The 57,671-nt window shown below is 50.0% G+C and carries 50 protein-coding genes (2 of these 50 cut by a window edge); 38 read left to right on the top strand and 12 right to left on the bottom strand.

The genetic code is table 11. The features are described from left to right. The 7 genes in view from ING2E5A_RS05195 to ING2E5A_RS15265 are tightly spaced (at most 56 nt apart) and all read left to right on the top strand, a layout consistent with a single transcriptional unit that may run on beyond the window. Positions 1–672, top strand: the 3' portion of a protein-coding gene (locus tag ING2E5A_RS05195) for an aldose epimerase family protein (RefSeq protein WP_071136494.1). It extends 351 nt beyond the left edge of the window; only the last 672 of its 1,023 coding nucleotides appear in the window; its start codon lies beyond the left edge, outside the window; its stop codon occupies positions 670–672. 37 nt (positions 673–709) lie between these two features. Next, on the top strand, positions 710–1,387 hold the full coding sequence (locus ING2E5A_RS05190) for a D-lyxose/D-mannose family sugar isomerase (protein WP_071136493.1): 678 nt from the start codon (positions 710–712) through the stop codon (positions 1,385–1,387). A gap of 11 nt (positions 1,388–1,398) precedes the next feature. Next, entirely contained in the window at positions 1,399–2,589 is a 1,191-nt protein-coding gene (locus ING2E5A_RS05185) for a carbohydrate kinase family protein (protein WP_083373199.1), read from the top strand. A gap of 10 nt (positions 2,590–2,599) precedes the next feature. After that, positions 2,600–3,814, top strand: a complete 1,215-nt coding sequence (locus ING2E5A_RS05180; RefSeq protein WP_071136492.1) for a mannitol dehydrogenase family protein — start codon at positions 2,600–2,602, stop codon at positions 3,812–3,814. A 56-nt stretch (positions 3,815–3,870) separates the two neighbouring features. Continuing rightward, positions 3,871–4,302 (top strand): DUF4372 domain-containing protein, encoded by a 432-nt coding sequence (locus ING2E5A_RS05175; RefSeq protein WP_071136491.1) that lies wholly within the window; start codon positions 3,871–3,873, stop codon positions 4,300–4,302. Then, positions 4,299–4,871, top strand: coding sequence for a transposase (locus ING2E5A_RS05170; RefSeq protein WP_071136490.1), 573 nt, complete (start codon positions 4,299–4,301; stop codon positions 4,869–4,871). Before ING2E5A_RS05175 ends, ING2E5A_RS05170 begins: the two co-directional genes overlap by 4 nt. Further along, on the top strand, positions 4,850–5,095 hold the full coding sequence (locus ING2E5A_RS15265; RefSeq protein ID WP_154670037.1) for a hypothetical protein: 246 nt from the start codon (positions 4,850–4,852) through the stop codon (positions 5,093–5,095). Before ING2E5A_RS05170 ends, ING2E5A_RS15265 begins: the two co-directional genes overlap by 22 nt. Positions 5,096–5,184: 89 nt before the next feature. On the opposite strand, the gene ING2E5A_RS05165 is transcribed toward ING2E5A_RS15265, so the two are convergent. Further along, complete coding sequence (locus ING2E5A_RS05165) at positions 5,185–6,177, bottom strand: IS4 family transposase (protein ID WP_071136489.1); 993 nt, start codon at positions 6,175–6,177, stop codon at positions 5,185–5,187. 112 nt (positions 6,178–6,289) lie between these two features. On the opposite strand from ING2E5A_RS05165, the gene ING2E5A_RS15260 reads away from it, so the two are divergent. Next, on the top strand, positions 6,290–6,535 hold the full coding sequence (locus tag ING2E5A_RS15260; protein WP_154670037.1) for a hypothetical protein: 246 nt from the start codon (positions 6,290–6,292) through the stop codon (positions 6,533–6,535). A gap of 132 nt (positions 6,536–6,667) precedes the next feature. Then, on the top strand, positions 6,668–10,180 hold the full coding sequence (locus ING2E5A_RS05160; RefSeq protein WP_197678526.1) for a GH92 family glycosyl hydrolase: 3,513 nt from the start codon (positions 6,668–6,670) through the stop codon (positions 10,178–10,180). Here the strand turns inward: ING2E5A_RS05160 and tamL are convergent. From tamL to ING2E5A_RS05140, 4 genes are all read right to left on the bottom strand, one after another. Further along, the gene (gene tamL, locus ING2E5A_RS05155; RefSeq protein WP_161941956.1) at positions 10,153–12,444 is read right to left on the bottom strand and encodes a translocation and assembly module lipoprotein TamL; all 2,292 of its coding nucleotides are present in this window, start codon (positions 12,442–12,444) and stop codon (positions 10,153–10,155) included. The two genes, ING2E5A_RS05160 and tamL, sit on opposite strands and share 28 nt — an antisense overlap. A gap of 10 nt (positions 12,445–12,454) precedes the next feature. Then, positions 12,455–16,894, bottom strand: coding sequence for a translocation/assembly module TamB domain-containing protein (locus tag ING2E5A_RS05150; protein ID WP_071136488.1), 4,440 nt, complete (start codon positions 16,892–16,894; stop codon positions 12,455–12,457). 105 nt (positions 16,895–16,999) lie between these two features. Continuing rightward, positions 17,000–18,100 carry an NUDIX hydrolase gene (locus tag ING2E5A_RS05145; RefSeq protein ID WP_071136487.1) on the bottom strand — a complete coding sequence of 367 codons (1,101 nt, stop codon included), beginning with the start codon at positions 18,098–18,100 and terminating at the stop codon, positions 17,000–17,002. 161 nt (positions 18,101–18,261) lie between these two features. Beyond that, positions 18,262–20,421 carry a S9 family peptidase gene (locus tag ING2E5A_RS05140; RefSeq protein ID WP_071136486.1) on the bottom strand — a complete coding sequence of 720 codons (2,160 nt, stop codon included), beginning with the start codon at positions 20,419–20,421 and terminating at the stop codon, positions 18,262–18,264. Between the two features lie 220 nt (positions 20,422–20,641). On the opposite strand from ING2E5A_RS05140, the gene ING2E5A_RS05135 reads away from it, so the two are divergent. The 8 genes from ING2E5A_RS05135 (at position 20,642) to ING2E5A_RS05100 (ending at position 27,489) form a co-directional block, all read left to right on the top strand. Continuing rightward, entirely contained in the window at positions 20,642–21,052 is a 411-nt protein-coding gene (locus tag ING2E5A_RS05135; protein WP_071136485.1) for a SoxR reducing system RseC family protein, read from the top strand. A gap of 10 nt (positions 21,053–21,062) precedes the next feature. Further along, positions 21,063–21,929, top strand: coding sequence for a Fe-S cluster domain-containing protein (locus tag ING2E5A_RS05130; RefSeq protein ID WP_071136484.1), 867 nt, complete (start codon positions 21,063–21,065; stop codon positions 21,927–21,929). Between the two features lie 55 nt (positions 21,930–21,984). Further along, the gene (gene rsxC / locus ING2E5A_RS05125) at positions 21,985–23,316 is read left to right on the top strand and encodes an electron transport complex subunit RsxC (RefSeq protein ID WP_071136483.1); all 1,332 of its coding nucleotides are present in this window, start codon (positions 21,985–21,987) and stop codon (positions 23,314–23,316) included. Between the two features lie 93 nt (positions 23,317–23,409). Continuing rightward, positions 23,410–24,375 (top strand): RnfABCDGE type electron transport complex subunit D, encoded by a 966-nt coding sequence (locus tag ING2E5A_RS05120; protein WP_071136482.1) that lies wholly within the window; start codon positions 23,410–23,412, stop codon positions 24,373–24,375. Then, positions 24,368–25,024, top strand: a complete 657-nt coding sequence (locus tag ING2E5A_RS05115; protein ID WP_071136481.1) for an RnfABCDGE type electron transport complex subunit G — start codon at positions 24,368–24,370, stop codon at positions 25,022–25,024. Before ING2E5A_RS05120 ends, ING2E5A_RS05115 begins: the two co-directional genes overlap by 8 nt. Further along, positions 25,017–25,604: an RnfABCDGE type electron transport complex subunit E gene (locus tag ING2E5A_RS05110; RefSeq protein WP_071136480.1), complete on the top strand. Its 588-nt coding sequence runs from the start codon at positions 25,017–25,019 to the stop codon at positions 25,602–25,604. The genes ING2E5A_RS05115 and ING2E5A_RS05110 overlap by 8 nt, the downstream gene beginning before the upstream one ends. Before the next feature lie 58 nt (positions 25,605–25,662). After that, complete coding sequence (gene rsxA, locus ING2E5A_RS05105) at positions 25,663–26,247, top strand: electron transport complex subunit RsxA (RefSeq protein ID WP_071136479.1); 585 nt, start codon at positions 25,663–25,665, stop codon at positions 26,245–26,247. A 105-nt stretch (positions 26,248–26,352) separates the two neighbouring features. Beyond that, the gene (locus ING2E5A_RS05100; RefSeq protein WP_071136478.1) at positions 26,353–27,489 is read left to right on the top strand and encodes a DUF6600 domain-containing protein; all 1,137 of its coding nucleotides are present in this window, start codon (positions 26,353–26,355) and stop codon (positions 27,487–27,489) included. A gap of 71 nt (positions 27,490–27,560) precedes the next feature. On the opposite strand, the gene rny is transcribed toward ING2E5A_RS05100, so the two are convergent. From rny to ING2E5A_RS05085, 3 genes are all read right to left on the bottom strand, one after another. Continuing rightward, a complete protein-coding gene (gene rny, locus ING2E5A_RS05095) occupies positions 27,561–29,090 on the bottom strand; it encodes a ribonuclease Y (protein WP_071136477.1) in 1,530 nt (509 codons plus the stop codon). A gap of 188 nt (positions 29,091–29,278) precedes the next feature. Continuing rightward, positions 29,279–29,578, bottom strand: coding sequence for a cell division protein ZapA (locus tag ING2E5A_RS05090; RefSeq protein ID WP_071136476.1), 300 nt, complete (start codon positions 29,576–29,578; stop codon positions 29,279–29,281). 16 nt (positions 29,579–29,594) lie between these two features. Further along, positions 29,595–29,885, bottom strand: coding sequence for a hypothetical protein (locus ING2E5A_RS05085; RefSeq protein WP_071136475.1), 291 nt, complete (start codon positions 29,883–29,885; stop codon positions 29,595–29,597). A gap of 157 nt (positions 29,886–30,042) precedes the next feature. Between ING2E5A_RS05085 and ING2E5A_RS05080 the strand changes: the two genes are divergently transcribed. Continuing rightward, on the top strand, positions 30,043–30,717 hold the full coding sequence (locus ING2E5A_RS05080; protein WP_071136474.1) for a B3/B4 domain-containing protein: 675 nt from the start codon (positions 30,043–30,045) through the stop codon (positions 30,715–30,717). Here the strand turns inward: ING2E5A_RS05080 and ING2E5A_RS05075 are convergent. Both ING2E5A_RS05075 and ING2E5A_RS05070 read right to left on the bottom strand, forming a co-directional pair. Next, positions 30,689–31,837 (bottom strand): sensor histidine kinase, encoded by a 1,149-nt coding sequence (locus ING2E5A_RS05075; protein WP_071136473.1) that lies wholly within the window; start codon positions 31,835–31,837, stop codon positions 30,689–30,691. The genes ING2E5A_RS05080 and ING2E5A_RS05075 overlap by 29 nt on opposite strands. 63 nt (positions 31,838–31,900) lie before the next feature. Then, entirely contained in the window at positions 31,901–33,838 is a 1,938-nt protein-coding gene (locus ING2E5A_RS05070; protein WP_154670036.1) for a hypothetical protein, read from the bottom strand. Positions 33,839–34,057: 219 nt separating this feature from the next. On the opposite strand from ING2E5A_RS05070, the gene ING2E5A_RS05065 reads away from it, so the two are divergent. From ING2E5A_RS05065 to ING2E5A_RS05015, 11 genes are all read left to right on the top strand, one after another. Continuing rightward, positions 34,058–34,885, top strand: coding sequence for a sugar phosphate isomerase/epimerase family protein (locus tag ING2E5A_RS05065; RefSeq protein WP_071136471.1), 828 nt, complete (start codon positions 34,058–34,060; stop codon positions 34,883–34,885). A 2-nt stretch (positions 34,886–34,887) separates the two neighbouring features. Further along, positions 34,888–35,544 (top strand): rhomboid family intramembrane serine protease, encoded by a 657-nt coding sequence (locus ING2E5A_RS05060; RefSeq protein ID WP_071136470.1) that lies wholly within the window; start codon positions 34,888–34,890, stop codon positions 35,542–35,544. A 60-nt stretch (positions 35,545–35,604) separates the two neighbouring features. Continuing rightward, positions 35,605–36,174 carry an NUDIX hydrolase gene (locus ING2E5A_RS05055; protein WP_071136469.1) on the top strand — a complete coding sequence of 190 codons (570 nt, stop codon included), beginning with the start codon at positions 35,605–35,607 and terminating at the stop codon, positions 36,172–36,174. Next, the gene (locus ING2E5A_RS05050; protein WP_071136468.1) at positions 36,171–36,878 is read left to right on the top strand and encodes an SAM-dependent methyltransferase; all 708 of its coding nucleotides are present in this window, start codon (positions 36,171–36,173) and stop codon (positions 36,876–36,878) included. Before ING2E5A_RS05055 ends, ING2E5A_RS05050 begins: the two co-directional genes overlap by 4 nt. Before the next feature lie 13 nt (positions 36,879–36,891). Then, complete coding sequence (gene murB / locus ING2E5A_RS05045) at positions 36,892–37,890, top strand: UDP-N-acetylmuramate dehydrogenase (RefSeq protein WP_071136467.1); 999 nt, start codon at positions 36,892–36,894, stop codon at positions 37,888–37,890. An 82-nt stretch (positions 37,891–37,972) separates the two neighbouring features. Beyond that, positions 37,973–39,277 (top strand): UDP-N-acetylglucosamine 1-carboxyvinyltransferase, encoded by a 1,305-nt coding sequence (murA, locus tag ING2E5A_RS05040; protein WP_071136466.1) that lies wholly within the window; start codon positions 37,973–37,975, stop codon positions 39,275–39,277. Between the two features lie 167 nt (positions 39,278–39,444). After that, the gene (locus ING2E5A_RS05035; protein WP_071136465.1) at positions 39,445–41,307 is read left to right on the top strand and encodes a 2-oxoacid:acceptor oxidoreductase subunit alpha; all 1,863 of its coding nucleotides are present in this window, start codon (positions 39,445–39,447) and stop codon (positions 41,305–41,307) included. Between the two features lie 74 nt (positions 41,308–41,381). Further along, positions 41,382–42,422, top strand: coding sequence for a 2-oxoacid:ferredoxin oxidoreductase subunit beta (locus ING2E5A_RS05030; RefSeq protein ID WP_071136464.1), 1,041 nt, complete (start codon positions 41,382–41,384; stop codon positions 42,420–42,422). 186 nt (positions 42,423–42,608) lie between these two features. After that, positions 42,609–45,299: a 2-oxoglutarate dehydrogenase E1 component gene (locus ING2E5A_RS05025; protein WP_231960446.1), complete on the top strand. Its 2,691-nt coding sequence runs from the start codon at positions 42,609–42,611 to the stop codon at positions 45,297–45,299. Positions 45,300–45,317: 18 nt separating this feature from the next. Beyond that, positions 45,318–46,592 carry a 2-oxoglutarate dehydrogenase complex dihydrolipoyllysine-residue succinyltransferase gene (gene odhB, locus ING2E5A_RS05020; RefSeq protein ID WP_071136462.1) on the top strand — a complete coding sequence of 425 codons (1,275 nt, stop codon included), beginning with the start codon at positions 45,318–45,320 and terminating at the stop codon, positions 46,590–46,592. 5 nt (positions 46,593–46,597) lie between these two features. After that, positions 46,598–47,482 carry an EamA family transporter gene (locus ING2E5A_RS05015; protein WP_071136461.1) on the top strand — a complete coding sequence of 295 codons (885 nt, stop codon included), beginning with the start codon at positions 46,598–46,600 and terminating at the stop codon, positions 47,480–47,482. A gap of 18 nt (positions 47,483–47,500) precedes the next feature. On the opposite strand, the gene ING2E5A_RS05010 is transcribed toward ING2E5A_RS05015, so the two are convergent. Together ING2E5A_RS05010 and ING2E5A_RS05005 are read right to left on the bottom strand one after the other, a co-directional pair. Beyond that, on the bottom strand, positions 47,501–48,685 hold the full coding sequence (locus ING2E5A_RS05010) for a proline dehydrogenase family protein (RefSeq protein ID WP_071136460.1): 1,185 nt from the start codon (positions 48,683–48,685) through the stop codon (positions 47,501–47,503). A gap of 126 nt (positions 48,686–48,811) precedes the next feature. Beyond that, positions 48,812–49,300: an META domain-containing protein gene (locus ING2E5A_RS05005; protein ID WP_143102481.1), complete on the bottom strand. Its 489-nt coding sequence runs from the start codon at positions 49,298–49,300 to the stop codon at positions 48,812–48,814. A gap of 231 nt (positions 49,301–49,531) precedes the next feature. Here ING2E5A_RS05005 and pruA point away from each other — a divergent pair, with 231 nt between their 5' ends. The 9 genes from pruA to ING2E5A_RS04960 all read left to right on the top strand — a co-directional run. Then, positions 49,532–51,169, top strand: a complete 1,638-nt coding sequence (gene pruA, locus ING2E5A_RS05000; protein ID WP_071136458.1) for an L-glutamate gamma-semialdehyde dehydrogenase — start codon at positions 49,532–49,534, stop codon at positions 51,167–51,169. A 76-nt stretch (positions 51,170–51,245) separates the two neighbouring features. Next, the gene (gene cmk / locus ING2E5A_RS04995; RefSeq protein WP_071136457.1) at positions 51,246–51,938 is read left to right on the top strand and encodes a (d)CMP kinase; all 693 of its coding nucleotides are present in this window, start codon (positions 51,246–51,248) and stop codon (positions 51,936–51,938) included. Further along, positions 51,931–52,824, top strand: coding sequence for a 4-hydroxy-3-methylbut-2-enyl diphosphate reductase (locus ING2E5A_RS04990; RefSeq protein WP_071136456.1), 894 nt, complete (start codon positions 51,931–51,933; stop codon positions 52,822–52,824). The genes cmk and ING2E5A_RS04990 overlap by 8 nt, the downstream gene beginning before the upstream one ends. A 92-nt stretch (positions 52,825–52,916) precedes the next feature. Then, positions 52,917–53,900, top strand: coding sequence for a 6-phosphofructokinase (pfkA, locus tag ING2E5A_RS04985; RefSeq protein ID WP_071136455.1), 984 nt, complete (start codon positions 52,917–52,919; stop codon positions 53,898–53,900). Between the two features lie 81 nt (positions 53,901–53,981). Beyond that, positions 53,982–54,389: a methylmalonyl-CoA epimerase gene (gene mce, locus ING2E5A_RS04980; protein ID WP_071136454.1), complete on the top strand. Its 408-nt coding sequence runs from the start codon at positions 53,982–53,984 to the stop codon at positions 54,387–54,389. A gap of 78 nt (positions 54,390–54,467) precedes the next feature. Next, a complete protein-coding gene (locus ING2E5A_RS04975; RefSeq protein WP_071136453.1) occupies positions 54,468–56,030 on the top strand; it encodes an acyl-CoA carboxylase subunit beta in 1,563 nt (520 codons plus the stop codon). Positions 56,031–56,041: 11 nt separating this feature from the next. Then, the gene (locus tag ING2E5A_RS04970; RefSeq protein ID WP_071136452.1) at positions 56,042–56,947 is read left to right on the top strand and encodes a lamin tail domain-containing protein; all 906 of its coding nucleotides are present in this window, start codon (positions 56,042–56,044) and stop codon (positions 56,945–56,947) included. 36 nt (positions 56,948–56,983) lie between these two features. Continuing rightward, positions 56,984–57,421, top strand: a complete 438-nt coding sequence (locus tag ING2E5A_RS04965; RefSeq protein WP_071136451.1) for an acetyl-CoA carboxylase biotin carboxyl carrier protein — start codon at positions 56,984–56,986, stop codon at positions 57,419–57,421. An 11-nt stretch (positions 57,422–57,432) separates the two neighbouring features. Next, on the top strand, positions 57,433–57,671 hold the start of the coding sequence (locus ING2E5A_RS04960; protein ID WP_071136450.1) for a sodium ion-translocating decarboxylase subunit beta. It continues 919 nt past the right edge of the window; only the first 239 of its 1,158 coding nucleotides appear in the window; its start codon is at positions 57,433–57,435; its stop codon lies off the right edge, out of view.

Genomic DNA, 57,671 nt, shown 5'->3' with positions numbered 1-57,671 from the left:
GAAAAGATAAGGAACCTCAACAGCTATGGACGGATGTTCAATATCGTTCAACATGTCACTCTCGCACCACCTTTTCTCGACAAGGGAACGTTGATCGACAACAATACCGAAAAGGGGTATGAAGACAAGGAGGATGGCAGTTTACACCAGGAGAAGCCGGTGCTCCATTGGCCCGAAGCCATCCACAATGGAAAGAGGGTGAACCTGCGTCAAATTGAGGATCCATGGCCCAGGGTCTCGTCATTCGTCTACAACCGGCGGGAGAAGTATGGATGGGTCACCGCTCTCAATCCGCATCTGGAACTGATGGTGGGTTACCTCTGGAGGACCGGGGATTATCCCTGGATCAACTTCTGGCGTTCCATGAAGAACTGCGTGCCGACAGCATTCGGCATGGAGTTCGGTACCACCGGACTGCACGAACCGTTTCCGGTAGTGGCAAGGAAGGGGAAGATTTTCAACCGGAATCTCTACGATTTTATCGATGCCGGGGAAACGGTCGAGAAGAGGTTTATCGCTTTCCTGGCCACGATTCCGAACGATTACAAGGGAGTTGAAACTATCCGGCTGGAGAACTCCGCCCTGATTATCGGGGAAAGAGGGAGGAGCGACCGGCAGATCCGGTTCAGGCTCAGTGAAAACTGCCTGAACGCCGGGCAACTCATGCCGTGACACTGTGACAAAGAGTTGACAATTTAATTATACAGGTATGAAACGAAGTGAAATAAATCAGATTCTGCGCGAGGCAAAAGCGTTTCTGCGCGAGAGAAGTTTTCTCCTTCCCCCCTGGGCCTACTGGTCGATGCAGGAGTGGCGGGAAAACAGAGACAATGCGGAGGAGGTCATCTCCAGCATGCTCGGATGGGACATCACCGACTTCGGATCGGGAGATTTTCGCCGCCGGGGGTTGTTCCTCTTTACCATCAGGAACGGGAAACCCGGTGCCGGCAATAAACCGTATGCCGAAAAAGTGATGATCGTGGAAGAGAACCAGGAGACACCGATGCACTACCATTGGACAAAAATGGAGGATATCATCAACCGGGGCGGAGGAAACCTGATCATCGAACTCTACAACTCCACGCCCGACAACCGGCTCGACACGACGGATGTTCACTTTACAAAAGATGGCATAAAAGGGAGAGTCAAAGCAGGCGGAAAAGTGATCCTGTTGCCAGGGGAGAGTATCACCCTTGAACAGGGTATGTACCACCGTTTTTATGGTCAACCTGGAAAAGGGAAAGTTCTTGTGGGTGAGGTAAGTTCTGTAAACGACGATTCGGCGGACAACTGCTTTTTCGAAACGATCGGAAGATTTCCCACCATCGTCGAAGACGAGGCGCCACTCTATCTTCTGGTTAACGATTACAGCACCTTTCTCTCTTAACGGATAGTGGCATGGGAAAAAAGAGAATCGTGGTATCCGGCACAGGATGTTGCCTGGTGGACAGACTCTACAACAACGTCTCGTTCCACTCCGAGGCCTTCCGTTCCTGCTCTTGCCGAAGAGCAGGCGACGGAGGCTTGAGTCCCGGACACCTGGTATTGAGGGAGGAGTTCGAGGAGTTTGTAAAAAAAGAGGTTCGGGTTGCCCTCGACGAGCTGACAGAGGGAAGGAAGCCGGATAAGGTCAACATTGGCGGTCCATCTATCGTTTCCCTTATCCATGCGGCCCAGATCACGTACGGACTGGAGCGGGAGGTCAGGTTCTACGGATGTCACGGATCTGACGAGACCGGCAAGTTCCTGCTATCGAGCCTGCAGAAATTGCCGGTTGAGATCAGCCATTTCAAACAGATTGGAGACCTCACCCCCTCCACCGATGTCCTCTCCGACCCCACTTACGATAACGGACATGGAGAGAGGGTATTCATCAATTCCATCGGTTCGGCATGGGACTACTCTCCCGACAATCTGGATGACGATTTCTTCCAGTCTGATCTGGTTGTATTCGGCGGCACGGCCTTGGTCCCTCAACTTCACGATCAGTTGGGCGAGCTGCTCCTGCGGGCGAAGGAAAACGGTTGCATCACACTGGTGAACACCGTATTTGACTTTATTAACGAGCGTAAAAACCCTAAAAAGAGGTGGCCCCTGGGAAAAGATGACGAAAGCTATCGGAATATCGATCTGCTGATTACCGACAAAGACGAGGCGTTGCGGTTGAGCGGAGAGAACACCATCGAAAAAGCGATGCAGTTCTTTATCGCAAAAGGGAGTGGTGCTGCCATAATTACAAATGGAGCAAAGCCCGTGATGTTTTATGCGGACAGTAAGTTGTTCGGCAAAACTGGACCCGGGGAGCTGCCCGTCTCCGGCACAATCCTGGAGAAAATACGGCAGGAGCATTATCGGGGCGACACGACCGGTTGCGGCGATAATTTCGTTGGCGGGGTAATCGGTTCACTGATGTTCCAACTCGCCGAAGGAAAAGAAAGGATAGATCTGAAACAGGCCACTTCATTGGGTATTGTTTCAGGCGGTCACGCCTGCCTCTATATTGGTGGCACCTTTTTCGAGAGATACCCGGGTGAAAAATTGAGTTGCATCGAACCGATCCTCAACGATTACAAGAGAGAGACAGGCTAACCGTATAACCATGGAGAAGAGATCGATCCTGATTGTTGGTGCCGGAAAGATAGGCCGATCCCTGATCGGACAGCTCTTCGGCATGTCGGGATATGAAGTGGTCTTCTCCGATATCGACAAAAAGCTTGTCGATCTGCTGAACCGGGAGGGATCATACAAGGTGGTGGTCAAGGGAGAGAGCGAGGAGCAGATAGTTGTACCCAACGTAAGGGCTGTTGATGCGGCCGACAGGGAGGCCGTGGCCGAAGAGGTGAGAAAAGCCACCATCATGGCCGTATCGGTCGGGAAGAATGCACTGTTGAAGATTGTCCCATCACTTGTCGAGGGGTTGACTAGGCGCTTTTGCGATCCGGCGAGGGGTCCACTCGATATCATCCTTGCAGAGAACATGCGTTCTGCCGATCAATTTCTCCGCAATGAACTCAAGAGGGGAGTTCCGGAAAATTTTCCGTTGGACGAATATGTCGGACTGATCGAAACCAGTATCGGCAAGATGGTTCCCATCATCTCCGTGGCCGAGTTGGAGAAAGATCCGCTGACGGTCTTTGCCGAACCGTACAACCTGCTGATCGTGGACAGGCAGGGATTCAGAAACGAACTGCCCGATGTTGCAGGCTTGGCCCCGAAGGATAACATCAAGGCTTGGGTAGACCGGAAGGCTTTTATCCACAACCTGGGTCATGCCGCCGCAGCCTATTACGGATATTACAGCCATCCCGACGCAATCTATCTCTACGAGGTGCTGGACGACCAGGAGGTGTTGCAATTCACCAGGGAGGTGATGTTGCAATCGGCCGCAATTCTCCTGAAGCTCTATCCGGATGATTTTACGACAGAGGATTTGTCGGACCATATCGAGGATCTGCTATGTAGATTCAGGAACCGGGCATTGAGGGACACCCTCTTCAGAATCGGTCAGGATATTCCCAGAAAACTGGGACCCGACGACCGGTTTATGGGGGTTATCAGGGTGGCCATCTCATTGGGAATGCCCCATGACAAAATCCTGGAAGCGATGGCGTATGCCTTCTTTTTCAAGGCGACTGACGAAAACGGCAACAGGTCGGCACAAGATCTTATCTTTGAAAGAGAATTAGCCGGGGGAGTCAACCACGCCTTGCAGCGGATATGCGGGATAGATCCGGTAACGGATAGGGAATTGAGCGAAAAGATAAAAAAAATCAGTACTGACCGACTAAAAAATGAAGAAAATATAGGGACTTAACCGAAGTCTCGTCCCTAAGTTGTAAATTTGGATTGTCAAAAACTAAATTTCCAACCATGGGCAAAGTTAGCGAAAATAAATTTGTCGGTCAGCCGATCTTAAGACAAATAGTGAATATTCTCCCGAGGGAAAAGTTCGATGAGCTGGTAATAAGGCTCGGCAGTGATAAATATTACAAGGCGTTTTTTTCCTGGGATCAATTGATCGTGATGCTCTTTGGCATTTTTTCCCGTTGCGACTCGATGGGTGAAGTCTGTGACGGCATGCGTGCCTTGGGTGGCAAGTTGAATTACCTGGGCATGGAGAGTTCGCCTGCAAAAAGCACTGCCGGAGATGCATTGCGTGACAGGGACGAGGAGCTGTTCCGTCTGTTCTACTTTGCACTGATCGCCCATTTTTCCCCGCTTTTGTCGGTCAGCCGCAAAAAAAGGGCCGGAAGCAGGGTGTCAGTTTCGAGGAGTTCTATGCCTTTGATTCGAGTACGGTGACGCTGTTTTTCGACGTGATGAAAGGCGTGGGCCGGAACCCTAAAGGCGACGGGAAAAAGAAAGGCGGCCTGAAAGTCCACATGCTGACCGACGTCCATGCTGACACGCCGCGATTCGTGAAGATAAGCGAGGCGAAAATGCACGACAAGAACTTCTTGCAATACCTGAATTTAAGTGAAGGCAGCATGGTGGTCTTCGACAAGGCATACAATTACTACCTGCAGTTCGCCAAATGGACGCGACAAGGCGTGAATTTCGTTTGTCGGCTGAAAGACAATGCAAGGTACGAGGTTCAGGAAGTCCTTCACGAGAAGAAGCTGGAAAAAGGGGAACATGCCGTTTACAAGGTGGAACATATCCACGTTCAATATATCGAGAAGGTCGAGACGGGGACCGAAGGCAAGAAAAAAAGGAAGAAAGTCAGACAGACGAGGACATTATGCCTTCGTTTAGTTTGGTACAGGGATGAACAGGGGCGTAAATACAAGTTCATCACCAATAATTGGGAAATAACAGACGAGGAAGTTGCCTTGATTTATAAAAATAGGTGGTCTATCGAAACGGGATAAAGACCCAAGTATGGTGTACCCTGATCGCGTATTTGCTTTTACAGGTGATTCAGACCAAGTCGGAAAGCGAAAAGGCGTTTTCAACCATAGCCGCGTTGTTGAGGATGCATTTGATAAGCCATCTGGATTTGACGTGGGTGGTGACCGAAGGCAGGCGCACTTATCCCAGACGACTGAAAAGTCGCAATAAAAGTCCCACGGCCGCCCAATTATCACTGTTTTGAGGGGGGGAGCACTTTTTGGAAATGAAAGACAGGAGCTTTAATGGTTTACTTGTCAGGTGTTTAAAAATAAGAACCGATTGATTTTGATTTTAGTCGGTTGATACTGTTTTATAAATCAAGGCAACTTCCTCGTCTGTTATTTCCCAATTATTGGTGATGAACTTGTATTTACGCCCCTGTTCATCCCTGTACCAAACTAAACGAAGGCATAATGTCCTCGTCTGTCTGACTTTCTTCCTTTTTTTCTTGCCTTCGGTCCCCGTCTCGACCTTCTCGATATATTGAACGTGGATATGTTCCACCTTGTAAACGGCATGTTCCCCTTTTTCCAGCTTCTTCTCGTGAAGGACTTCCTGAACCTCGTACCTTGCATTGTCTTTCAGCCGACAAACGAAATTCACGCCTTGTCGCGTCCATTTGGCGAACTGCAGGTAGTAATTGTATGCCTTGTCGAAGACCACCATGCTGCCTTCACTTAAATTCAGGTATTGCAAGAAGTTCTTGTCGTGCATTTTCGCCTCGCTTATCTTCACGAATCGCGGCGTGTCAGCATGGACGTCGGTCAGCATGTGGACTTTCAGGCCGCCTTTCTTTTTCCCGTCGCCTTTAGGGTTCCGGCCCACGCCTTTCATCACGTCGGAAAACAGCGTCACCGTACTCGAATCAAAGGCATAGAACTCCTCGAAACTGACACCCTGCTTCCGGCCCTTTTTTTTGCGGCTGACCGACAAAAGCGGGGAAAAATGGGCGATCAGTGCAAAGTAGAACAGACGGAACAGCTCCTCGTCCCTGTCACGCAATGCATCTCCGGCAGTGCTTTTTGCAGGCGAACTCTCCATGCCCAGGTAATTCAACTTGCCACCCAAGGCACGCATGCCGTCACAGACTTCACCCATCGAATCGCAACGGGAAAAAATGCCAAAGAGCATCACGATCAATTGATCCCAGGAAAAAAACGCCTTGTAATATTTATCACTGCCGAGCCTTATTACCAGCTCATCGAACTTTTCCCTCGGGAGAATATTCACTATTTGTCTTAAGATCGGCTGACCGACAAATTTATTTTCGCTAACTTTGCCCATGGTTGGAAATTTAGTTTTTGACAATCCAAATTTACAACTTAGGGACGAGACTTCGGTTAAGTCCCTATATTTTCTTCATTTTTTAGTCGGTCAGTACTGTTTATAAAAATAGGTGGTCTATCGAAACGGGATAAAGACCCAAGTATGGTGTACCCTGATCGCGTATTTGCTTTTACAGGTGATTCAGACCAAGTCGGAAAGCGAAAAGGCGTTTTCAACCATAGCCGCGTTGTTGAGGATGCATTTGATAAGCCATCTGGATTTGACGTGGGTGGTGACCGAAGGCAGGCGCACTTATCCCAGACGACTGAAAAGTCGCAATAAAAGTCCCACGGCCGCCCAATTATCACTGTTTTGAGGGGGGGGGAGCACTTTTTGGAAATGAAAGACAGGAGCTTTAATGGTTTACTTGTCAGGTGTTTAAAAATAAGGACCGATTGATTTTGATTTTAGTCGGTTGATACTGAAAAAAAATGATAATCGACAGACAATGAAAAAAGCAGTAATCTACACGCTGATCTCGATGCTATGTTACTCATGCAGCAATCAGCCACAGTTGAAAGATAAAGAGATTGAACTTGCCGAACGCATCCTGCAAGACACCTTGATGATGGAGGTGGAGAAGATGGCACTTGCTGTCGTCCAGGGAGGATTCAATGCCGGCGACGGGTATGGGGAGGTATGGATCCGCGATTACAACACTTTCATTGAACTGGCCATGGAGGTAATGCCCGACAGGGAGATCCAGGAGAACCTCCTCACATTTTTCCACTTTCAAGGGGAGACGGGCGACATAGTGGATGGATTTATTCCGGTTGAGAAGGCAGCTACCGGCTACAACTACCGCTATTCGCATTCCGAACCCCGCTATGCAGCTCACAAGAACACCGTCGAGACCGATCAGGAGTCATCCCTGATCCAGGCGGTCTGGCGCTACATCTCGAAGAGCGGGAACAGGGAGTTCCTCAATCGGGAGATAGAGGGAAAAACGGTACTGGAAAGGATGGAGATGGCACTCCATTTCCTGCTCAATGAGAGGTACGATCAGCAATACGGGCTTCTCTGGGGAGCGACAACGGCCGACTGGGGAGATGTCCAGCCCGAGCACCCCTGGGGTGTAGAGCTGGATGAGAACTCCCACTTATGCATCGACATTTATGATAATGCCTTTTTCATTATTGCCATAAACTGTTACCTCGACCTGCAGGACAATCATCAAAAACAGGCCTTCTGGAGAGAGGTTCGCGACCAGTTCTCGGAGCGGGTCCGCAACTACCTGTGGGACGAAGAGAGAGAGAAATTCATTCCACATCTCTACCTGAACGGCTCCCCATTTCCCGAAACGTTCAACGAGGAGGAGATCTATTATCACGGTGGCACGGCCATGGCCATTGAAGCAGGACTCTTGACCCGCGAGGAGGTGGAGGTCTCAAACAAGACCATGATGCGGAATGTCGACGAATCGGGTGCTCCCTCCATCGGCCTGACACTCTACCCTCCCTACCCTGAGGGTTTTTTCCAGAACAAGGGGATGTATCCGTACGGATATCAGAACGGAGGCGACTGGACCTGGTTTGGAGGACGAATGATTCGGCAATTGATCCGATATGGCTTTGTAGAGGAGGCCTATGAAGAGATTCAACCCATGCTGGAGAGGGTAGTCAGGAATAACGGCTTCTATGAATGGTACGCATTGGACGGAACCCCTTCGGGCTCCGGATCGTTTCGTGGAGAGGCGGGTGTCCTGTTCAAAGCGATTGAAGATTTCAGGAGTTGGGCCGAGGGGGTTGTGAAACCCGACCGGAAGGAGCAGTTACCATCCACCGGAAAACGAGGGTTGATCCCAAAACTTGCGGATCGCCTGAAAGGCAGGTCCCGGTCGAATCTCCGCTACGTAGATCCTGCAATCGGCGGCGTAGGAATTATTCTGGAGCCCACCAGACCGGTGGTCCACCTGCCTAACAGCATGGTAAGGGTTTTTCCTCAACGGAGAGACCAGCTCGACGATCAGATACACAATTTCCCGTTAAGCCTCGTATCGCACCGGAGGCAGCTCGCCTTTGCATTCATGCCGGTGAGCGGCGGGACGAGTCCGGAAAGATGGAGCCTGCGGTATACCTGGTTCGACGAAAAGCTTACCCCTTATTATTACAGCACCTCCTTCGAGGAGACGGGCGACCGGGTTGAGTTTGCACCCCAAAGCCGGAGCGGATATTTCCGGATCCATTTCAAGGAGGAGGTGGATCACTATCTCAGGTTCGGTATCTTCAACGGAAAGGGGGAGATCTCAGTGGACAATGCAGGAGCCTTTTCGGGATTCGAGGAGATCGAAGGGATAAGGATCTTCTTCTACGGTGTAACCGACGCAGCGATTGTTACCCGTGAATACCTGAATTCGGCCGATAAAATGTGGCTCCTGGCCGGTATCGGTCGCGAGAGCAAACAGGTAGCCTTCAAGTATGGGATCTCGTTTATTAGCATCGATCAGGCAAAAAGTAACCTGCTTCGGGAAATTCCGGACTGGGATTTCGGGAAGGTGAAGGAGAATGCGTATGCCGTTTGGGACAGGAGATTGAGTCAGATAAAGGTCAAAGGTGGAACGGAAGCACAGAAGCGGGTCTTCTATACGGCTCTCTACCGTTCCTATGAGAGGATGGTCGACATCAATGAGTATGGCCACTATTACAGCGCCTACGACAACAAAGTGCATCCGTCCGACACCCCTTTCTACGTGGATAACTGGATATGGGACACCTATATAGCGCTGGAACCGCTGCATATGATATTGAACCCCGAAAGGGAGGTCGACCAGATCAACTCATACATCGAAATGTACCGGCAAGGTGGGTATATCCCCTCTTTTGCCCTGGTAACGGGGGACTGGCCGGCAATGACCGGAAATTTTGCCGCAGCTTGGATAGCCGACGCATGGTTCAAGGGGCTGAGAAACTTCGATCTGAAAACGGCCTATGAGGGGCTCAGGAAAAACTCGCTCGACGCCACGCTGATTCCGTGGCGGAACGGTCCCAAAACCATTCTGGACGATTTCTACAACGAGAACGGATATATGCCGGGGCTGGCTCCAGGTGAAAAAGAGAGTGTGGCTGCCGTTGATACCGTCTGGGAGAAAAGGCAGAGCGTCTCCGTTACAACGGCAAACAGCTATTCAGACTGGTGTATCGCCCAATTGGCCTCGGAATTGAATCTGACGGAGGAGGCGGCGCTATTTACTGAACGGTCAGCAAATTATAAAAACCTCTTTCGGACAGACAAGGGTTTCATGTGGCCCAAGGATAGCCGGGGAGAGTGGATCGAACCGTATGACCCCCGTTTTGCCGGAAGGGAATATTTTACCGAAAACAACGCCTATATCTACAATTGGGACGTGAAACATGATCTTGAGGGACTGTTTGGACTGATGGGCGGACCCAAGGCGGCAGAGGAGAAACTGGACCAGCTCTTCCGGGAGGATCTGGGATTGCCGAAGTTCAGGTTCTGGTATACCCAGCCCGACGCGTCGGGACTTGTAGGACAGTTTGTCATGGGCAATGAGCCAGGCTTGCACATTCCCTACCTCTATAACTACCTGGGAGCACCCTGGAAGAGCCAGAAACGGATCCGGATGTTGATGGAGTCCTTCTTCATGGACAACATTTTCGGTATTCCAGGAGATGAAGATGGCGGCGCCATGTCGGCCTATGTTGTCTTGTCGATGATGGGATTTTTTCAGGTTACCCCCGGTATTCCGGTCTACACCCTGGGAAGTCCCGTGTTCAGTGAGATAAGCATCGACCTGCCAAACGGGAAACTCTTCAAGGTGATCGCCAGGAACAACTCCGACAAGAACATCTACATCCAACGGGCCTCCATGAATGGCAAGCCGTTAAACACCCCCTGGTTCACGCATGACCAGATTGTCGACGGAAGCACATTGGTACTGGAAATGGGTGAACTGCCCAATAAGGAGTGGGGAGCTCAGAAGGGGTACCCGATAGCAAAATGAAAAGCAAAATCGCGACGGAAATGGGGTGTAAACAGGCTCCATCTTTCACCTTCGGGTAACGCCGGGTTATGGGCTTTCATGCCGAGATCGACACGGACCAGCAGAAAATTGAGGTCGAGACGGAGCCCCAATCCATAGGCGGCTGCGAGCTCCTTGTAAAAACTGTTCCAGGTGAAGTAACCACCCGGTTGGGATCGATAATCTTTTACAGTCCATACATTTCCCACATCGATAAATCCGGCCAGCTCAAAAAGGGTGGTCAGTTTTCTGCGATACTCCAGGCTCATGTCGAGCTTGATGTCTCCCGTCTTGTTGGCAAAATCATAGCCCAGGCTGTCGTTGTTATAGGTGCCGGGACCCAGTGTCCGGGTACTCCAACCCCTTACGCTGTTGGCCCCACCACCGTAATACCTCTTCTCGAAAGGGAGTACGATGGAGTTCCCGTAGGGATAGGCCACGCCAAGTGCGAAATGCCCCGCCAACGTATTCCTGTCGTCCCAACGGTAAGTTGGAGCAAAATCAAAATCGGCTTTCAGATATTCGGCGTATGGTATTCCCAACAGCATCTCGCGGTCCGACTGGTTCCTCCGGGTTGCCCCCATGGCTGTCAGAAGCCTGGGCAGGTAACCGGCCACCTCCACCCCTGCACGGGCATGGAATGGTATTCGGGGCGGCAGCCGGCCCGACGAAACATTGGTATAGGTGACATTGTAGGCAGTCCGTACGATCATCTGCTCTTCATAACTGGCTTTCAGAATTGGGTTGATGCTGTCGTTCATATAGGCATTCCTAAACTTGTCGCTCATCCACGGCATCCGTACATAGGTGATATCTATGGGCTCTACCACATTGTTCACCTGCCAGCGGCGGCGCGACCACTGAAGGCGGGAGGAGAGGTTGAAGAACTGCCGCAGATACTCGCTCCTGTTCTGGAAGTTTGCTCCAAGAGAGAACTCCGTCGATGCCGAGGGTTGATCTCTCAACTGCTTCATCACCCAGGGCAGCAGCAACTGGGGAATCGACAGGAACGCTTCCACCCCGTATTCGTAATAGCTCTTGTCGATCAGGCTGGCACTGTCGGATGCGGCGATGAACTCATAAGCCCCGTTCAGCTTCACCCTGAAGGTCTCTCCACCCTTCAGGATGTTCTTATGCTCGTAGGTTGCATCGGCCGCAATACCCAGGTCGCCTGCAGAGTTTGTACCATCGATACCGAACTGCATGAAATGCATGTTTCCCGGAAAGATGGAGATGTTGGCATTGATAAAGTTGGTATCGTTCACCACTACCGGAGTCAAGGTAATGGCCGTCTGGCTGACCGACCCCAGACGGTTCAGTGATGAGTAGGTCCTCTCCACCAGCTGATCGGAATAGATTCTCCTGGGACGTACAAAGGTATTGTAATATATGGCTTGCGGCAACATGAACTCATTCCGCTCCTGTACCACCTTGATATTCCTGAATTGGACCGTATCCAGCAGGTAGTGTAACGTACTGTCCTGCAAAATAGTAGAACTGACCCCGTTGTTTACGATCACCTCTCCAAACCGGTACCGGCTATGCAACGGACTGTCGGCGGGACTGTTTAGTCCCAGCGTCAGATCCACCTGATGATTGCCCACCGTTGTGTCGGCAAGGAAATAGATATCCTCCTTGGAGAAGTTGAAATAGCCGCTGTTTCGCAGCTCGCTGGTAATCGCAATCCGCCCCTTCTCCAGCATCTCCTGATCAAATATGTCGCCCTCCTTTACCACGGCGAGACGTCTCCGCATATCCAGTATCCGGTATATCGTACTGTCGACCGGATAGATTGAATCCTTGAATGAGCGGACAAGGTAGGGTTCATTGCCGGTAACCTTGTAAGTCACGTTGGCCTTCCGGTCCTTCTTCACAACAACGGTATCCACCTTGGCATTCAGGTATCCCTTGTTGGCCAGCTTCAGTCTGATCTGTTCCATCGAAAGTCCGGTAAGGCGGTCACTGTAGAGGACGGGCGGTTCACCAAACTTGAGAAACTGGCGGTTGAGCCAGGAGGAGTCGTTCCTGGGAATATTGTAGGCGTGCAACTTTACCTTTCCGAAGATAAACATCGACGAGTTGGGCTTCTGCCTGAGGTATGGCTTCAGATCCGATTCGCTGATCCCCTTGGTGTCGGTATCTATCTTAACCTTGTTCAACAGGTAACTCCCGCTCGGCACTTTCTTTGTGGCACTGCACGAGATGAAAAGCAAGGCAAGCAGTATACAGAAAAAATATTTCATCATGTTCATTGCTTTAATCCTCTTTCTTCCTGAAACTAAACCGGAACAGCTCCTTTAATGTCCGGGCATTACGTGTAACTACAATCCCTGCCCCCTGTGTGGTGGGCGCCCGTTTCGAAAAACGCTGGTTCGCCCGGTTGTAGGCGCGGATCATCAGCCAGTTGTTGATATCATACTCCAGCTCAAATTCCCCCATAAATGCCTGTTGGGTTGCCAGGGTTGAGTTGTCGCCGTAGCTGAGGTTGGTGGAGACACGCAACCGGTCGTCAAACAGCCGGGTGGAGAGATCTACCCCCATCCTTACATTCTCGAAGGTTCCATCGAGACTCTGAAGATTGGTGCTTACAGTCCAGTTGTCGTTCAAGGCTCCTGCCAGGAGGGCATCCAGCCCCTTGGCCAGCTGGCCTGCCGCAAAGGTGGCGGCCATGTTGTTGCCAAACGCCACGCCCAACGAACCTTCAGCCGGAAAGAAGCCGCCGGTCAGGATAAGACTGGCAAACTGACGGTTCTTCTGCTCATCCGTGCTGATCAGACTGTTTAACCGTTGTCTGATATCATTGGAGACATCCGGGAGTTCAATCCCGTACTTCAGGTTCATCTGCTCCAGATTGCCCTGTATCTCAAGCAGCGCGTTGACAGTTGTCCGGGTATTGGAGAGTTGTGTCGTGAAAGTTTCACTAAGTGTGGCAATATCTGCATTTACCTGGTTAAATGCGGCGATATTGAACTGCGTACTCAGCGGATCACCCACAAGTGTAACGGTACTCCCTTCACGGATATTGAAGTCTATGGTCTTGAGATTTTGGAAATTGTACCGGAATTTTCCCTCTTCAGCCACATAATCGCCATAGAGACGGACAGGGGGAACAGCCCTCGAATCGAAATTGGCACGAATCTGGCCAGATCCGTTGATCTCCAGAGCATCGCCCGTAGTAGGATTGATCACCACACCGGCCTCCAGCATCGGGGTCAGGTTCAGGATTGCCTGAATGTTTATGGGAATTCCGGCACTCAGGCGGGTATTGATCTGCCTGTCGCTATTCTCCCTTTTTTTCAGGAAGGAGAGCGAATCCGCCACCTGCGGAGTATTGATGAAAATGATGCCGCTATACTCCTCTGCCTGGGCGGTTTGGGGCAGTTCAATCCTGATGCTCGACCGGCTCTCGCTCCTCAGGTTTGCATTACCGTAAATTCCGGATGAAGAGCCGTTAATATTGATATTTCCACTCAATTTCAGTGTCCCGTATGCTATCTCGTCGGTTCGCTGTGCATTGTTCAACAGGAGGAAATCGGACATGATGATGCCGACGTTGTAGCTCATCCCGTCGAAGTTATTGTGGCTCAATGAGAGGTTCAATCGCGCCTCATGATTGTTGTTATCCTTTATAATCAGATTGTTGAGCCCGATATTCCCCGGGGTAATGGTGATGGTATCCGAAATGCTGTAGGTCACGTTGGTAAATGCCACCGTCATTATCCCCTTGTTGATCCCCAGCCATCCCTCGGTTACCGGAGCAGATGTCTTGCCGGAGAGGTTGATGGCGGAGTTGACCGTGCCGGAGAGTTGGCTGAAGGTGGATACGGCAAAAGGTTGTACCCAGGCCAACGGCAGATTGTTGATCCGGATATCGATATCCATGGGATGATCGCTACCGATCGGAATGAATCCATCCACTACGAGATAGTTGCTTTTGTTGTTCTTTATGCTGGCATCCAGCGAAAGGCCCCTTTTGAGCAGGTCCCAGTTGCCTTCGATAAAAAGGGTACCGAGGGTATCGGTCTGCGTCCGGATATTCTCGATCCGGAAATTTTCGGTCCGGATAAGCGGATCTGCCAACGCCTGGTTGACAGTAACACCACCGTTGATCGCCCCCTTGAATGTTGATATATTAAATGCCGCCAGGATGGTTTCCATCTCGGTATTGTTGAAAAACGCCCTGATCGCGTCCTCCTGCCTTTTTGAAGCAACCCCGTCAATACCCAGCAACAGCATCTCCTCTTCACGTATCTCGAAATCGTTTACGGTGATCCTCTCCTTTTCATAAACGACGGTTGACGGCGCTACATGGATGGTTTTTCCGTTGAAGAGGATCTCTGCAGGGTGGATGGAGATATCCGACACCGGATTCCCCTCCAGATCATTACGGAACCCCATCGATACATTCAGGTTCCCGTCTGCATGGGCGACATTGTTATCGACATGAACCGACAACAGGTGGGTGATCGAATCACTGATTGCACGAGTATCCAGCCGGGCATTGATATGACCGTTCTCCTGAACCAGGTAGCTGCCGGCACTTACGCGGGCTCCCGACACTGTATCCAGATTCAGTTCGACCCGGCTCTCGCGGAGATCGTTCTGCCCAAACATCAGTCGCGGAACATGACACTCTACCCTTACCGATTTTCCATTCACCATATCCACCGTACCCGAAAGGGTTGCAGGCTCGACATTGATAAACGGAAGCGACAAGGCATAGGAGATATCCTCAGTGTTCTTCAGCAGAAAATTAAAGTTGAAGTGATTCATTCCCGTCGCCGCCACCTTTTTTGCTGGCTCCTTAATCAATGTAGGCAGGTGCGGATGCAAAGCATTCATCAGCTCCGATCCGATAGAGACAAAACTATAATTTCCAGACAGTTTCCCCTCTACAATCGACGAGAGTAGCTCAATCTTCTTCTCGCCGCTAATTTCATCCGAAAGAGCCTGAAGATAGACCGGACCGGGATTATAGATAAAATTGGCATCGTAGAGTGATGTACTGTCGATCACTACGTTTCCTACAAGATCATCGAGGTTCTTGCCTGAAAGGCTTCCATTGATTCTTGCTGTCAGGTAGGGATTTTCCCACGATTCGACCGTAATAAGGGAGCCAAGAAAAAGTTTGTCGATGATCCCATTCACATCAAACTTCATCCGATCTCCAAAACCGATATCGGCCTGCAGGTCGAACCGGTTCTCTTCAGTATCCATCAAGACCCTGCCGGCAACACTGTTTTCATTTCCATTGTAGGTGCCATTCACCGCAATATCCCTGTAGGGATACCCCTTGTAGGAGACCGATCCGATATTGCCGTCGATCGCCACCACGGGACGCTCCTTCTTCCGGATCTTCACGTTGGCAACTGTATTGAGGGAGAGATCATCCACGCCAACCTGCTCACCGATTACCTTGCCTATCCGGAGATTATCGCTCCTCAAACGACCGTCTACCGAGATATTTTCAAATCTGCCGTCGGCCCGTCCCCTTCCATCAAACAGAAGGGTTCCGGGAGATGTGTTTATGCGGGTCGTCACGCTGAAACCGGCAAGAGTACCTTTTGCTTTCAATGTCAACCCGATATCTTCCAAAGCTGCCAGTTGCGGGACCGACTCAAACCGGGGCGCACCGATACGGATAAAATCCTCCAGATCCTCCACGCTCATCCTGAGATTGGGAATCTCCACACTGATGGCCGTATCCCCGAATTTTGCATAATCTGCGATCTCGCCATTTACAGTAATGGTTGTCTTGCTTCCATACCTGAATGTCAGGTTCCGTATTTCGGCTTGAGGAAGCTTCCCGGCCAAATCGGCATTGAAAAGAATCGGTTTATCGAGATGGGTCAACTTGTCGTAGAAGATGGCAGCATCCTTCGGATCGATCTGATCACTCTTTACGGTCAGGTTGAATGCTTTACTTTCCAGGTCGTAGGCGGCATCACTTACCTCCAGGCCGGAATTGTTCAGCGAAAGGAGTACCCGGTTACTCCAAAGCCTTGAGCCGTCCGAACGCACCATCGCCTGCAGGTCGTGCACCCTCAATCCTGTAAGCTCCTCATCGAAACTCAACTTGCTTATATCCGCGATAAGATGTTTGATATCGAGCGATGAGATATCGGCAACGAGATTGAATTGCCTTACGGAAAAGTGAGCGGCATTAAACTTACCGGGGGTATCCGGCTGTGACACGATGTCGTAACGAAGTGTTCCATCGGAAAGCCTGATGTCGTTTATGGAAATTTTCATCGGATCTTCCTTTGGCTCCTTCCTGACAGTGTCGGCAGGTGCAAAAGCGTCGACAATAAATTGGAAATTAAAGGGATCGGCAGGTGTCAGCCGGTATACCTTCGCCGTAAAGTTTTCCAGGCGGACCGACTCGATGGAGAGGTGATTGTTCAGCAGATTCCAGATGTTGAGTCGTGCCGACAAGGTTTCGGCAAAAAAGAGGGTATCACGCCTCTGATCTTCAACATAAAGCCCCCCGATCTCTACCCGGTTGAAGAGCTTGATCCGGATCCTCTCCACAGCCATTTCGGTCTTCAGCTTCGGTTCAAGCTTTCCGATGGCAAAGTCAGCAGCAAACTTCTGAACGGGCTGAAAACTGAATGTCAGGAAAAGTATAATATTTAATCCTATTACACAAACGACAACAATGGCAAAAATCCGGACAATTTTCTTTGCTATTTTCATTTGATTTTCCCGACAGCTGCGGTTAAACGTACAATATTACTAAAAAAATAGTTTTTATATACGAGATAGCGGCATTTTAACTTAGATTAAGGCAGGCAGCTGCGTTCAGCAGGGTGTTTCGGTAGCTTTCAACTTATAATTCAGCAACACGGTATTTTTCAGGTATTCAAACTCCAGTTCAAAGCATTCGGAAAAAATATTGGAATTGCGGTTCTCCTCAATCTGCTTTTCTGTCCACAGTTTGCCATCTTTCAACTCCAGGCTGTTGAACTTCTCCTCATCATCGATAATGGAGACATAGAGGAAGATCAACCGCTTGGTACTCTTGTTTTCGAAAATGTACTTCAGTAAAAAACGTAACGGAATATCCTTGGTCCCGATCTCTTTCTTGACCATATTGAGGATGGCTTCGTTGATATCGTGATTATACTGCATATATTTCTCGAACGGGTAATCGAGGGCACCTGGATTGAGCAATCTTGAGGCATCCCGCTTTTTCAGATAGATCTTTCCGTTACTTATCAGCGCTATCCGCACAACCGGATGCATAAACTTGTTCTTCATCTCCCTTGTCACCGACTTGGCCACTTTGCCGGTTACCTCTCCCGACTCTGTCACCACGGGCAGCCACTCCTCCGCCCTCAGTTTCTTATCCAGAAAGTGGAAGCGGACCACCTCCATCACAATCACTGCAAGGATGATAACCTCCGCAAGCAGTATGATCTCTCGTTCTCCAATCTTTGGAGGCTGGACAGTGGATAGTGTAAAGTAGACCAGTGTCAGCAGTAGATGGAAAAAGAGGGCATACTGTATCTGGAATGCCACACGAAACGATTCCGACAGATAGTTTCTGACGTTGGGTTGCCGGTTTCTAGCCAGTATGGTGATTACCCGGGTACGGAGCAGCCTGGAGACAACCAGGGCCATGACAAAAATCACCTCGACAATCACAAATTTCCCAAAGTCGTCGAGTGGATATTGAAAAAGGAGCATAATGAGTGCGATGCAGAATGTGATGGCGGATATGTCATACAACATCCGGCTATGTTTCCTTACCAGAAAAACACCCAACAATGCCAAACCCAACGCTACACAGAGTGCCGTTCCCGTATCCACCCACTTGCTCAGGATAGAGAAAACAAGTAACGGTATAAGCCCGTATGCCGGATTTCTCAGTTGTTTTATAATTACACTGCCTTCTCCCATAATCGAGTTTCGTCTCTCAGCCCATTCCCTCGCTTGTTCGGGAATAAAACAGCTTTGACCCAAAATTTTAACCTGTCATAATAACACTCGGCAGGGTTTTTTGTTTTGGGGAGACTAAAAAAGAGATAGGCAGGCAATTTACAACAGTCTGCAATCCGTCATTAGAGATTCTTCCTGTAAAAATCGATCACCTTCTCATAAAGGTACAAACGGGAATTTCCGCCATAGATTGAATGATTCTTGTCGGGGAAGAAAAACATCTCGAAATGTTTTCCGGCAGCGATCAGCGCCCGCGAATATTCAACAGAGTTCTGGAAGTGAACATTATCATCGGCCATACCATGGACCAGCAGCAGTTGCCCCTCCAACCTGGAAGCCAGTGAGATGGCCGAACCATCAGCGTATCCCGCGGCATTCTGTTGTGGCGTCCGCATAAATCGTTCGGTATAGACCGAATCATAAAACTTCCAGTCGGTTACGGGCGCAATGGCAACTCCAGCCTTGAAAAATCCGTTACCCCTGCTCATGCTCATCAGTACGTTATAGCCCCCGTAACTCCATCCCCAGATACCGATACGGTTGCCATCGACATAGGGAAGCGATGCGAGATAACGGCCTGCAGCCACCTGATCGTCCGACTCCATCACACCGAGGTTCATGTAGGTCTGCTTTCGGAACGCCTCACCCCGTGCACCGGTACCCCGTCCGTCGACCGACGCGACCACAAAGCCTTCGTTTGCCAGGGCATAATACCAGTCCGTTCCAAACCGGTCCAGCACCTGTTGAGAGTTGGGTCCGCTATATTGTATCATCACAACCGGATATTTTCTTGAAGCATCAAACCGGACAGGTTTGATGATCCAGCCATTCAGCTGCGTGATACCGTCAGCTGCCGGAACCGTGATAAACTCCTTTTGTGGTAGTTGCGCCGCCGCCAACTGTGCCGCCAGTTGTCCGTTATCTTCAAGCACCCGAAGTTCTTTTCCGGTGGCATCATGCAACGTAATGAGTGGCGGTGTGCGGGTATCGGAGAAACGGTTGACAAAAAATTTCCCGTGGTTGCTGAACGATGCCTGATTGTAGCCCTGACGGACCGACAACTTTTGGGGTTGACCCTTGTCGATATTTATCCTGTAGACATTCCTGCGCAGGGGGCTCTCATCTGCCGCCTCGTAGAAGAGCGTTTGGGTCTGCTCATCCACAGCCAGGAGAGTTGTCACGTCGTACTGGCCGGTGGTCAGTTTCTTTTGCAACGTCCCCGTAAATCCGTAGATATAGATCTGACTGTAACCCTCCTTTTCCGACAGGTAAGTGAAACGGTTCGACAAGAAATGGATGCTGTTGAGCAGGTCTGCATCGATATAGTAATTGCTCTCCTCTCTCAGAACTAGTTTTGCCACCGTGCTTCTGGGATTGACAAAATACATGTCAAACCGGTTCTGGTTCCGGTTAAGGGTCATGGCCACCAGTTCATCGGGGTTTCCAGTGAAGGTTATCCTCGGAATATATCCGTCACTCTCGAGCGGAAGATCCATCTTGCGTATGGTCCGGGAATCGATATCAAAGACACGCAGCTCCACCGATGCGTTTCTCTCGCCCGCTTTGGGATATTTGTAGCTGTAGAAGCCGGGATAGAGTTCCCGGTTAAATGTCTGAAACTGATACTCCCTGACCTGTGACTCGTCGGATCGGACAAAAGCGAGCAACTTGCTGTCGGGTGAAAACTCCATCAGCCGGGTTGTGCCGAACTCCTCTTCATAAACCCAGTCTGTTGATCCATTAATGATCTTATTGATCTCACCATCCTTAGTCACTTGCGACTCGGTATCAAAATCGAATTTGGCAAGCCAGATGTTGTTGTCGGCAACGTAGGCCAGCATCTTGCTATCGGGCGAGAAGGTGGGAATCATCTGTTTTGATGAATTCTGGGTAAGTTTACGTACCAGGTTGCGACGGACATCGTGATAATAGTAGGTGGCCTTGAATGAGTGGCGGTAGATCTGTTCCCGCTCCCTGTAGACCAATACCCGGTTCTCGTCCGGGCTGACCAGAAATCCCTGAAACGTATCGAAAGTACACTCCCTAGCACGACGTGTATTGAATAGTGTATCGACCGCCTTACCGGTTGCATAGGAGTACTTTATTACCGCCCGGTTTTCAGGGTCGGTCTGGTAATAGTGCATCCCGTCGGCAGAAGATTCCATCTGACCGATACCTTTCGCCGAAAAACGGCCTTCGACCAGCTCTTTCAGGGTGTATTGCTGGGCTTGAAGCAGCAATGTACCGCATGCAAGGCAGAAAAAAAGAAATATTCTCTTCATCTTATTTTCGTATATTGAATTGTCTTATTTTGTAGTCCACGTCGGAGAAGATCTGCCGAAGGACAAGATGATATCGGTCACAAAAATAAGAATTATCTGCGAGATTAGGCAATGGAGAAATTGTCTCAATCGTTAAATAAGGGAAATATCCGGCAAAATCAGAAAAATTATATCTAATTTTGCACGGTCATTCTGAAATAGATAACAGAAGGTCATTATTATGATTGAACACCAGGGAATCATAACAGCCATATCGGACAAAAAAATATCTGTTAAGATTTTACAGCAATCGGCTTGCAGCAGTTGTCACGCCAAAGGGGCATGCATGGCTGCAGATTCCAAGGAGAAGACAATCGAGGTAACCAATGTCGAAGGCAACTACAAGCTGAACGACCTTGTGACCCTCGAGTGCAAGGAGTCGATGGGCTACAGGGCTGTCCTATGGGCTTTCGTCGTTCCCGTCGTCATTCTTGTATCGACAATCATTGTCGCCACTTCCGCATGGAGATGGGGTGAAACGGAAGCGGCCGTTGCCTCTGTTCTTGCACTGGCACCTTATTACCTGTTACTCTATTTTCTTCGCCATAAAATGGCAGGCTCATTTAAATTTACGATCAAAAATAACCATTGATAATTGAAATATGAGTGTATTACTTTCTGCAGTAGCCACATTAGGAGCAATAGGAGCCGGTAGCGCCGCCATTCTCTACATTGTGGGAAGAAAATTTCATGTGGAGGAGGATCCCCGGATCGAGGAGATTCAGGAGGCACTTCCCGCAGCCAATTGTGGAGGTTGTGGCTTCCCTGGCTGTTCGTCGTTTGCCAACGCGTGCGTCAAAGCCGACACCCTCGACAATCTCTTCTGTCCGGTTGGAGGGCAGGAGACCATGAACAAGGTCGCCTCCATATTGGGAAAAACGGCAACTACCTCGGCAAAAAAGATAGCGGTTGTCAGATGCAGCGGTTCGTGCGATGAACGGCCGCGAACAAACCTCTACGACGGAGTTTCAAACTGTACCATAGCTGCAGCGCTCTACGGGGGCGAAACCGGTTGCTCATTCGGATGTTTCGGACTGGGCGATTGTGAAACGTCATGCACATTTGATGCCATCCATATCAATCCGTTCACCCGGTTGCCCGAAGTGGTGGAGGACAAATGTACCGCCTGCGGAGCATGTGTCAAAGCCTGTCCCAAAGATATCATCGAATTGCGGAAGCAAGGTCCCAAATCGCGCCGCATCTATGTCAGCTGCGTGAACAGGGATAAGGGAGCGGTGGCACGCAAGGCATGCAATGTGGCCTGTATAGGCTGCAGCAAATGCCAACAGGCCTGTCCGTTCGAAGCCATTACCATCGAAAATAACCTGGCATACATCAATGACGACAAATGTCGTCTCTGCCGCAAATGCGTTCCCGTATGTCCTACAAACTCCATACTGGAACTCAACTTCCCGCCGAAAAAAGAGACTCCACCGGCCATTAAGGAAGAGGCAACGGTAAACGCTTAATTCAGATAAAAAACTCACAATAAAAGATTCTCTTCAAAGAGATTACAAGAGTTCTATGTTAAAAACATTTCGCATTGGGGGAATTCACCCTAAAGAAAACAAACTCTCTGCCGGGAAAGCAATAGAGCCTATTGCCCTTCCCGCGCAAGTCGTTATTCCACTTACACAGCACATTGGTGCTCCATGCCAACCCGTAGTAAAAAAGGGGGATAAGGTGAAAGTAGGAACACTTATCGGTAAAACGGTAGGATTTGTTTCGGCCAACATCCACTCGTCTGTCTCTGGGACGGTTTTGAAAATCGACAAGGCGCTCGACACCAGCGGTTATAAACGCGATGCGGTCTTTATTCAGGTTGAAGGCGATCAATGGGAGGAGAAGATCGATCGTTCCGAGACTGTGGTAAAGAGCTGCACCCTCACCTCCAAGGAGATCATCGACAAGATCTCCGCAGCAGGCATAGTAGGGATGGGAGGTGCCACATTTCCCACTCATGTAAAACTGCTTCCGCCTCCCGGAACAAAAGCTGAAGTACTCATCATCAATGGTGTTGAATGTGAACCATATCTCACATCCGACCATCAGTTGATGCTGGAGAAGACCGAAGAGATTCTGGTGGGCACGACCCTGCTGATGAAGGCGATCAACGTCGAGAAGGCGGTCATCGGTATTGAAAACAACAAGAAGGATGCGATCGCCCGTTTCACCGCGGCAGTCAAATCCTATCCCGGAATTTCGGTACAGCCTCTCAAAGTGCAATATCCTCAAGGTGGCGAAAAGCAGCTTATCGATGCCATTCTTGGCCGTCAGGTTCCCAGCGGAGCCCTTCCCATCTCGGTAGGAGCAGTGGTGCAGAACGTAGGGACAGCCTTTGCCGTCTACGAAGCAGTGCAGAAAAACAAACCGCTCGTGGAGCGGGTGGTGACCGTTACCGGAAAAGATCTCAAAAATCCGTGCAACATTCTTTCACGGGTCGGGATTTCGGTAGGCGACCTCATTCAATTTGCCGGAGGGTTACCCGAAACTACCGGGAAGATTGTGTGTGGCGGCCCCATGATGGGCAAAGCGATCGCGAGCGTTGAAGTCCCCGTAACAAAAGGAACCTCCGGAATACTGATCATACCCACGTTGGAATCGAAACGCAAACGGATGAGAGAGTGTATCCGCTGCACCAAGTGCATCCAGGTATGCCCGATGGGGCTGAATCCCACCCTCCTGATGAACCTGTCTGAATTTGGCGAATGGGAGAAGGCCGAAAAAGGGCGCATCACCGATTGCATCGAATGCGGCTCCTGCAGCTTTACCTGTCCTTCCGACCGCCCCCTGCTCGACTACATCCGCATGGGGAAAGGCAAGGTGATGGGAATCATCCGGGCAAGAAAGGGTTGACCAAGCAGTGGATGTTGAGAACTGCAAACGATTGAAATCAAGTATTAACAAATAAACACTATTGAAATCCCTATCCGGGGATGAAGGAGTAATATGAACAACAAACTAATCGTCTCCCCTTCACCGCATGTGCACAGTGGAGACAGTATCGAAAAGAACATGTATGGTGTGCTGATTGCGCTGATGCCGGCGTTTCTGGTCGCACTATATCTGTTCCGGATAGATGCGTTAAAAATCACGGCTCTATCTATACTATTCTGTGTGGTGTCGGAATACCTCATCGCCAGATTTATCATGAAGAGGGAACCTTCGGTTCTCGATGGATCTGCCATTATCACCGGTGTATTGCTGGCTTTCAATGTGCCTTCCAATTTACCGGTATGGATCCTTGCACTTGGTGCACTCTTCTCCATCGGCGTGGTAAAGATGTCGTTCGGGGGACTGGGAAACAATATCTTCAATCCCGCTATCGCCGGACGTATTTTTCTGCTCATCTCATTCCCGGCGCAGATGACCACATGGCCTACCCCTGCTGTGGGTGTAGCGACTGACGCCACAACATCGGCAACTGTTCTCTCCAACCTGAGGTTTCAGCCCGAAGCGCTGCCTGCCTTAAAAGAGATGTTCCTCGGTTTTGAGGGGGGATCTATCGGCGAGATGAGCGCTCTGGCGCTTTTGCTGGGTCTGGCCTACCTCTTGTGGAAAAAGATCATCACCTGGCATATCCCGGTCTCCATCCTTCTCTCGGTGGCGATTTTTACCGGTATCCTCTATGCGTTTGATCCCGTTCCGATGAACAATCCGCTCATCCACCTCTTTTCGGGAGGATTGATGCTGGGAGCTGTCTTTATGGCGACAGATTACGTGACATCCCCGATGACAAGATCGGGTATGCTTATCTATGGCACAGGCATCGGATTGATCACCGTCTGCATCCGGTTGTGGGGTGCTTATCCCGAAGGTGTTTCGTTCGCCATTCTGCTGATGAACGCCTTTACTCCGCTGATCAATAATTATACAACACCAAAACGATTCGGGGAGGTAGTGAAAAATGGCTAAGTTACAATCTACATTCAAGAACATGTTCCTGTCGCTTTTCATCATCACTCTGGTGGTAGCGACCCTGCTGGCCCAGGTGAACAAAATGACCGCCAAACCTATAGCGGCAGCCAAGGCCCTCAAGTTGGAAAATGCAGTAAAGGAGGTGGTTCCCGAATTCGACAATAATCCTGTAGCTGAAGCCTATATGATGGCAACACCCGATGGCGACTCACTGTTGGTATATCCTGCAAAAAAGGGAGACGAGCTGGTAGGTTTTGCTGTAAACAGCTATTCCAACAACGGATTCAGCGGAAATATCCAGATCATGGTGGGTTTCGACACGGAGGAGAGGGTGGTAAACTATACCGTCCTTTCGCACGCGGAGACGCCGGGGCTGGGATCCAAGATGAGCGACTGGTTCCGTGACAGCAGCAAACCCAACCAGTTGGTGATCGGCCGGAAATTGTCGGAAGGGAAGCTGGCTGTTTCGAAAGATGGCGGGCAGATCGATGCCATCACCGCCTCCACCATCACGTCGCGCGCTTTCCTGGAAGCCATAAACAGGGCATATCAGGTCTACAAACAGAGCGACGCCGACTCAGGTGCCACAAAACAGAATAAACGCGATGAAAATCAGAGAGAGGAAGGAGGAGAGAGTCATGAATAACTATTTTAAAGTCATTGTCAACGGACTGATCAAGGAGAATCCCACGTTTGTACTTCTATTGGGGATGTGCCCTACCCTGGCCACGACCAGTTCGGCATTAAACGGGATGAGCATGGGATTAGCCACCATGTTTGTGTTGATCTGCTCCAATGCGGCAATCTCTGCATTGAAGAACCTCATTCCCGACATGGTACGCATACCGGCCTTTATTGTCGTGATTGCCGCTTTCGTTACAATCGTCGAAATGGTGATGAACGCTTATGTGCCGGCATTGGCTGCCAGCCTGGGAATCTTCATTCCCCTGATTGTGGTTAACTGCATCGTGCTGGGTCGCGCCGAGGCCTTTGCATCTAGAAACAACGTGCTGGCATCTGCCCTCGATGGATTGGGTATCGGTCTTGGATTTACCTTGGCCTTGACACTGCTGGGAGCTGTCAGGGAGCTGCTGGGGACCGGGAAAATATTCTCCCTGTCTGTCTATCCTGAAAATTTCGGATCGCTTATCTTCGTGCTCGCTCCGGGAGCATTCATCGCACTGGGATACCTCATCGCCATGTTTAACAAGTTGCAGAAAAAGTAGAACCGGGTTCCCTGCGTGGCAGTTTTGCCAAAACGCGGTACCCGAAACATAAAAGAGTATGGAATACATTGGAATTATAATCGTTGCCATCTTTGTAAACAACATTGTTTACTCGCAATTTCTGGGAATCTGCCCTTTCCTGGGTGTTTCGAAAAAAGTTGACACCGCCATCGGCATGGGGTTGGCCGTTACTTTTGTGCTGACCATCTCCACCATCGTTACCTTTCTCCTGCAAAAGGGGATTCTCGAGCCATTCGGACTGGAATACCTGCAGACCATTTCATTTATTCTGGTTATTGCCGCATTGGTACAGATGGTAGAGATTATCCTGAAAAAGGTCTCACCGTCACTGTATCAGGCATTGGGGGTATTTCTGCCGTTGATCACCACGAACTGTGCCATCCTGGGAGTTGCTATTCTGGTTATTCAGAAAGATTTCAACCTGTTGCAATCGGTAGTCTTTGCCATCTCCACTTCAATCGGCTTTGCGCTGGCGCTGATCATCTTCTCGGGGATACGGGAACAGCTTGCCCTCACCAAGGTACCCAAGGCCATGCAGGGCATACCTATCGCCCTGATTACCGCAGGCATAATCGCCATGGCGTTTATGGGATTCTCAGGAATTGACCAGGTATTCAAATAAGCACTCCTTTTTCCCCGAATAGCTGGACAGATCGTTAAACCAAACGCCCGCCCGTTTGTCATAGAGGTAAACAGAACGACGTTTCACTCTTTAATTGGTACAGATATGAAAAAGTTAATAAACTCCCTCCTGGCAGCCGTCGCAACCATATTGCTTACATCCTGCATGACATTACATGGTGGCGCATATGCCCAGAGCCCTTACGATGGCAATGAGTACTACTACAGCGATAACAATTACTATAACCAGGGCGGAGTAAGCATCCAGCTGTTCTACGATGCCCTGCGGCCTCACGGCAGATGGATCAGAGACAGCAGGTATGGCGATATCTGGATACCAAGGGTGGGACGCAATTTCCATCCCTATGCAACCAACGGTTATTGGGTAATGACCGATTACGGGAACACCTGGGTGTCTGATTTCTCATGGGGGTGGGCACCTTTCCACTACGGACGGTGGTTCTACGATGATTATTACGGATGGGCCTGGATTCCTGGATATGAGTGGGCACCAGCCTGGGTAGTATGGAGGAACGGCGGTGGATATTACGGATGGGCACCGATGGGTCCCCGGATGGGCATCAACATACAGATCAACCTGCCGATAAACTACTGGGTATTCCTGCCTGACAGATACATGTACAACAGAAACATGCACAGGTATTATCCCAAAAGGAATCAATATCAGGTTATCTACAACAGGACCACGATCATCAACAACACCTACATCTATAACAATAACCGTTACTACAGCGGTCCTACAGTCAATGAATACCGCACTACTACAGGAAGAAGCGTAGATGTACGCAAGTTGGAGGTAAATGAACGTTCAGGCAGAACAACGGTTAGCGACCGGTCGGTTAACGCATATGCACCGGTAAACAGCAATCCGCGAAGCAGCGGCGTCTCCAGGTCGGCCAACACAACGAACCAGACCACAAGAGGTTCCTCCTCCACAACACGGAGCTCATCTGCTACAAGTGGAAACGCCAACTCCTCTACCCGCAGCACCACCCGCGAGAGCAACTCCACTCCGGCGCCGGCAGCCAACAAAACAACCACCCGTTCCACCAACCGGAGCAGTGATGCCAACGCAACCCGGAGCAGCAGTTCATCCTCGACAACCAGGGCCACTACCACCCGCTCCTCGAACCAGGGCAGCAGCTCATCCCGCAGCAGCAGCTCATCCTCTTCAAGATCGAGCGAATCGAGATCATCCAGATCTTCTTCGGGAGGCAGGTAATGGGAAGATACAAAAGACAAAAAAAGCCGCAAGAACTGCGGCTTTTTTTGTCATATACTTTTTAGTCCCTCCTATTTCGCATAGCTTACCGCCCGCGTTTCACGGATTACGGTTATCTTCACCTGTCCAGGATAGGTCATGTCGGTCTGGATCTTTCTGGCAATTTCTGCAGAGAGTTTCTCGGTATCCTGATCGTCGAGCTTGTCGGCACCCACGATAACCCGCAGTTCGCGACCGGCCTGAATGGCATAAGTCTTCACCACGCCGGGATAGGAAAGTGCCAAGTTTTCCAGGTCATTCAGGCGCTTCATGTACGCCTCCACGATTTCGTGTCTTGCTCCCGGACGGGCACCTGAGATCGCATCGCAAACCTGCACGATCGGAGCCAGAAGAGTTGTCATCTCCACCTCATCGTGGTGTGATCCGATCGCATTGCAGATATCGGGCTTCTCCTTGTATTTCTCCGCCAGTTTCATACCAAGCAAAGCGTGTGGCAACTCCGGTTCATCATCGGGAACTTTTCCAATATCGTGCAACAACCCGGCACGTCTAGCCTTCTTCGGATTCAATCCAAGCTCTGCAGCCATGATGGCACAGAGATTGGCCGTTTCGCGGGAGTGTTGCAGCAGGTTCTGTCCGTATGAGGAGCGATACTTCATCTTTCCAATCAGCCTTATCAACTCCGGATGCATCCCGTGGATACCGAGATCGATTACTGTCCGCTTACCGGTCTCTACGATCTCCTCCTCGATCTGCTTTTTCACCTTCGCAACCACCTCCTCGATCCGGGCCGGGTGGATACGACCGTCGGCAACAAGCTGATGCAGCGATAGGCGGGCAATTTCACGCCGTACAGGATCGAAACCCGACAACACAATCGCCTCGGGGGTGTCGTCCACAACAATCTCTACCCCGGTTGCAGCCTCCAGTGCGCGGATGTTGCGTCCCTCACGTCCGATGATGCGACCTTTCACCTCATCCGAATCGATGTGGAAGACAGTGACGGCGTTCTCGATAGCCGTTTCGGTAGCTACCCGCTGAATGCTTTGTACAACGATACGCTTGGCCTCCTTGTTTGCCGTCATCTTCGCCTCTTCCATGATCTCGTTGATGTACGACTGGGCGTTGGTTTTCGCCTCCTCCTTGATCGACTCGATCAGTCGCTCCCTGGCTTCATCTGCCGAAAGCCCCGAGATCGCCTCCAGCTGTTCGAGCGATTGACGGTAAATTCTCTCCAACTCGGCACTCTTTTTATCGAGCAGCTCTTGCTGGTTCTCCAGATTAAGACGGATCGTATCGATCTCCTGTCCCTTCTTGCTCAACTCTTCATGCCGCTGATTCAAAGACATCTCTCTCTGTTTCAATCGATTCTCTGCAATCTGCAGTTTCGAGGCACGTGCGTTGGCCTGCTTTTCAGCCTCGGCCTTCATCGAGATGATCTCCTCCTTGGCCTCCAGCAACTTATTCTTCTTGATTACCTCAGCATCTTTTTCAGCGTCGCTCAAGATATTCTGAGCTCGTGAATTGGCTGCCTTACCGGTTAAATACCAGGCAAGAACTGCCCCGATAATTAATCCGATAATTCCTATAACTATTTCCATACTTATGTTTATTAATGATTTATAAAATTCCTGCACCCAATTTACCAAACGAATACAGGAAACAACTCTACTATATTAAATATTTAACACTCAATCAATTTCCAACAAAAAAACGCACCTTTACGGCATGATAGGAATCAACCGTATAAAAGTGCGATGCAAGTTACTCCCGATAATCGGGGTCTGTTCTATTTCTGCAGGAAGATATCCAGTTCCTTGATCAACGAACCGATGGTATCTTCATAGGGTTTCGTATTATTCTTACTCTCAATAGAAAAATTCTCTACCAATGCCTGTATGGCTATCAATGCCATAAAGTCCTGTACGGTCAGATCGGGGTTTTCCCCAAATTTGGCCCGGTACTGATTGATTTTATTGTGTATTGTTTTGGCGGCCTTTCTGAAAGCCTCCTCTTCAGATTGTTTGATCTTCAGAGGGTACTTCCTCCCGTCAATTTCCAATGTTAATAAAAATTTTTCGTCGCCCATAGCATAAATTTTACCTTCAGCTCAATAAATTTATGCACTTATCAACTTCTCGCACTAACTTGGACAGCTTGTTCTTGGCAACTTTAACATCCACCGATGCAGCAGTAATGGTTCTTGCCGTTTTTAAACTATCGTATTTTGTTTTCAGCTGGTCGAGTTGCTCCGTCTTATCAACAAGCTGTTGTTGTACAACCTGTAAATCAGATCTTAACCGATGATTTTCATTTCTGAGGGTGTCGCACATGTACATCACCTGTCTTACTCGAAACTCCAGGTCAGTCAACAACTTTTTTTTCTCTTCAGTCATGGAAAAACAAAAACTCACACAAATATAGTCATTGCTCCGGTTTTTCACAACTTTTCATGGCTTATTTTTCATGAATTCATTTCATTGCGTCAGATTTCCAAAAGATTGGTTGATATTTTGTAATTTTGTGGTTCTTTTTCATAGGGATTGAATCAACATGAACGAAGTGAAGCTTACTGTCAGCAACGAGATTTTAAGGGTTTGTCCCCAATTCTGTCTTTCCGCCATCCGGTGCAAGGTTAAAAACACTCCACACAACAACCAACTATGGGAAGAACTGGAAGCATTCTCGGCAGAATTCCGGTCGCGGTACAGCATGGAGGAGATAAACAAGCGGGAGGCCATTCTTGCCACGCGCCAGGCATACAAAAAACTGGGAAAGGACCCGAACAGGTACCGGCCATCTGCCGAAGCGCTTTGCAGGAGGATCATGAAGGGCAACAGCCTCTACCCTATCGATACGTTGGTCGACCTGATCAACCTGGTTTCACTGAAGACCGGCTATTCCATCGGCGGATTCGATCTCGACCAGATAAGGGGCAACCTCGAACTGGGCGTGGGCATGGCTGGCGAGAGGTTTGAGGCGATCGGACGCGGGCTGCTGAATATTGAAGGATTGCCGGTATATCGCGATGAGATGGGTGGAATAGGCACCCCCACCAGCGACGAGGAACGTACAAAGATTACAGCGGAGACAACCCACCTGTTGATGATCATTAACGGCTATTCCGGCCGGAAGGGTCTGCCCGAAGCAACCTCCTATTCGGTGGAATTGCTGAAGAAGTACGCGGAAGCGCGCGAGATTACCATCTTCTCCTCAACAGAATTCTAAAAGTGGTCCCTTTCCCGATTTCCGACTGTTTTACAAAGATCTTACCGTTGTGATACTCCTTCACTATCCGTTTTGCCAGGGATAACCCCAATCCCCACCCCCGCTCCTTGGTCGTGAAGCCAGGCTGAAAGATGCGGTTGAATCTCGATTTGGCAATACCTTTCCCGGTATCGTCAATATCGAGGTAACAGTAATTTCCTCTCTCTCCCATCGTGTAGGTGATCACCCCTTCACCCCCCATCGCATCAACTGCATTCTTGGTCAGATTCTCCACCACCCAGCTGAATAATGGTTCGTTGAGCTGTACGACAACCGGTGATTCGGGAAACTTGAAGCGCAGCTCCACCTTGCCGGAAATCCGTTTTTCCAGATATGCGACCGATCGCCTCACCACCTCCTGCCATACGGCGGTGCCGGTCTCCGGAACGGAACCGATTTTGGAGAACCGGTCGACAATCACCCTGAGACGATCCACATCCTTGTCTATCTCGGCAATCAATACCGGATCGAAGCTCCTCAGTTTCAAATATTCCGTCCATGCCGTCAAGGCCGAGAGCGGAGTTCCCAGCTGATGTGCCGTCTCTTTGGACAAGCCGGCCCAGATTTTGTTCTGTTGCGCCCTTTGCGAACTGACAAGGCTCGTAAAGGCCAATACTATGAAGACGACAATTGCCGAGAGTTGTACATAGGGATAGAGCTGCAGCCGTTTAAGGATGTAGGAGTCGTCATAATAGAGATACTGGTTGAGCTCTTCAAGCACAATGGGAGCATGCTTTTTTTCAAACTCGACTGTCTTTTTCAGCAGGTAACCGCTCGCATCCCCTTCTGGGATCTTCAGGTTGTTGGCGGAAAAGGAGCCAGCCGTCTTGTCGTGCAAGATTACCGGAATCGTCTTGTTGCTTTGCAGAATCTGCAACACCAGTTTCATGTCGCTGCTCTCACCGCTTTTGGGCAACAACTCCATGGCGGCCGCCCATATCTCGATCTTGCTCCGTTCCTCTTTTGCCAACTGCTTTACAAGCCTGTTCGAAAAAACAAGCGAAACCAGGACAACAGCAACTGCCACAGCCATAAACAGAAGCTTCACCGGTTGCCTCCAGGATTCAAATATAGGAATCATCCGTATCTTTTACCTTAAATTGTCTGCAAAGTAACGAAAAAAGTGCTCATAGAGATGAAAGGGTTATTCCCACAGATCGGGGATGGCGCCATGGCCGCGGGCCCGACCCGGTTTCCTGTCGTACGGTGCCTTTGTCCCCATATGTATGTCAAAAAGAACCTTTGCCGTCTCCTGCATTGCTTCTACCTGATGCCTGTAGGGGCGATCGGTAACGTCGATCAACCCGCAGTTGTAATTCTCCCCGTCGTATCGCCTGCCGGTGATATCCTGATCGTTCCATTGAAAATAGGCTGTACCGATCAGACCGGGGTGAGCATATGCCTGCTCTGTATAGTAACGATAGGCAACCCCCCGTTCCTCCTGCGTATCCACCTGCCAGAGCGATTGGGCCAACCCCCGGTCTACAGTACCGAAATGGTACTCCCCGATGATCATCGGCAGGTTAGTCAATCGCAATGCCCTATCCATCATGCTCTTGCTGGGGGCAAGGGAGTAACTGTTGAAACTAAGCACATCGAAGGCCCTGCTACAGATCAACAACACTTCATCCGCAATCTCATCCAGATTTCCAAACCGGTAACCCAGGTTCAGGTGGTTGGGAGCATACCTCTTTTGTGCCCTGTTTACTGCCTGGATAAATCGCTCAAAGGTTTCCCAGATAAACTTCCGTGACGATTCAGGCGATCTCCCGTGCAGGGCAAAATATTCCGTCAATTTTTGCTTGATGGGGCAATCCTCTCCCTCCATGATAATTGCACAAACCCGCTCCTCATTTCCGATCCAGGCAGGTTCGTTCCCTACAAAGAAACCGATCACCCAGGGATTCTCCTTTTGCACGCCCACTGAATTTCTCATCGCCTCATCCAGATTTTCCTCAAAACCGGGAGCATATACGTCGGCAAGACCCATGAGTCGCCCTTCAACCCCGGCTGTCCGCATGGAGGTAACGAACGCCTTCCGGTTCATCTTCATGATCTCGGCGCTCGACCAGTTGGCAATGGTGTTGATCCCCCATTTTTCCATCCGGCGAATAACCGCCTCACTCGCTTTTTGCCTGTAATCATTACCGTAACGGCGATAGAGGTTCCACTCTCCGAACGAATAGTCGTTCGGATGGCGGGGATCAGCCGGGAACAGCTCCCTGGGAGGTAGCACCTTGAACATCTTCTCGCGTTTATCCACATCTTTTGCCAATCCACCTGGCGTGGGGTGTATACAGTCTACCCCTACCGAGAGGAACAGGTAGCCCTCCGGATCGACAAACCACCACTTCCCATCGATCTGTTCGGTCCTGAAAAAACCGGTCGCCTTCACCCGCTTCTGCTTATAACCTCCAAATTTCGAATAGTTGTAGAGAGTGCTATCTACCGTCTCTTCCTCCTCGGTTTTCCATTCAGCCTGCAGCTGTTCGAGGGAGGTAATTTTGCCCTCATACTCCACCAGGTTCGACTGACCAAACTCATCGATGGCAGGGACAGGCTCCAGGTACTCGTCACCCGGATCATCGACCGTGAGGGTAATATTCCGGATCTCGAACTCAGGATTTCCAATCGGCGCCCTCATCCTGATCCCGATCGAATCGACCCCGTGCAGGGCTCCCCGTTTTCCGCCCAGGTTAATCCAGCCGGTATAACGCGGCTGGTTGTATGTTGCCGCAAGATCGTGCCTCGCGTCGGGAAGTTCCCTGAAAAAACGCAACGGTATGGCGAGCCGGTTCCAGGCATTGGGCACATAACTCATTACACGGAGTTCGTTGTATCCGTTGTCGGTGGTAAAACCCACGTGAAAGCGCTGAGCCGTGGTAATCCTGAACTCCAGTACCACATAGTTGAAATCATCCCAATCGGCCGGCAGATCTGGGTTAATATCCTTTATGGCAAACTTCCTGCCCGACACCTCCTTGGAGCTGTCAAATCTCACTTTGAAACCCTTCTCCCTTGGAGCACATCCAATCATCAAAACAAGCGATAACGCTGCTACATAAAAAGGCACTGTTCTCATAATCTTATATTTTTGGTTATTTTTTATCAACTGATCCAATCATGACTGGCCGATCTATTTCTCCATGTAGCATCCGGCATCCCCCATCTCTGTATCAACCGGATGATTTTTTCACAAAGTAAGAGGTTTTTTTGAACAAAATTGACTTTTAGTTCCCGTTTCTCCTTAAAATTTGTACTTTTGTGGACGAACACATAACACCTTTTAATTTAACGCAAGATGAGAAAAACATTATTATTGCTAACGTGGGTACTATTTTCCCTGTTGGTTCATGCGCAACAACGGCCCGATCCGCAACCGGCACCTGAGACGTCCGAGAAATTTAAGCTGGGAATGGCCGGATACACCTTTGTGAAGTTCGATCTGGACAAGACGCTGGAAATCATGCAGCGTTGCGATGTACACTACCTTTGCATCAAGGATTTTCACCTGCCACTGAACAGTACCGATGAACAGATTGCCGCTTTTCACGCCAAGCTGAAAGCCAAAAACGTGACCGGCTACGCCGTGGGGCCCATCTATATGCGGTCGCAGGAGGAGGTAGACAAGGCATTCGAGTATGCGAAGCGTGTGGGGGTGAAGATGATTGTTGGCGTCCCCAACTATGACCTCTTGCCCTACGTTGACAAGAAGGTGAAGGAGTATGACTTCAAGTATGCCATCCACCTCCATGGACCCGACATGCCGCTCTATCCCGACGCTGAAGATGTCTGGAACAATGTAAAGGATCTTGATCCGCGTATCGGGATGTGTCTCGACATCGGCCACGACCGCCGTAACGGAAAAGATCCCGTAAAGGATCTGAAGAGATACAAGTCGCGCGTTTTCGACATTCACATCAAGGATGTGACGGGTGCCTCCAAGCAGGGTTACTCGGTTGAAATCGGACGTGGAATCCTAGATATCCCGGCATTTGTCAAGATGCTCCGGAAAGTGGGTTACGACGGAGTATGCAGCCTGGAACATGAACGCAACATGGACGACCCGTTCCTCGGTATCGCCGAATCGATTGGTTATTTCCGCGGGGTAATAGCTGCCACAAAATAGGGATGATTACATTCCTGATCATCGGAATTACCGTACTGATATCAGTAGTCGCTTTCGGCAACTACACGATAATGGAGCGATTCATTTTCCGGCCCGCGGAAACCGGGCCTGGAAAATGGTATCGCTTTTTTACCTACGGCGTACTGCATGCCGACTACGCGCACCTTATCTTCAACATGTTCACGCTCTATTTCTTTGGCGGAGTAATCGAGCACACCTTCAAGACGGTACTTGGCGACCAGACAGGTGTTATCTGCTACCTGCTGCTCTACCTGACTGCACTACCCATATCGATCCTGCCCACCTACTTTAAGCAGAAAAACAACACCAACTACCGAGGTCTGGGTGCGTCGGGAGCGGTTTCGGCCGTAATTTTCGCATATATCCTGATCCATCCGATGAATTTCATGGGCATCCTCTTTATCCCGATCTGGCTTCCCGCCTTCCTTTTCGGCACCATCTTCCTGCTCATCTCTGTCGCACTCGACAAAAAACAGGGCGGGGGGATCAATCACTCCGCACACATTACCGGCAGCTTATACGGAATTGCCTTTACCGTGATTCTCTTCATGGCGCTTGCCGACATCAACCTGATCGGTGAATTCGCCCAAAAGATATCGATCCACTCAGTCGGCGACCTCCTCAGGTTCGGTTATTGATTGGTAAAAAGAGCATATCTATGGACATTTTTGCCTAATTTTGCAGGAAAATGTCCACCCATGATTCTGAAAAGCGATAACAAAGCCCTGCATTGGGAAGTGCTGGAGAGCGAATATCTTCACCATGAGCCGTGGTTGACCGTGAGGAAGGAGCGCCTGCAGTTACCCAACGGCACCATTGCCTCCGACTATTACGTGCTGGAATATGCCAACTGGGTAAATATCATTGCTGTTACCCGCGAGAAGAAATTCATCCTGGTGAAACAGTACCGTCATGGCATCGGCCAGGTCTGTTATGAACTGTGTGCAGGCGTTTGTGAAAAATATGACCAGTCGCCACTCGAATCGGCAAAGCGGGAGTTGATGGAGGAGACCGGCTACGGGAACGGGAGATGGAGTGAATTCATCACTCTCTCGCCCAACGCAAGTGCAAATACCAACCTCTCCTACTGTTTTATTGCTGAAGATGTGGAAAAGATAAACGATCAGGCCCTTGAAGAATCGGAAGATCTATCGGTACATCTTTTCTCGCTCGAGGAGCTAAAAGAGTTGCTGATCAATGGCGAAATCATCCAGGCAACCATGGCTGCCCCCTTATGGAAGTATATGGCTCTACACCGTCTCATATGAAAGAAGCGCTCCTATACCTGATTCCCACAACATTGGGAAGTACGCCGGTCGACAGGGTGTTGCCCGCGCATAATATCCGGATAGTTTCCGGATTACGTCACTTTATCGTCGAAAATATCCGTACGGCTCGACGGTTTCTGAAACAATGCGATACGAAGATCGATATCGACTCGCTTACATTCTACGAACTGAATGAACATACCGACCGGCATCACATCTCGGCTTACCTCGAGCCGATCCGGCGGGGAGAGAGCGTGGGAATCATCTCCGAGGCAGGGTGTCCGGCCATTGCCGACCCGGGGGCTGATGTAGTGGCCATTGCACAAGGAGAAAAGATCAAAGTGGTGCCGCTGGTGGGCCCCTCCTCCCTGCTTATGGCGGTAATGGCATCAGGATTCAACGGGCAGAGCTTCGCCTTTCACGGCTATCTTCCCATTGATGGGGGGGAGCGGATAAAGATGCTGAAAAGGGTGGAAAACCGTGCCTATTCGGAAAACCAGACACAACTCTTTATTGAAACACCTTACCGCAACCGGAAACTGGCAGAGGAGATCCTACAGCATTGCAGAGCGGAAACCTTGCTATGCATTGCGATGAACATCTCGTGTGAAGATGAATATATTGTAACAAAACCGGTAAAGGCATGGAGAGACAATCTGCCCGACATGCACAAGAAGCCGACTGTTTTTCTTATCTACAGATAGCTACCCGATTCGAATGGAGATTCAACATAATATCCAGTTACAACCCTACAACTCCTTCAGGACAGGAGCAGTGGCCAAACTTTTCGCACAGCCGGCAACCGTTGCCGCGCTGCAGCAGATTCTTGCCAGATATAAATCTGAGGATAAACTGGTTATCGGAAAGGGGTGCAACCTCTTTTTTACCCGTGATTTCGACGGTCTGGTCATCAAACCCGACATCTCCGGCATCCAGGTTTTGAAGGAGAACGACGACTGGGTGGAGATTGAAGCGGGAGCAGCGGAAGATTGGGACAATTTCGTGGCGTTTTGCGTCTCCAGAGGTTTTGCAGGAGTAGAGAATCTCTCGCTTATTCCCGGAACAGTGGGAGCCGCCCCGATACAGAATATCGGCGCTTACGGCACCGAAGTGAAGGATGTGATTACCCGCGTCGAAGCGGTGAATAGCGTCAGCGGCAACAGGGAGAGCTTCACAAATGCCGCATGCGGCTTCACCTATCGCAACAGCATCTTTAAAGAGACCCGGAGATTTGTAATCACTTCGGTAATCTTCAGGTTGCAAAAAAAATTCAGCTATGTGGAAAAATATGCAGATCTGAAGCAGGAACTGCAGGGGAATCCCCACCCTTCACTACAAGAGGTGAGGGATGCCGTTATCCGGATCCGCACCCGCAAGCTTCCCGACCACCTGAAATTACCCAACGCCGGAAGTTTTTTCAAAAATCCGGTTTTGACTGAACTGGAGAAGGATGAGCTGCTCAAGCTACTACCCGATGCACCCATATACCGTTTTGGCAATAACAGTTATAAGACCTCGGCGGCATACCTGATCGAAAAAGCGGGTTACAAAGGGAGACGAAAGGGAGATGTAGGTATTTACGACCGGCACGCGCTGATCGTTGTGAATTATGGAACCGGGACCGGTAGCGAGATTCTCGACTTTGTCCGGGAGATCCAGCAAGAGGTACAAACCAGATTCAACATCGGACTGGAGCCCGAAGTATGGATATTTTAAGGGGTTGTGCAAAACATGGGGCAGGTTAACACTAAATTCCGTAAATTTGTACTCACCCAATTCTGACATAGAAAATCGACGTATGGCATCATTTATTATCGAAGGCGGGCATCGACTGAAGGGCGAAATAGTCCCCCAGGGAGCCAAAAACGAAGCGTTGCAGGTCATCTGCGCCACACTCCTCACTGAAGAGGAGGTTGTGATCGAAAATATTCCCGACATCCTCGACGTGAACAACCTCATCGCGTTGCTCAAGGATATGGGTGTGGAGGTACGGCAACTGAGTCCCGACACCTATTCCTTCAAGGCGTCATCCATAGATCTGGAGTTTACCAAGACCGAAGATTACATGAAGAAGATCGCCGCCCTGCGCGGATCGATCATGATAATCGGCCCGCTTCTGGCCCGATTTGGAAAAGCTGTTGTCCCCAGACCGGGAGGCGACAAGATCGGTCGCCGGCGGCTCGATACCCACTTCAACGGGATCATGAAGCTCGGGGCAAAACTGGGTTTCGATGAGGAGAAACAACTCTTTTCACTCTCTGCCGAGCGGCTACGCGGCCAGTACATCCTGCTGGACGAGGCATCGGTGACCGGAACTGCCAACCTGTTGATGGCAGCAGTCTTTGCAGAAGGTGAAACCGTTATCTACAATGCTGCATGCGAACCCTATGTGGAGCAACTGAGCAAGATGTTGGTCGGCATGGGGGCAAAAATCGAGGGGATCGGTTCCAACAGGCTCATCGTAAATGGAGTTACAAGACTTGGGGGATGCCGTCACAGGTTGCTCCCCGACATGATCGAGGTGGGCAGTTTTATCGGGATGGCAGCAATGACCACATCGGAGGTGACCATAAAGAACGTATCGGTAGGAAATCTCGGAATCATCCCCGAGAGCTTCCGCAAGTTGGGAATTACGGTCCAACAGCAGGGTGATGACCTCTACATCCCTCCACAGGAGAGCTACACCATCGAATCATTTATCGACGGATCGATCCTAACACTGGCCGATGCCCCATGGCCGGGACTCACACCCGACCTGCTGAGCGTCATGCTGGTTGTCGCCACCAAGGCAGAGGGGTGCGTATTGATTCACCAGAAGATGTTTGAAAGCCGTCTCTTTTTCGTGGACAAGCTTATCGACATGGGAGCGCAGATTATCCTGTGTGACCCCCACCGGGCAACAGTGATCGGCCTGGGCGACCGGTTCAGACTCCGCGGAATGACCATGACCTCACCCGATATTCGCGCCGGGATCTCCCTGCTGATAGCGGCAATGAGCGCCAAGGGAGTAAGCACCATTCACAATATCGATCAGATCGACCGGGGATATCAGAATATCGATTTAAGGTTGAACAGACTGGGAGCAAACATTGAGCGGAGGTAGATTCAAATCCGGATAAAAATTTGCTTTTTCCCCAACTCTTTTGTTACTTTGCAACTTCATTATCAACAATGGTATTAACCTGTCAGGAGATTGAAGCAGCAATTTTTCTGAGCCCGATTGAAAAACCACGCATAGAGGTTAATGATTTATAAATCAAAACATTTATTATGACAAATGAAACTGTTATTACAGATTTGAAGCAGGTAACGATTCGGTTTTCCGGCGACTCGGGCGACGGGATGCAGTTGACCGGAACGTTATTTTCCACCTTGTCTGCTATTTTCGGAAATGAAATCGCCACATTTCCCGATTATCCGGCAGAGATTCGCGCGCCGCAAGGCACGTTAAACGGAGTTTCAGGTTTTCAGGTTCGGGTAGGATCGAAGGATGTCTTCAATGCTGGGGACAAAGCCGATGTACTGGTTGCTATGAATCCAGCCGCTCTGAAGGTCAACCGGCAACACCTGAAAAAAGGGTCAATCGTGATCTTCGATACCGATTCCTTTACCCGCAAAGATCTGGAGAAAGCACTGTTCAAGAGTGAAGATCCCTTTAACGAACTTGACCTCGGTTACGTTCAACCCATTCCGGTTCCCATCACCTCGATGACCAAGGAGTCACTGGCCGATAGCGGGATGGAAAACAAAGATATCTTGCGCAGCAAGAACATGTTTTCTCTTGGCATCGTCTGCTGGCTTTTTAACCGGCCGATCGAAATTGCTGAACAGTTGCTGAGGGACAAATTCAAGAAAAGGCCAAAACTGGTTGAAACCAACATAAAAGCATTGACCGACGGATATAATTTCGGTCACAATACACACCTGACAGCCAGCACCTATCGGATCGACACCGTAAAAACCGGCAAAGGTCTTTATACCGACATCAATGGCAATACCGCCACGGCGTACGGACTGATAGCGGCTGCCGAGAAGGCGGGTGTACAGCTGTTTCTCGGCTCCTACCCCATCACACCGGCCACCGATATCCTTCAGGAGCTCTCCGCAAGGAAGAACCTGGGGGTAAAGGCACTCCAAATGGAAGATGAGATTGCCGGTATCTGCACCGCCATCGGCGCCAGCTTTGCCGGAAGCTTGGGAGCCACATCCACCTCCGGTCCGGGGTTATCACTCAAAAGCGAGGCACTGGGATTGGCCGTCATGACCGAATTGCCGCTGGTAGTGATCGACGTACAGCGGGGTGGCCCCTCAACGGGGATGCCCACAAAAAGCGAACAGGCCGACCTGCTCCAGGCACTTTACGGCAGAAATGGCGAGAGTCCGCTGGTAGTGATTGCCGCCACCACACCCACCGACTGTTTCGACAGCGCCTACTGGGCTTCGAAGATTGCACTGGAACATATGACTCCGGTAATTTTGCTAACTGACGGATATATTGCCAACGGAGCCTCTACATGGAAGATTCCCGATCTGAACGAGTACCCCGCCATCACTCCGCCCTATGTTCAGAAACAGTTTACCGGAGAGAGTGAAGAGTGGAGGCCTTATCTCCGCGACAAGGAGAGCCTGGTCAGGTATTGGAGCGTACCGGGCACCAAAGGATTCATGCATCGCATCGGAGGACTGGAAAAGGATTACCTGACAGGCGTAATCTCGTCTAATCCCGAGAACCATCAGTTGATGGTGAATACCCGCAAGGCCAAGATCGAGAAGATTGCCGATTTCATCCCCGAACAGGAGGTGATCGGCAGCAGTGATGCCGACACGTTGATCGTAGGCTGGGGAGGAACTTACGGCCATTTACTGGAAGCGATGATGCGCATCCAGGACAAGGGGAAGAGGGTGGCATTGGCCCACTTCCGGTTTATCAGCCCCTTGCCGCGTAACACCTACGATATCCTGAAAAGGTACAAAAAGATTATCGTGGCTGAACAAAATACCGGCCACTTTGCATCCTACCTGTCGGGCCAGTTCAACGACCTCAAGATAGACCGGTTCAACCGGGTGGAAGGTCAACCTTTCAGCGTTAGCGAGCTGGTGAACGAGTTTATTAAAATCATAGAAGAGAAGTAGACCAACCGATGTTATTTTGTCACCGTAAATAAAACGGCCATCTAAATAGCAGTCGGATAACAAAAAAGAGATATATGGAAACAGCAACAGCAGATAAGATCGAAACCAAATATGTCCAGAAGGATTATAAAAGTGATGTAAACGTACGCTGGTGTCCCGGTTGCGGGGACTTTGCCATTTTAAGCTGCGTGCATAAAGCCATGGCGGAACTGAATATCCATCCCCATGAAACGGTAGTGGTTTCAGGAATTGGCTGTTCGTCACGCCTGCCCTATTACATGAATACCTACGGATTTCACGGCATTCACGGCCGGGCAGCTGCCATAGCCACCGGCGTGAAGGTGGCCAACCCCAACCTGAACGTATGGGTGACGACTGGCGACGGCGACTCACTGGCCATCGGCGGCAATCACTTTATCCATGCCGTAAGGAGGAATGTCGACATCAATATTATCCTGTTCAACAACAAGATTTACGGGCTTACCAAAGGTCAATACTCCCCCACTTCCGATCGCGGATTTATCTCCAAATCATCACCGTACGGAACTATCGAGGATCCCTTCCGTCCGTCGGAACTCTGTTTCGGTGCCAGAGGAACCTTTTTTGCCAGGGCTATCGACGTGGACATGAAGAACACCACCGAGATCATGGTCGCTGCAGCTAAACATAAAGGAGCATCGGTGGTGGAAGTGTTGCAGAACTGCATCATCTTCAATAATGGTATCCACGACAAGATTGCCGATCGTGCATGGAAAGCCGAAAAGACGGTGATGCTGAGACATGGCGAGAAGATGCTCTTCGGAAAGGAGAACGACCGGGGTATTGTCCTGGATGGCTGGAACCTGAAAGCAGTAACCCTCGGTGAAGAGGGTTACACGATCGACGATGTTCTGGTTCACGACGCCACTACACCCGACAATACACTGCACATCAAGCTCAGTCTGATGGGTTACGACAACGACCTGCCGGTTGCGCTGGGCGTTATCCGTTCGGTGGATTCGCCATCCTATGATAGCGATTACGAGGAGCAGATTGCCGAAGTGCAAAGGAAAACCGGCAAACAATCGTTTACCGATTTTCTGATGAGTTCTGCCCATATCTGGGAGATCAAATAGGTAACGAACAGGTCATATATGACAGTATAGAAAGGGACGGGGCCTGCTCCGTCCCTTTTATTATCACATATCGGACTATAATCCTATAAATATATTGCAAAAAAGTGAACAAAATCATCATCTTAACAGTTTGAATAGATTAACGATTACAACATACCGATGGATACCGGAAATAAGATAAATTTTATGGATATAGGAGCCATAGAGGCATTGTATAAGCAGTATAAGGAGAATCCGGAAAATGTGGACGAGAGTTTTCGCTTTTTCTTTCAGGGATTCGACCTGGCTATCAAGCACTTCCCGACTAAACCCCGGAAAACGGAGGGTGGTGCTGGAGTTCCGGCCAAGGAGATTGCCGTGATGAACCTGATCACCGCCTACCGGCGCAGGGGACATCTGTTCACCAAGACCAATCCGGTCCGTACGCGGAGGTCATACACCCCTACCCTCGACCTTCAAAACTTCAACCTTTCCGAAGAGGACCTGGATACAGAGTTCGAGGCCGGAAAGGAGATCGGGATAGGCAGGGCAACCCTGAGGGAAATTGTTGAACACCTGAACGAGACCTACTGCAAGTCGATCGGGGTGGAATATCGCTACATGACCAAACCGGAGATCGTACAGTGGCTGCAACAGAAGATGGAGGGGTGCCGCAATCAGGAGCCTCTTTCGGGAGAGCAGAAACTGCATATCCTCGACCGGTTGGTTGAAGCCTCAGGATTTGAGGATTACATGCACAGGAAATATGTAGGACAGAAACGGTTCTCCCTGGAGGGATCGGAAGCGATAATCCCCGCGCTCGATGCGATCCTCACGCTGGGAGGCGACTACGATGTAAACGAGATCGTTATCGGAATGGCACACCGGGGTAGGCTCAACGTGCTGACCAACATAATGAAGAAACCCTACTATCAGGTATTCCGGGAGTTCACGGCAGAGAACTACGAAGAGGAGAACCTCTATGGCGACGTTAAATATCACCTGGGGTACAACAATACCATCGACCATGAGGGACGGAAAATTTCGGTGAACCTGTCGCCCAATCCTTCCCATCTGGAGGCAGTGGGACCCGTGGTGGAAGGGATCGCCAAGGCCCGGTTGGAACTGGCACACGATTACCAGTACAACCAGGTGTTGCCCATCCTGATCCATGGCGATGCCGCCATTGCCGGACAGGGAGTCGTTTACGAAACAATCCAGTTTTCAAAGCTGGACGGATACAAAACGGGCGGAACCATTCACATCGTGATCAACAACCAGGTCGGGTTCACCACCAACTATCTACAGGCTCGCTCCAGCACCTATTGTACCGATATTGCCAAGGTGACGCAGTCGCCCGTATTTCACGTAAATGGTGACGATGTGGAGGCGATGGTCTTTGTAGCCAAACTGGCACTGGAGTTCAGGCAGAAATTCAATATCGATGTCTTTATCGATCTACTATCGTACCGGAAATATGGGCACAACGAGGGGGACGAACCCCGTTTCACGCAGCCCAAGCTGTACGAAATCATCGCCAAGCATAAAAATCCTCGCGACATCTATGCGGAGAGACTGATCGACGAAGGGGTGCTCACCCGGCAGGAGTATGAAACCCGGTTGAAAGGGTTTCAGGATGTGTTGGATCAGGCCTATGCAAAAGCTAACCAAAGCAGAAAGTTGAACATCCACTCCTTCCTCAAGGAACAGTACCGGGAGATCCGGTCGCCACTGCCGGAAGATTTCGAAACAGTTTGCAACACAGCCATCTCCAAAGAGATGTTCCTCGATCTGGCACGACGGATTACCACGTTGCCCGAAGGGAAACGGTTCTACAACAAGACCATCAAACTTTTCTCTCAAAGGGCCGACATGATCAAAACCGATGCCTACGACTGGGCCATGGGTGAGTTGATGGCTTACGCATCACTGGCCAAGGAGAATTATCCGGTCAGGCTGAGTGGACAAGATTCCGAACGGGGCACATTTTCACACCGGCACGCGGAGATCATCACCGAAGACGGGGAAGAGAAATATTTCCCGCTGAAGAACCTGGGAGGCGAACATGCTACCGTACGTGTTTACAACTCACCTCTTAACGAGTATGGCGTGCTGGGTTTTGAGTATGGCTATTCACTCGCTAACCCGTTCGGGCTAACCATCTGGGAGGCGCAGTTCGGCGACTTCTTCAACGTGGGTCAGGTAATTGTCGACCAGTATATCTCGGCTGCACACGAGAAATGGGGCGTCAAATCGGGTCTGGTGATGTTCCTGCCTCACGGCTATGAAGGCCAGGGAGCAGAACATTCGAGTGGCAGGATGGAACGGTTTCTCACCCAGTGTGCCAACCTCAACCTGCAGGTGGTGAACCCCACCACCCCGGCCAACCATTTCCATGTCATCCGCAGGCAGCTGCACCGCGACATCCGGGTTCCGCTGATTCTCTTCACGCCAAAGAGTCTGCTGCGTCACCCCGAATGTACCTCAACCCTTGCCGATTTCACCGAAGGTCATTTCAGGGAGGTGATTGGCGACGACAAGGCGGACCCGTCTAAAGTCTCCAAGGTGCTGCTATGTACGGGAAAGATATACTACGAACTGGAGGCCGCCCGCAGGAAGGCCGGTGCCGGTCATATCGCCGTCATCCGCATCGAACAGCTCTACCCCTTCCCCGAAAAGCAGCTCAAGAAGATTTTGAAAGGATACAGGAAAGATGCAAAGCTTGTTTGGGTTCAGGAAGAACCGTTGAACATGGGAGCCGCATTGTTTGTTAAACAGTGGATGGGCGACTGTAAACTGGAAATCATCAGCCGCCCCCCAAGCGGTGTTACCGCGGAAGGGCTGACAGCTCTCCACAAGATACATCAGGCAGAGATCATAACGGAAGCAATGAAATAGCATAAATCGTAATTCATCATGGCAATAATAGAGATAAGGGTTCCCAGTCCCGGTGAGTCGATCACACATGTCGAACTCTACAAATGGCTGGTTGCTGACGGCGCTGTCGTCACTAAAAACAGTGAAATTGCAGAGTTGGAGTCTGAAAAGGCAACATTGACCCTGGTTGCTGAAGAATCGGGAAAGGTATCGCTGAAAGCTAAAGAGGGCGATAGCCTGGAGGTAGGTTCCCTGGCTTGCACCATCGACACCGCCGTTCAACCCGAAACGGCAGAGCCGGAACCGAAAAGCGGGAAGCCTGCTTCACCGGAAGCCATCAGGCCGGAACAACCGGCAGCAGCCGGACCGGCAACGCCCAAACAGCCCGAAAAAGGGGAAAAACCTGCAACCGGCGAATATGAAAACGTAAAGGTTACTCCCTTGGCCAAACGGGTAATGGAAGAGAATGACCTGTCGGTGGAGGATGTGATAAACGGGCTGCGCCGGCTGAAACGTTCGGATGTAGAGGCGGTGCTATCGGCTAGCGGTGTAGCTCCCGTAAGCGGACTGAAAAAGCCGGCAAGTCGGGAATCCAAAACCAGCAGGATGAGTTCACTGCGCCGGAAGTTGAGTGAGCGCCTGGTTGCTGTAAAGAACGAGACGGCCATGCTGACCACCTTCAACGAGGTAAACATGAAGCCGATCATGGATCTGCGGAAAAAATACCAGGACAAGTTCGTCGAAAGACACGGAATCAAACTGGGCATGATGTCGTTCTTCATGAAGGCCTGTGCCATTGCGCTGCAGGAATTTCCGAGCGTAAACTCGACGATGGAGGGAGAAAACATAACCAGTTATGACTATGCCGATATCTCGGTAGCTGTAAGTACTCCCAAGGGTCTGTTGGTCCCCGTAATCCGGAATGTGGAGAGCATGGGGCTGGCCGAGATTGAAAAGGCTGTCGCCGCAGTAGCCGACAAGGCACGCAAAGGGAAACTCGCCATTCCCGAAATGACCGGTGGAACATTTACAATAACCAACGGAGGTGTTTTCGGATCGATGATGTCTACGCCGATCATCAATCCCCCGCAGTCTGCCATCCTGGGGATGCATAATATCATGGACCGGCCGGTGGTGATTGACGGAGAGATAGTTGTACGGCCAATGATGTATGTGGCGCTGTCGTACGACCACCGAATGATCGACGGGCGCGAATCGGTTGGCTTCCTGGTCAGGGTAAAACAGTTACTTGAAAATCCCACAGATATGCTCTTCGGAAAGAGCAGCGGAGAGAAAGAGTTACTGGAGCTGTAGACCGGATGGGCGAAACCGTTTCAGTGACCATAGCGGTAGGTTTGAGGATACTCTCCAACCCGCTTGCCAATGTTTTCCAGAAACAACTGGCATCACGGGGAAACCATCCGCTGGTTGTCAACTTTCTGACCTATTTCCTGCTATCTGTGGCCTGCGGCATTTCGCTGTTCTTTACAGAGATCCCCTCACCCGACAGCGATTTCTGGCTCTACTCGATCCTTGGCGGAATCGCTGGTGCGCTGGGCAACGGATTGCTGGTAAAGGCACTTCAACTGGGCGACCTCTCGGTATTGGGACCCATCAACTCATACAAATCGGTTGTCGGGATTATTTTCGGCATCTTCCTTCTCTCGGAGATCCCCAATGGCTGGGGTATCCTGGGAATTGCATTGATCATTTACGGCAGCTACTTCGTCCTGGATACAACCGAGGCGAGATTCTCATGGAAATTGTTGAACCGCCCCGAGATACAGTTCAGGATATGGGCAATGCTCCTTACCGCCGTCGAGGCGGTCTTCATTAAAAAGGTAATCGCGGTATCATCGGCCGCGGTGGCCTTTATGAGCTGGTGCCTGTTTGGCGCAATCTTCTCCTTTCTCGTGCTTTTTTCCGGCAAGCTGAACCTTAAATCGGAGCTCGTCAGGGCAACAAAATCGGGCCGGACGGGCAAATTTCTCCTGTTGGCCGGATGTATAGGAATGATGCAACTCACCACCAACTACACATTCGATCATATGCCGGTGGGATATGCCTTGTCGCTATTCCAGCTTTCGGCCATCGTAACCATTCTGTTCGGATACACTTTTTTCCGCGAAAAATCAATCGGCAGGAAGATTATTGGATCTGCCATCATGGTCACCGGATCGGTACTGATCATACTGTTGAAATAGGAAGGATCGTACCGGTCCCTATTTACCCCTCCTTCGCTCAACCTCCTTTTCGATAAGCTTCAACTCACGACTCGACTGGCCCTTGACCGAACTATTCTCTTCTGCCCGGCGGAAAAGATAGGGCATCATGGTCTTCACCTCCCCGTACGGCACATACTTTACCACGTTGTAACCCTTCTCGGCCAGGTTAAAAGTGATGTGATCGCTCATACCGTAAAGTTGCGAGAAATAGATGTGCGGATGGTTGTGGGGCAAGCCCCGTTCATCGATCAACTGTGCAAGCAGGTTCGAGCTCTCCTCGTTATGGGTAGCCACCATAAAGTGGATTGTATCGACATTTTCCACGAAGTAACGGATCGCCTCATTGAAATCCCTGTCCGTAGCCGGCTTGTCTGGCTGGATGGGGGAGGGATAACCCATCTCGGCGGCTCGTGCTCGCTCGATTTCCATATAGGCCCCGCGCACAATCTTCAACCCGAACTTCACCCCCTTCTCGAGTGCAATCCGGTGATGCTCCTTCAACCGGTGAATAGCATCGTGACGGTACATCTGGTAGGTGTTCTGCACAATGGCCGCCTCCCGGTTATATCGCTCCATCATCTCCAGCACCAGATTGTCCAGCACAGGCTGGATCCAGGTATGCTCCGCGTCGATAAGCACCGGAACCCCCAGTTCGTAACCCCGTCTGAAGATAGATTCCACACGGTCGTAAATCCTCTTGTATTCTGCCGATTCATCCTCAGTAAGCTCGGCCTTCTCACTCACCTTTGCAAGCAGATCGAACCGGCCGACACCGGTAATCTTGAATGCACTGAAGGGCACGTTCCGGTTGTTGTGGGCAAACTCCACCGTCCGGATCACTTCGGCGCAGGTGGCGTCAAACAGATCATCACGCTCTTCCCCCTCAACTGCAAAATCGAGGATTGTCCCCACGTTACGCGCAGCCAGTTTTTCAATGGTGGCAGCACAGTCGTCAATCGACATTCCACCCACAAATTGCCGGTAAATGGTTATTCGTAAAATTCCACTGATCGGGAAACGGATGGCAAAGGCGAGGTTGACCAGTTGTTTTCCCGTCTTTACCAGACCGGCATTGTTCATTACCTTAAACAGCAGATGGGCCCGTCTCAATTCGGCATTCGATCTGTTCCGGAAGGCTATTTCTGAATTGTCAAAATCGATAAGATGATGTGTCAACGGCATATATTCTGTTGAGTATTTAGATTTCAGGAACAAAAATAAACAGTTTTTACCAATCTGATTCCAGCCGGCCCCATTTTTTGACCGAAAAATATGTCTGGAGGGAAGTCGCTGGCCGGCCAGGGCGCTTCACTTGTCGGGCAACTTCAGGAAGAGCAGGTATTCGGTATTGGAGTAATAGAGATAGAGTTGATCCGCAGAAGCCTTATATTCATACTTATACACCTTCACCAGCCGGTCCAGATAGAGATTGCCCTCCCTGGTTTCACTCGCCCTGCGGTTGTTCTCGGTATCGATCTGTGAAAAACTGATGTTGTGGTGCTTCAGGTCGCAACTGTAGGTTCCCCTGATCTCGTTGACCGAGGAGATACCGTTAAAAGTGCCGTCGGCATGCAGAGTCAGCGTGAAGGCATTCGGATTTTTGCCCAAGGCCAACTGTTTCAGCTGACTTCCCTTGCTTCCATACCCCTGCAGTTTCCACTTACCGTAAGGCGATTGCCGGTAAAGCGAGCTCTCCAACCCCAGCTCATCGACGCGCGAACAGCCGGGCAGAGCCGACAATATGGCCATCAGAAGCCCGAACAACATTACAATGGTATTCCTTCTCATCCCACTCATAACCAAAACCAAGTTACAATAATACAGATTATAGATGAAAAAATAATAGAAACGCTGCTCCAAAAATGTTAAAAAATATTTCCCAAAACTTTCTCAAACAACCATTAGAGATCCTGCACAAGAGCTGCTTGCTATATTTTTTACAATTTATCCATCTACAAAACCCACTTATCCACCTTTTTTTGTAGATTTGTGACAACAATAATTAACCGCACAAAAATTGTACGCATTATGCCAAAAGGAGTCTACAAATTGCCCGAAATCAAGAACGAACCCGTAAAAAGCTATGCACCGGGATCACCTGAACGAGAAGCATTGAAGCAGAAACTCTCTGAACTGAATAGAGGAGGTTTGGAGATCCCGATGATCATCGACGGGAAAGAGATCCGGACGGGAAATCTATCCGATATCCGCCCTCCGCACGACCATCAACGCCTGTTGGGACATTATCATCAGGGCGACAAAACCCACGTACAAATGGCTATCGAGGCCGCACTCAAGGCAAAACCTGCCTGGGAAGCGATGCATTGGGAAAGCCGTGCGGCAATTTTCCTAAAGGCGGCCGAACTGATTGCCGGTCCCTACCGGTACGATTTCAATGCCGTCACCATGATCGGCCAGTCTAAAAATGCATTCCAATCGGAGATCGATGCCGTTTGCGAACTGGTCGACTTTTACCGGTTCAACGTACGCAATATGTATGAACTCTACGGCATGCAGCCCAATTCGGCTCCAGGAACATGGAACCGTACGGTTTGGCGACCGCTGGAGGGATTTGTCTTCGCACTCACCCCCTTCAACTTTACCTCCATAGCCGGCAACCTGGGTGGAGCCCCCGCACTGATGGGCAACACCGTAGTCTGGAAGCCGTCGAAAACGGCGGTCTATTCGGCTCACCTCATCATGCAAGTGTTGAAAGAGGCGGGACTGCCCGACGGTGTGATCAACCTGGTCTACACAGGTGGCAAGGAAGCTGCCGACGTGATCTTCAATCATCGGGAATTTGCCGGTCTCCATTTCACCGGCTCTACTGCTGTATTCAACGGGATGTGGAAAACCATCGCCGGGAATATGGAGAAATATAGGTCTTATCCCCGTATTGTAGGTGAAACGGGAGGGAAGGATTATGTTTTTGCCGACGCAACTGCCAACCCCAAGGAGGTGGCCACCGCCCTTACGCGTGGAGCGTTCGAATACCAGGGACAGAAATGTTCTGCCGCTTCCCGGGCCTATATCCCCACAACCATCTGGGAGGAGGTACGCAGTTATATGGAAGCGGATCTGCAGTCGATAAAAATGGGCGTACCGGAAGATTTCACCAATTTTATCAACGCGGTTATCGACGAGGAGTCGTTTGATAAACTGGCAGGCAAGATTGCCGAGGCACAACAGTCGCCCGATGCCGAAGTGATCATGGGTGGAAAATGCGACAAGTCTAAAGGTTATTTCATTGAGCCGACCGTTATCCTGGCCAAAAAGCCAGACTACGTCACGATGAGGGAAGAGCTGTTTGGCCCCATACTCACCGTTTATCTCTACGAACCGGAGAAGCTGGACGAGACGCTCGATATTCTCGACACGACCACCGACTATGCGCTTACTGGAGCGATCTTCTCCAGCAACAGGAGCAATATCGAGAAGTTGACAACCCGGCTCACCCATACTGCCGGCAACTTCTACATCAACGACAAGCCCACCGGAGCCGTTGTAGACCAGCAGCCGTTCGGCGGTGGCCGTGCATCGGGCACCAACGACAAGGCAGGTTCACTGTTCAATCTGCTCCGCTGGGTATCGCCGCAGACCATCAAGGAGACGTTTGTTCCACCTACAAATTACCTCTATCCGAACTTTCTGGCCGACGAAGATTAAAGAAAAACCTTGCAATTGCGAAAACATTCCGACTGTGTAGTTGTTTACAAGGTCAGCAATTGTTTTTTCGACAGGGATGAAAAAAATAAATATCGCTGTGGATGGCTTCTCATCGTGCGGCAAAAGTACTATAGCCAAAGGATTGGCAAAGGAGTTGGGTTATACCTATATCGACAGCGGGGCCATGTACAGGGCGGTAGCCCTGTTTGCTTACCGCAATGGTTGGATGACCGATACAACAATTGATGAGGCGGCTTTACAGAAGCACATTTCAGAAATCGTCATCTCCTTTGAGACAGCTCCCACAGGGCAACAGGAGACCTATCTGAACGGCGAGAATGTCGAGCGGGAGATCCGGTCGCTCGAAATTGGAAATGGCGCAAGCCGCGTAAGCACCCTTGGGTTTGTACGGAAGGAGCTGGTGCGCCAGCAACAGGCTATGGGGAAAAAGAAGGGAGTGGTCATGGATGGCAGAGATATCGGCACCGTGGTTTTCCCCGATGCCGAATTGAAGATCTTCCTCACAGCCTCCCCCGAAGTGAGGGCTCGACGTCGCTTCGAAGAACTTCAGGCCAAGGGCACGCCTGTCTCCTACGAAGAGACTCTGGCCAACGTCATCGAACGGGACGAAAGAGACACAACACGCTCGGAGAGCCCGCTACGAAAAGCTCCCGATGCAATTGAACTGGACAATTCAAATGTCACGATAACAGAACAGTTGCAATGGGCAATGGATATGTTTAACAAAATCACAACACAACATGAGTAAAATTGAAATCGACAAGCAGTCCGGGTGCTGTTTTGGTGTGGCCAAAGCCATCAGCAAGGCAGAGGAGGAACTGAAGAAAGGCGGTACGCTATACTGTTTGGGCGATATTGTTCACAATAATGTGGAGGTGGAACGTCTTGCCAAGATGGGCCTGATCACCATCAATCACGAAGAGTTTAAGCAACTCAAGAATGTCCGTGTACTGCTTCGTGCCCACGGAGAACCCCCAAGCACCTACCAGATAGCGAAAGAGAACAACATCGAACTGATCGATGCTTCCTGTCCCGTCGTCCTTGGGCTGCAGAAACGCATAAAAAAGAAGTTCATCACCAAACAGGATGAAGAGGGACAGATTGTGATCTTTGGAAAGAAAGGTCATGCCGAAGTGAACGGATTGATGGGACAGACAGATGAGACGGCCATTGTAATTGAGAAGAAAGAGGATATCGAGAAACTCGATTTCTCACGCGACATCAGCCTCTTCTCTCAGACGACCAAGCCACTCGACGGATTCCAGGAGATCGGCGAGCTGATCAAATCGCGCATGAAAGAGGGTGCGACATTTGAGTTCTACGACACCATCTGTCGCCAGGTATCCAATCGTGTGCCGAACATGCATGAGTTTGCCAAGAAGCACGATCTGGTAATCTTCATCGCAGGAGAAAAGAGTTCCAACGGAAAGGTTCTTTTTGCCGAATGTAAAAAGCACAACGAGAACTCCTACCTGATACATGATCCCGACCAGATCAACCCGGAATGGATCCGGGACGACATCAGCATCGGCATCTGCGGAGCAACCTCAACCCCCATGTGGCAGATGGAGGCTGTCGCCAAAAAGATAAAGGAATTGATACCGGAAACGGAAGTTGAAAAAGCTGCTTTTTAAAGCAGCTTTTTTTTGTACGCCTCCTAAAAAAAAACTACCTTTGCAGCCGATTGTATTCAGGTTCAACCAATTTAAAACGAACGAATTTCAATATGGATTCAAATGTAAAAAGCATCGGTGTGCTCACATCAGGAGGGGATGCACCGGGCATGAATGCGGCCATCCGTGCCGTGACTCGCGCTGCAATTTTTAACGGCATGCGCGTTTTTGGCATCTACAGAGGTTACAAGGGGCTTATAAGCAACGAAATAGAGGAATTCAAGACCAACAGCGTCAGCAACATCATCCAGAAGGGTGGAACGATACTGAAAACTGCCCGTTGTGAAGAGTTCATGACCGAGGCGGGAAGAAAGACGGCCTACGAAAACATGCAACGTCATGGAATAGATGCACTTGTGGTTATCGGTGGTGACGGATCACTGACTGGTGCAGGTGTATTTGCCAACGAATACAACATTCCGATCGTTGGACTGCCGGGTACTATCGACAACGACCTGAACGGAACAGACACCACCATCGGTTACGACACCGCCCTGAATACCATCATGGAGTCGATGGACAAGATCCGCGATACGGCCACTTCTCACGAACGGCTCTTCTTTGTAGAGGTAATGGGACGAAACTGCGGATACCTGGCCCTCAACAGTGCAATAGCTTCCGGCGCCGAAGCGGCAATCATACCGGAGATAAGCATTGAAAAGGATCAGTTGGCGGAGCTCATCAATCAAGGGTTCCGCAAGTCGAAAAGCAGCAGCATGGTTCTTGTCACCGAGAGCGAGGTGACCGGCGGAGCCATGAACCTGGCGGAAAGGGTAAAAAAGGAGTATCCACAGTACGATGTACGGGTCTCCATATTGGGACACCTGCAACGGGGCGGATCGCCTACGGCACAGGACCGGATCCTGGCAAGCAGGATGGGTGTCGCTGCCATCCAGGCGTTACTGGAGAACCAGCGCAACGTAATGATCGGTATCCGGGAGAACGAGATCGACTATGTGCCGTTCAAACGGGCTATTAAAAAGGATCGAGAGATCAGCCCAGAACTGCTTGAGGTTCTCAAGATCTCATCTATCTAAACGTGAAAATAAATTTTATCATACAACTTAAAAACCTTACCTTTGCATTTCTTAAATAAAACAAATATTTAATAGATTGATATGGAATTAACACACATCGAACACATCGGCATCGCCGTTAAAAGCATCGAGGAGCAACTACCATATTACGAGGGAGTTTTGGGTCTAAAATGCTACAATATCGAAACAGTTGAAGACCAAAAGGTAAAAACAGCCTTTTTCATGATCGGTCAAACAAAAATCGAACTGCTGGAACCTACCAGTGAAGAGAGCACTGTTGCCAAATTCATCGAAAAAAAAGGTGAAGGCATTCATCACATCGCATTTGCCACTAAAAACCTCAGCGATTCCCTTAAGGAGATTGAAGCAAAAGGTGTACGCCTGATAGATGCACAACCCCGTGCCGGCGCAGAAGGATTAAACATCGCCTTTTTACACCCAAAATCCACCGGCAGTGTCCTGACTGAACTGTGCGAACATCCGGAATAAGGGTAAACCCGCTGTTGCACAAAAGCGGCAGATGCAGCAACTGAACACAAAATTTAATTCACAACAAACAATAATCTTATGAGCATCCAACTCGAAAAAGTTAAAGAGCTTATTCAATTGCGGGAAAAAGCTCGCTTAGGTGGTGGAGAGAAAAGAATCGAAGCCCAACACTTAAAAGGTAAATACACAGCTCGCGAACGTCTGGCCATGCTTCTTGACGAAGGAAGTTTTGAAGAGTTCGACATGTTCGTAGAGCACCGCTGCCACAACTTCGGCATGGAAAAAAACAAATTCCTTGGCGACGGGGTTGTTACAGGATATGGTACCATCCAGGGCCGTCTGGTATACGTTTTCGCACAGGATTTCACCGTTTCAGGCGGTTCATTGTCCGAGATGCACGCCAAAAAGATCTGCAAGGTGATGGACCAGGCCATGAAAATGGGTGCACCGGTGATCGGGATCAACGACTCCGGCGGCGCACGTATCCAGGAAGGGATCAACGCATTGGCCGGATATGCCGAGATTTTTCAACGCAACATTCTGGCATCGGGTGTAATTCCGCAGATTTCCGGTATTTTCGGGCCCTGCGCAGGAGGTGCCGTCTACTCGCCTGCCCTCACCGACTTCAATATCATGACCCAGGGAACCTCATACATGTTCCTTACCGGTCCCAAGGTAGTAAAAACAGTTACCGGAGAAGACGTTACCCAGGAACAATTGGGAGGAGCCTCGGTACACACCACCAAGTCGGGTGTCGCCCATTTCTCCGCTCAAACCGAAGAGGATGCCATTCAGATCATCCAGAAACTGTTGTCCTACATTCCACAGAACAACCTGGAAGAGCCGCCGACGGTCAAGAACACCGATCCGATCGACCGGCTGGAGGATGGCCTGAACGAGATTATCCCCGACAGCGCCAACAAGCCGTACGACATGTATGAGGTGATCGGTGCCATTGTAGACCATGGCGAATTCCTCGAAGTACATGCCGACTATGCAAAGAACATCATCGTAGGGTTTGCCCGATTCAACGGCCAATCGGTGGGTATTGTTGCCAACCAGCCCAAGTTCCTGGCAGGCGTTCTCGATATCAATGCATCACGGAAAGCAGCCCGGTTTGTACGTTTCTGCGACGCCTTCAATATCCCCATCGTTTCATTGGTTGACGTTCCCGGATTTCTTCCCGGTACCGGACAGGAATATGGCGGCGTAATCACCCATGGCGCAAAACTGCTTTATGCATACGGAGAGGCTACCGTGCCGAAAGTGACAGTTACCTTGCGCAAATCTTACGGAGGAGCACACATCGTAATGAGTTGCAAACAGCTGCGTGGCGACATCAACTACGCATGGCCAAGCGCAGAGATTGCGGTAATGGGTGCAGAAGGAGCCGTAGAGGTACTTTACAGCAAGGAGATTGCAGCCGAAAAGGATCCCGAAAAAGTGGCGGCCGTTGTGGAAGAGAAGAAGAAGGAGTACAACGATCTCTTCACCAACCCCTATGAGGCTGCCCGTTACGGCTATATCGACGATGTAATTGAACCGAGAAATACCCGTTTCCGTGTAATCAGGGCATTGCAGCAACTACAGACCAAGAAGTTGATCAATCCTCCCAAAAAACACGATAATTTACCACTATAATTTAGAACAGCATGAATAAATTTAAACAACTGTTGTTTTTGTCTGCATTGATCCTGCTTGTGGGTTGCGCCGTCAAGGATGAAAATCCACACTGGGTGATCAATGAAGTCATGGTGGATAACCAGACCGGTTACATGGATGACTTCGGGCAACGAAACGGATGGATCGAGATATTCAACAACACTTATAAGACTCAGGATCTGGGTGGAAGATTTCTTACCGACGACCCCAACAATCCAAAGAAATATCCGATTCCCAGGGGGGACGTCCTCACAAAAATCCCGCCCCGTCAGCATGTTTTGTTCTGGGCAGACAATGAACCGTTCAACGGAACATTCCATGTCAATTTTAAGCTCGATCCAACCAAGGATAATTACATCGCGCTGTACGAGAACGACGGCAAGACACTGCTCGACGAGATCGTCATCCCGGCCGGATTACCCACGGACAAGACATATGGCTATCCTACCGATGGCGTCAAATACGACAAGGATGGAAACTATTTGGCAGCCCAGCTTGAAAGGGTGACTCCAAGCAGCAACAATGCAGTTCTGGAAGAGAACCCCAAAGTCACCCTATTGAGTGAAAGTGACCCGTGGGGGGTTATGATGACGATGACCTCCATGTTGGTGGTGTTTGTGGGATTGCTCCTGCTCTATCTCATATTCAGGGCAATCGGCAACACGGCAAAAAGAATCTCCAACAAACGGGTGGCCAGCACCGGAACCCTGTCGGCGGTAAGAAGTGAAAGCCTGCTTACCGGTGAAGTATTAGCCGCCATATCTGCAGCAATCTATGAGTTGAACCAGGATGTTCACGATGTGGAGAGCACCATCCTTACCATCAGTGAAGTGAAACGCAAATACTCACCCTGGAGTTCCAAACTCTACACCTTGCGTCAAGATCCCCGTAGATAATTCATTAATCCACTTATTCAGAAAGAAACATTCCTTATGAAAGAATTTAATTATAAAATCAACGGTGCTCCCTACCGCGTGATTATCAACAGTTCGGACAGTTCAGTCGTTGAACTTGAAGTGAACGGCACACCGTATAGAGTTGAACTGGAGAAGAAGGAGAGCAAACCGCTTTCAAAAATCAAGAAACAGGCCATCACCACGCCTACACCACAAACTGCATCTACTCCGCTTGTGACCAGACCGAAAGAGACTACCGGAAAAAATACTGTACAGTCGCCGCTTCCGGGTATTATTCTCGATATCAAGTGCCAGGTAGGAGATACGGTGAAGAAGGGACAGACCATCATGATCCTGGAAGCGATGAAGATGGAGAACAACATCCTGGCAAACGCCAACGGTAAAATCACAGGGATCTTGGTTAACAAAGGAGACTCTGTACTTGAGGGAGCCGAATTAGTAACCATAGAATAAACAAGGAGAAAATGAATACACTTTTGTCTTTGAGCGACAACCTGAAAACATTCTGGGACTATACCGGAATGGCAAACGCCAGCTCCGGTCATATCATCATGATTCTGGTTGGCTTAATCTTTATTTATCTGGCCATATCAAAAGAATATGAACCGTTGCTGTTAATTCCCATCGGTTTTGGTATTCTTATCGGGAACATCCCTTTCAATGAGGCTGCCGGCTTACAGGTCGGAATCTATGAAGAGGGTTC

The organism is Petrimonas mucosa, assembly GCF_900095795.1.
Classification (GTDB): Bacteria; Bacteroidota; Bacteroidia; order Bacteroidales; family Dysgonomonadaceae; genus Petrimonas; species Petrimonas mucosa.
Note: the sequence above shows the minus strand (reverse complement) of the source record. Positions and strands in the feature narration are given on the sequence as shown.

What these genes read in the sequence shown, in the direction of transcription:
- rsxA (WP_071136479.1), top strand. Translation starts at nt 25,663, where the DNA reads ATGGAATACATTGGAATTATAATCGTTGCCATCTTTGTAAACAACATT.
- ING2E5A_RS05110 (WP_071136480.1), top strand. Translation starts at nt 25,017, where the DNA reads ATGAATAACTATTTTAAAGTCATTGTCAACGGACTGATCAAGGAGAAT.
- ING2E5A_RS05075 (WP_071136473.1), bottom strand. Translation starts at nt 31,837, where the DNA reads ATGATTCCTATATTTGAATCCTGGAGGCAACCGGTGAAGCTTCTGTTT.
- ING2E5A_RS05130 (WP_071136484.1), top strand. Translation starts at nt 21,063, where the DNA reads ATGAGTGTATTACTTTCTGCAGTAGCCACATTAGGAGCAATAGGAGCC.
- ING2E5A_RS05190 (WP_071136493.1), top strand. Translation starts at nt 710, where the DNA reads ATGAAACGAAGTGAAATAAATCAGATTCTGCGCGAGGCAAAAGCGTTT.
- ING2E5A_RS05150 (WP_071136488.1), bottom strand. Translation starts at nt 16,894, where the DNA reads ATGAAAATAGCAAAGAAAATTGTCCGGATTTTTGCCATTGTTGTCGTT.
- ING2E5A_RS05080 (WP_071136474.1), top strand. Translation starts at nt 30,043, where the DNA reads ATGAACGAAGTGAAGCTTACTGTCAGCAACGAGATTTTAAGGGTTTGT.
- mce (WP_071136454.1), top strand. Translation starts at nt 53,982, where the DNA reads ATGGAATTAACACACATCGAACACATCGGCATCGCCGTTAAAAGCATC.
- ING2E5A_RS05145 (WP_071136487.1), bottom strand. Translation starts at nt 18,100, where the DNA reads ATGGGAGAAGGCAGTGTAATTATAAAACAACTGAGAAATCCGGCATAC.
- ING2E5A_RS05055 (WP_071136469.1), top strand. Translation starts at nt 35,605, where the DNA reads ATGATTCTGAAAAGCGATAACAAAGCCCTGCATTGGGAAGTGCTGGAG.
- ING2E5A_RS05085 (WP_071136475.1), bottom strand. Translation starts at nt 29,885, where the DNA reads ATGACTGAAGAGAAAAAAAAGTTGTTGACTGACCTGGAGTTTCGAGTA.
- pfkA (WP_071136455.1), top strand. Translation starts at nt 52,917, where the DNA reads ATGGATTCAAATGTAAAAAGCATCGGTGTGCTCACATCAGGAGGGGAT.
- ING2E5A_RS05100 (WP_071136478.1), top strand. Translation starts at nt 26,353, where the DNA reads ATGAAAAAGTTAATAAACTCCCTCCTGGCAGCCGTCGCAACCATATTG.
- ING2E5A_RS05035 (WP_071136465.1), top strand. Translation starts at nt 39,445, where the DNA reads ATGACAAATGAAACTGTTATTACAGATTTGAAGCAGGTAACGATTCGG.
- ING2E5A_RS05135 (WP_071136485.1), top strand. Translation starts at nt 20,642, where the DNA reads ATGATTGAACACCAGGGAATCATAACAGCCATATCGGACAAAAAAATA.
- ING2E5A_RS05015 (WP_071136461.1), top strand. Translation starts at nt 46,598, where the DNA reads ATGGGCGAAACCGTTTCAGTGACCATAGCGGTAGGTTTGAGGATACTC.
- tamL (WP_161941956.1), bottom strand. Translation starts at nt 12,444, where the DNA reads ATGATGAAATATTTTTTCTGTATACTGCTTGCCTTGCTTTTCATCTCG.
- ING2E5A_RS05050 (WP_071136468.1), top strand. Translation starts at nt 36,171, where the DNA reads ATGAAAGAAGCGCTCCTATACCTGATTCCCACAACATTGGGAAGTACG.
- ING2E5A_RS04990 (WP_071136456.1), top strand. Translation starts at nt 51,931, where the DNA reads ATGAGTAAAATTGAAATCGACAAGCAGTCCGGGTGCTGTTTTGGTGTG.
- ING2E5A_RS05140 (WP_071136486.1), bottom strand. Translation starts at nt 20,421, where the DNA reads ATGAAGAGAATATTTCTTTTTTTCTGCCTTGCATGCGGTACATTGCTG.
- ING2E5A_RS05175 (WP_071136491.1), top strand. Translation starts at nt 3,871, where the DNA reads ATGGGCAAAGTTAGCGAAAATAAATTTGTCGGTCAGCCGATCTTAAGA.
- ING2E5A_RS05070 (WP_154670036.1), bottom strand. Translation starts at nt 33,838, where the DNA reads ATGAGAACAGTGCCTTTTTATGTAGCAGCGTTATCGCTTGTTTTGATG.
- ING2E5A_RS05090 (WP_071136476.1), bottom strand. Translation starts at nt 29,578, where the DNA reads ATGGGCGACGAAAAATTTTTATTAACATTGGAAATTGACGGGAGGAAG.
- ING2E5A_RS04965 (WP_071136451.1), top strand. Translation starts at nt 56,984, where the DNA reads ATGAAAGAATTTAATTATAAAATCAACGGTGCTCCCTACCGCGTGATT.
- ING2E5A_RS05115 (WP_071136481.1), top strand. Translation starts at nt 24,368, where the DNA reads ATGGCTAAGTTACAATCTACATTCAAGAACATGTTCCTGTCGCTTTTC.
- murB (WP_071136467.1), top strand. Translation starts at nt 36,892, where the DNA reads ATGGAGATTCAACATAATATCCAGTTACAACCCTACAACTCCTTCAGG.
- murA (WP_071136466.1), top strand. Translation starts at nt 37,973, where the DNA reads ATGGCATCATTTATTATCGAAGGCGGGCATCGACTGAAGGGCGAAATA.
- odhB (WP_071136462.1), top strand. Translation starts at nt 45,318, where the DNA reads ATGGCAATAATAGAGATAAGGGTTCCCAGTCCCGGTGAGTCGATCACA.
- pruA (WP_071136458.1), top strand. Translation starts at nt 49,532, where the DNA reads ATGCCAAAAGGAGTCTACAAATTGCCCGAAATCAAGAACGAACCCGTA.
- ING2E5A_RS05060 (WP_071136470.1), top strand. Translation starts at nt 34,888, where the DNA reads ATGATTACATTCCTGATCATCGGAATTACCGTACTGATATCAGTAGTC.
- ING2E5A_RS05160 (WP_197678526.1), top strand. Translation starts at nt 6,668, where the DNA reads ATGAAAAAAGCAGTAATCTACACGCTGATCTCGATGCTATGTTACTCA.
- rsxC (WP_071136483.1), top strand. Translation starts at nt 21,985, where the DNA reads ATGTTAAAAACATTTCGCATTGGGGGAATTCACCCTAAAGAAAACAAA.
- rny (WP_071136477.1), bottom strand. Translation starts at nt 29,090, where the DNA reads ATGGAAATAGTTATAGGAATTATCGGATTAATTATCGGGGCAGTTCTT.
- ING2E5A_RS04970 (WP_071136452.1), top strand. Translation starts at nt 56,042, where the DNA reads ATGAATAAATTTAAACAACTGTTGTTTTTGTCTGCATTGATCCTGCTT.
- ING2E5A_RS05025 (WP_231960446.1), top strand. Translation starts at nt 42,609, where the DNA reads ATGGATATAGGAGCCATAGAGGCATTGTATAAGCAGTATAAGGAGAAT.
- ING2E5A_RS05185 (WP_083373199.1), top strand. Translation starts at nt 1,399, where the DNA reads ATGGGAAAAAAGAGAATCGTGGTATCCGGCACAGGATGTTGCCTGGTG.
- ING2E5A_RS05030 (WP_071136464.1), top strand. Translation starts at nt 41,382, where the DNA reads ATGGAAACAGCAACAGCAGATAAGATCGAAACCAAATATGTCCAGAAG.
- ING2E5A_RS05010 (WP_071136460.1), bottom strand. Translation starts at nt 48,685, where the DNA reads ATGCCGTTGACACATCATCTTATCGATTTTGACAATTCAGAAATAGCC.
- ING2E5A_RS05180 (WP_071136492.1), top strand. Translation starts at nt 2,600, where the DNA reads ATGGAGAAGAGATCGATCCTGATTGTTGGTGCCGGAAAGATAGGCCGA.
- ING2E5A_RS05165 (WP_071136489.1), bottom strand. Translation starts at nt 6,177, where the DNA reads ATGGGCAAAGTTAGCGAAAATAAATTTGTCGGTCAGCCGATCTTAAGA.
- ING2E5A_RS04975 (WP_071136453.1), top strand. Translation starts at nt 54,468, where the DNA reads ATGAGCATCCAACTCGAAAAAGTTAAAGAGCTTATTCAATTGCGGGAA.
- ING2E5A_RS05120 (WP_071136482.1), top strand. Translation starts at nt 23,410, where the DNA reads ATGAACAACAAACTAATCGTCTCCCCTTCACCGCATGTGCACAGTGGA.
- ING2E5A_RS05065 (WP_071136471.1), top strand. Translation starts at nt 34,058, where the DNA reads ATGAGAAAAACATTATTATTGCTAACGTGGGTACTATTTTCCCTGTTG.
- ING2E5A_RS05005 (WP_143102481.1), bottom strand. Translation starts at nt 49,300, where the DNA reads ATGAGTGGGATGAGAAGGAATACCATTGTAATGTTGTTCGGGCTTCTG.
- cmk (WP_071136457.1), top strand. Translation starts at nt 51,246, where the DNA reads ATGAAAAAAATAAATATCGCTGTGGATGGCTTCTCATCGTGCGGCAAA.